Annotated in this window: 61 protein-coding genes, 3 tRNA genes and 1 pseudogene (1 of these 65 only partly in view); 37 read left to right on the top strand and 28 right to left on the bottom strand. The window is 51.7% G+C overall.

Translation table 11 applies throughout. The annotated features are described in order from the left end of the window. The 3 genes from pheS to truA all read left to right on the top strand — a co-directional run. Positions 1-1,407: the 3' portion of a phenylalanine--tRNA ligase subunit alpha gene (gene pheS, locus A3L14_RS04245; protein ID WP_055430233.1), read on the top strand. The gene continues 93 nt to the left of window position 1, outside the view; the window shows 1,407 of its 1,500 coding nt (coding positions 94-1,500); its start codon lies beyond the left edge, outside the window; it ends in the stop codon at positions 1,405-1,407. A gap of 9 nt (positions 1,408-1,416) precedes the next feature. Next, positions 1,417-3,123, top strand: coding sequence for a phenylalanine--tRNA ligase subunit beta (pheT, locus tag A3L14_RS04240; RefSeq protein WP_088886111.1), 1,707 nt, complete (start codon positions 1,417-1,419; stop codon positions 3,121-3,123). Between the two features lie 256 nt (positions 3,124-3,379). After that, positions 3,380-4,183, top strand: a complete 804-nt coding sequence (gene truA, locus A3L14_RS04235; protein WP_055430231.1) for a tRNA pseudouridine(38-40) synthase TruA — start codon at positions 3,380-3,382, stop codon at positions 4,181-4,183. On the opposite strand, the gene A3L14_RS04230 is transcribed toward truA, so the two are convergent. Continuing rightward, the gene (locus tag A3L14_RS04230) at positions 4,130-5,524 is read right to left on the bottom strand and encodes a DEAD/DEAH box helicase (protein WP_088886149.1); all 1,395 of its coding nucleotides are present in this window, start codon (positions 5,522-5,524) and stop codon (positions 4,130-4,132) included. The genes truA and A3L14_RS04230 overlap by 54 nt on opposite strands. 73 nt (positions 5,525-5,597) lie before the next feature. On the opposite strand from A3L14_RS04230, the gene A3L14_RS04225 reads away from it, so the two are divergent. Continuing rightward, complete coding sequence (locus A3L14_RS04225) at positions 5,598-6,863, top strand: UbiD family decarboxylase (RefSeq protein WP_055430230.1); 1,266 nt, start codon at positions 5,598-5,600, stop codon at positions 6,861-6,863. Positions 6,864-6,866: 3 nt separating this feature from the next. On the opposite strand, the gene A3L14_RS04220 is transcribed toward A3L14_RS04225, so the two are convergent. From A3L14_RS04220 to A3L14_RS04200, 5 genes are all read right to left on the bottom strand, one after another. Next, positions 6,867-7,454 (bottom strand): hypothetical protein, encoded by a 588-nt coding sequence (locus tag A3L14_RS04220; RefSeq protein ID WP_055430229.1) that lies wholly within the window; start codon positions 7,452-7,454, stop codon positions 6,867-6,869. 93 nt (positions 7,455-7,547) lie between these two features. Further along, the gene (locus A3L14_RS04215) at positions 7,548-8,465 is read right to left on the bottom strand and encodes an ABC transporter ATP-binding protein (RefSeq protein ID WP_055430228.1); all 918 of its coding nucleotides are present in this window, start codon (positions 8,463-8,465) and stop codon (positions 7,548-7,550) included. Between the two features lie 5 nt (positions 8,466-8,470). Next, positions 8,471-9,340: an ABC transporter permease subunit gene (locus A3L14_RS04210; protein WP_055430227.1), complete on the bottom strand. Its 870-nt coding sequence runs from the start codon at positions 9,338-9,340 to the stop codon at positions 8,471-8,473. A gap of 231 nt (positions 9,341-9,571) precedes the next feature. Continuing rightward, positions 9,572-10,363 (bottom strand): N-glycosylase/DNA lyase, encoded by a 792-nt coding sequence (locus A3L14_RS04205; RefSeq protein WP_055430226.1) that lies wholly within the window; start codon positions 10,361-10,363, stop codon positions 9,572-9,574. A 1-nt stretch (position 10,364) separates the two neighbouring features. Beyond that, positions 10,365-11,336: a beta-ribofuranosylaminobenzene 5'-phosphate synthase family protein gene (locus tag A3L14_RS04200; protein ID WP_055430225.1), complete on the bottom strand. Its 972-nt coding sequence runs from the start codon at positions 11,334-11,336 to the stop codon at positions 10,365-10,367. Between the two features lie 69 nt (positions 11,337-11,405). Here A3L14_RS04200 and folP point away from each other — a divergent pair, with 69 nt between their 5' ends. Continuing rightward, positions 11,406-12,224: a dihydropteroate synthase gene (folP, locus tag A3L14_RS04195; RefSeq protein WP_055430224.1), complete on the top strand. Its 819-nt coding sequence runs from the start codon at positions 11,406-11,408 to the stop codon at positions 12,222-12,224. On the opposite strand, the gene A3L14_RS04190 is transcribed toward folP, so the two are convergent. The 3 genes from A3L14_RS04190 to sppA are packed head-to-tail and all read right to left on the bottom strand — an operon-like array spanning position 12,202 to position 14,682. Then, a complete protein-coding gene (locus A3L14_RS04190; RefSeq protein ID WP_055430223.1) occupies positions 12,202-13,197 on the bottom strand; it encodes an AI-2E family transporter in 996 nt (331 codons plus the stop codon). The two genes, folP and A3L14_RS04190, sit on opposite strands and share 23 nt — an antisense overlap. Then, the gene (locus tag A3L14_RS04185) at positions 13,187-13,669 is read right to left on the bottom strand and encodes a PH1570 family protein (protein WP_055430222.1); all 483 of its coding nucleotides are present in this window, start codon (positions 13,667-13,669) and stop codon (positions 13,187-13,189) included. Before A3L14_RS04185 ends, A3L14_RS04190 begins: the two co-directional genes overlap by 11 nt. A gap of 5 nt (positions 13,670-13,674) precedes the next feature. Next, complete coding sequence (sppA, locus tag A3L14_RS04180) at positions 13,675-14,682, bottom strand: signal peptide peptidase SppA (protein WP_055430221.1); 1,008 nt, start codon at positions 14,680-14,682, stop codon at positions 13,675-13,677. Positions 14,683-14,776: 94 nt separating this feature from the next. Between sppA and A3L14_RS04175 the strand changes: the two genes are divergently transcribed. From A3L14_RS04175 to A3L14_RS04100, 17 genes are all read left to right on the top strand, one after another. After that, the gene (locus tag A3L14_RS04175; RefSeq protein ID WP_055430220.1) at positions 14,777-15,583 is read left to right on the top strand and encodes a sugar phosphate isomerase/epimerase family protein; all 807 of its coding nucleotides are present in this window, start codon (positions 14,777-14,779) and stop codon (positions 15,581-15,583) included. Between the two features lie 96 nt (positions 15,584-15,679). Continuing rightward, a complete protein-coding gene (locus A3L14_RS04170) occupies positions 15,680-16,270 on the top strand; it encodes a hypothetical protein (RefSeq protein ID WP_088886110.1) in 591 nt (196 codons plus the stop codon). Beyond that, entirely contained in the window at positions 16,219-18,537 is a 2,319-nt protein-coding gene (locus A3L14_RS04165; RefSeq protein ID WP_157726976.1) for a hypothetical protein, read from the top strand. The genes A3L14_RS04170 and A3L14_RS04165 overlap by 52 nt, the downstream gene beginning before the upstream one ends. A gap of 105 nt (positions 18,538-18,642) precedes the next feature. Beyond that, positions 18,643-18,918 carry a hypothetical protein gene (locus A3L14_RS04160; protein WP_143597804.1) on the top strand — a complete coding sequence of 92 codons (276 nt, stop codon included), beginning with the start codon at positions 18,643-18,645 and terminating at the stop codon, positions 18,916-18,918. Positions 18,919-19,249: 331 nt separating this feature from the next. Continuing rightward, positions 19,250-19,699 carry a hypothetical protein gene (locus A3L14_RS04155; protein WP_074631385.1) on the top strand — a complete coding sequence of 150 codons (450 nt, stop codon included), beginning with the start codon at positions 19,250-19,252 and terminating at the stop codon, positions 19,697-19,699. A gap of 26 nt (positions 19,700-19,725) precedes the next feature. Further along, positions 19,726-21,075 carry a hypothetical protein gene (locus A3L14_RS04150; RefSeq protein WP_074631387.1) on the top strand — a complete coding sequence of 450 codons (1,350 nt, stop codon included), beginning with the start codon at positions 19,726-19,728 and terminating at the stop codon, positions 21,073-21,075. A gap of 3 nt (positions 21,076-21,078) precedes the next feature. Then, complete coding sequence (locus A3L14_RS04145) at positions 21,079-21,627, top strand: hypothetical protein (protein ID WP_055430377.1); 549 nt, start codon at positions 21,079-21,081, stop codon at positions 21,625-21,627. Next, complete coding sequence (locus A3L14_RS04140; RefSeq protein ID WP_143597805.1) at positions 21,618-22,319, top strand: hypothetical protein; 702 nt, start codon at positions 21,618-21,620, stop codon at positions 22,317-22,319. Before A3L14_RS04145 ends, A3L14_RS04140 begins: the two co-directional genes overlap by 10 nt. Before the next feature lie 3 nt (positions 22,320-22,322). Further along, positions 22,323-23,039 (top strand): hypothetical protein, encoded by a 717-nt coding sequence (locus A3L14_RS04135; protein ID WP_055428941.1) that lies wholly within the window; start codon positions 22,323-22,325, stop codon positions 23,037-23,039. Positions 23,040-23,252: 213 nt separating this feature from the next. Continuing rightward, entirely contained in the window at positions 23,253-23,549 is a 297-nt protein-coding gene (locus tag A3L14_RS11815; protein WP_198300101.1) for a hypothetical protein, read from the top strand. A 10-nt stretch (positions 23,550-23,559) separates the two neighbouring features. Continuing rightward, positions 23,560-23,730 carry a hypothetical protein gene (locus A3L14_RS11655; RefSeq protein WP_157628426.1) on the top strand — a complete coding sequence of 57 codons (171 nt, stop codon included), beginning with the start codon at positions 23,560-23,562 and terminating at the stop codon, positions 23,728-23,730. A gap of 17 nt (positions 23,731-23,747) precedes the next feature. After that, positions 23,748-24,320: a hypothetical protein gene (locus tag A3L14_RS04125; RefSeq protein WP_055428943.1), complete on the top strand. Its 573-nt coding sequence runs from the start codon at positions 23,748-23,750 to the stop codon at positions 24,318-24,320. Between the two features lie 6 nt (positions 24,321-24,326). Continuing rightward, positions 24,327-24,833: a hypothetical protein gene (locus A3L14_RS04120; RefSeq protein WP_055428944.1), complete on the top strand. Its 507-nt coding sequence runs from the start codon at positions 24,327-24,329 to the stop codon at positions 24,831-24,833. Between the two features lie 163 nt (positions 24,834-24,996). Continuing rightward, positions 24,997-25,272, top strand: coding sequence for a hypothetical protein (locus A3L14_RS04115; protein WP_157628427.1), 276 nt, complete (start codon positions 24,997-24,999; stop codon positions 25,270-25,272). Then, complete coding sequence (locus A3L14_RS04110; RefSeq protein ID WP_055428946.1) at positions 25,269-25,562, top strand: hypothetical protein; 294 nt, start codon at positions 25,269-25,271, stop codon at positions 25,560-25,562. The genes A3L14_RS04115 and A3L14_RS04110 overlap by 4 nt, the downstream gene beginning before the upstream one ends. Positions 25,563-25,677: 115 nt before the next feature. Then, complete coding sequence (locus A3L14_RS04105) at positions 25,678-26,643, top strand: hypothetical protein (protein WP_055428947.1); 966 nt, start codon at positions 25,678-25,680, stop codon at positions 26,641-26,643. Between the two features lie 31 nt (positions 26,644-26,674). Next, positions 26,675-27,133, top strand: a complete 459-nt coding sequence (locus A3L14_RS04100) for a hypothetical protein (protein WP_143597807.1) — start codon at positions 26,675-26,677, stop codon at positions 27,131-27,133. Between the two features lie 21 nt (positions 27,134-27,154). Here the strand turns inward: A3L14_RS04100 and A3L14_RS04095 are convergent, their stop codons facing one another. The 5 genes from A3L14_RS04095 to A3L14_RS04075 all read right to left on the bottom strand — a co-directional run bounded on the left by A3L14_RS04095 (position 27,155) and on the right by A3L14_RS04075 (position 30,455). Beyond that, a complete protein-coding gene (locus tag A3L14_RS04095) occupies positions 27,155-27,541 on the bottom strand; it encodes a ribonuclease III family protein (RefSeq protein ID WP_055428949.1) in 387 nt (128 codons plus the stop codon). Next, complete coding sequence (locus tag A3L14_RS04090) at positions 27,538-28,833, bottom strand: hypothetical protein (protein ID WP_055428950.1); 1,296 nt, start codon at positions 28,831-28,833, stop codon at positions 27,538-27,540. The genes A3L14_RS04095 and A3L14_RS04090 overlap by 4 nt, the downstream gene beginning before the upstream one ends. A gap of 122 nt (positions 28,834-28,955) precedes the next feature. Beyond that, entirely contained in the window at positions 28,956-29,243 is a 288-nt protein-coding gene (locus tag A3L14_RS04085; protein WP_074631391.1) for a DNA-directed RNA polymerase subunit L, read from the bottom strand. Next, a complete protein-coding gene (locus tag A3L14_RS04080) occupies positions 29,233-29,865 on the bottom strand; it encodes a DUF2067 family protein (protein WP_055428951.1) in 633 nt (210 codons plus the stop codon). The genes A3L14_RS04085 and A3L14_RS04080 overlap by 11 nt, the downstream gene beginning before the upstream one ends. Before the next feature lie 2 nt (positions 29,866-29,867). Beyond that, the gene (locus A3L14_RS04075) at positions 29,868-30,455 is read right to left on the bottom strand and encodes an exosome complex RNA-binding protein Csl4 (protein ID WP_055428952.1); all 588 of its coding nucleotides are present in this window, start codon (positions 30,453-30,455) and stop codon (positions 29,868-29,870) included. Positions 30,456-30,576: 121 nt separating this feature from the next. Here A3L14_RS04075 and A3L14_RS04070 point away from each other — a divergent pair, with 121 nt between their 5' ends. Beyond that, the gene (locus A3L14_RS04070) at positions 30,577-32,454 is read left to right on the top strand and encodes a threonine--tRNA ligase (protein ID WP_055428953.1); all 1,878 of its coding nucleotides are present in this window, start codon (positions 30,577-30,579) and stop codon (positions 32,452-32,454) included. Here A3L14_RS04070 and A3L14_RS04065 read toward each other — a convergent pair. The 4 genes from A3L14_RS04065 to A3L14_RS04050 form a co-directional block, all read right to left on the bottom strand. After that, a complete protein-coding gene (locus A3L14_RS04065) occupies positions 32,444-33,178 on the bottom strand; it encodes a hypothetical protein (RefSeq protein ID WP_055428954.1) in 735 nt (244 codons plus the stop codon). The two genes, A3L14_RS04070 and A3L14_RS04065, sit on opposite strands and share 11 nt — an antisense overlap. Positions 33,179-33,224: 46 nt before the next feature. Next, the gene (locus A3L14_RS04060; RefSeq protein ID WP_055428955.1) at positions 33,225-33,899 is read right to left on the bottom strand and encodes a TBP-interacting protein; all 675 of its coding nucleotides are present in this window, start codon (positions 33,897-33,899) and stop codon (positions 33,225-33,227) included. A 99-nt stretch (positions 33,900-33,998) separates the two neighbouring features. Continuing rightward, positions 33,999-34,793, bottom strand: coding sequence for a polyprenyl diphosphate synthase (gene uppS / locus A3L14_RS04055; RefSeq protein WP_055429117.1), 795 nt, complete (start codon positions 34,791-34,793; stop codon positions 33,999-34,001). 5 nt (positions 34,794-34,798) lie between these two features. Next, complete coding sequence (locus tag A3L14_RS04050; protein ID WP_055428956.1) at positions 34,799-35,323, bottom strand: gamma carbonic anhydrase family protein; 525 nt, start codon at positions 35,321-35,323, stop codon at positions 34,799-34,801. Positions 35,324-35,394: 71 nt separating this feature from the next. Between A3L14_RS04050 and hjc the strand changes: the two genes are divergently transcribed. From hjc to A3L14_RS04020, 6 genes are all read left to right on the top strand, one after another. Continuing rightward, complete coding sequence (gene hjc, locus A3L14_RS04045) at positions 35,395-35,796, top strand: Holliday junction resolvase Hjc (protein ID WP_055428957.1); 402 nt, start codon at positions 35,395-35,397, stop codon at positions 35,794-35,796. Next, the gene (locus tag A3L14_RS04040; RefSeq protein WP_055428958.1) at positions 35,786-37,312 is read left to right on the top strand and encodes an Ig-like domain-containing protein; all 1,527 of its coding nucleotides are present in this window, start codon (positions 35,786-35,788) and stop codon (positions 37,310-37,312) included. The genes hjc and A3L14_RS04040 overlap by 11 nt, the downstream gene beginning before the upstream one ends. 80 nt (positions 37,313-37,392) lie before the next feature. Then, entirely contained in the window at positions 37,393-38,430 is a 1,038-nt protein-coding gene (locus A3L14_RS04035) for a lysyl aminopeptidase (RefSeq protein ID WP_055428959.1), read from the top strand. Positions 38,431-38,508: 78 nt separating this feature from the next. Next, positions 38,509-39,114: an archaemetzincin family Zn-dependent metalloprotease gene (locus tag A3L14_RS04030; protein WP_055428960.1), complete on the top strand. Its 606-nt coding sequence runs from the start codon at positions 38,509-38,511 to the stop codon at positions 39,112-39,114. Then, positions 39,111-39,665: a class IV adenylate cyclase gene (gene cyaB / locus A3L14_RS04025; RefSeq protein WP_055428961.1), complete on the top strand. Its 555-nt coding sequence runs from the start codon at positions 39,111-39,113 to the stop codon at positions 39,663-39,665. Before A3L14_RS04030 ends, cyaB begins: the two co-directional genes overlap by 4 nt. Then, a complete protein-coding gene (locus tag A3L14_RS04020; RefSeq protein ID WP_055428962.1) occupies positions 39,649-40,470 on the top strand; it encodes a tetratricopeptide repeat protein in 822 nt (273 codons plus the stop codon). Before cyaB ends, A3L14_RS04020 begins: the two co-directional genes overlap by 17 nt. On the opposite strand, the gene A3L14_RS04015 is transcribed toward A3L14_RS04020, so the two are convergent. Continuing rightward, positions 40,430-41,284 carry an ATP-binding cassette domain-containing protein gene (locus A3L14_RS04015; RefSeq protein WP_055428963.1) on the bottom strand — a complete coding sequence of 285 codons (855 nt, stop codon included), beginning with the start codon at positions 41,282-41,284 and terminating at the stop codon, positions 40,430-40,432. The genes A3L14_RS04020 and A3L14_RS04015 overlap by 41 nt on opposite strands. Then, on the bottom strand, positions 41,281-42,762 hold the full coding sequence (locus A3L14_RS04010; RefSeq protein ID WP_055428964.1) for a TrkH family potassium uptake protein: 1,482 nt from the start codon (positions 42,760-42,762) through the stop codon (positions 41,281-41,283). The genes A3L14_RS04015 and A3L14_RS04010 overlap by 4 nt, the downstream gene beginning before the upstream one ends. A gap of 99 nt (positions 42,763-42,861) precedes the next feature. Between A3L14_RS04010 and map the strand changes: the two genes are divergently transcribed. Beyond that, positions 42,862-43,749 carry a type II methionyl aminopeptidase gene (gene map, locus A3L14_RS04005; RefSeq protein WP_055428965.1) on the top strand — a complete coding sequence of 296 codons (888 nt, stop codon included), beginning with the start codon at positions 42,862-42,864 and terminating at the stop codon, positions 43,747-43,749. A gap of 93 nt (positions 43,750-43,842) precedes the next feature. On the opposite strand, the gene A3L14_RS04000 is transcribed toward map, so the two are convergent. Then, positions 43,843-43,929 (bottom strand) — tRNA-Ser (locus tag A3L14_RS04000). A gap of 136 nt (positions 43,930-44,065) precedes the next feature. On the opposite strand from A3L14_RS04000, the gene A3L14_RS03995 reads away from it, so the two are divergent. After that, positions 44,066-45,241, top strand: a complete 1,176-nt coding sequence (locus A3L14_RS03995) for a CBS domain-containing protein (RefSeq protein ID WP_055428966.1) — start codon at positions 44,066-44,068, stop codon at positions 45,239-45,241. A gap of 5 nt (positions 45,242-45,246) precedes the next feature. Here the strand turns inward: A3L14_RS03995 and A3L14_RS03990 are convergent, their stop codons facing one another. From A3L14_RS03990 to A3L14_RS03980, 3 genes are read right to left on the bottom strand one after another with little or no spacing between them, the layout of a single operon-like run. After that, positions 45,247-46,362 carry a DUF835 domain-containing protein gene (locus A3L14_RS03990; RefSeq protein WP_055428967.1) on the bottom strand — a complete coding sequence of 372 codons (1,116 nt, stop codon included), beginning with the start codon at positions 46,360-46,362 and terminating at the stop codon, positions 45,247-45,249. Continuing rightward, entirely contained in the window at positions 46,359-47,618 is a 1,260-nt protein-coding gene (glmU, locus tag A3L14_RS03985) for a bifunctional sugar-1-phosphate nucleotidylyltransferase/acetyltransferase (protein WP_055428968.1), read from the bottom strand. Before glmU ends, A3L14_RS03990 begins: the two co-directional genes overlap by 4 nt. After that, positions 47,615-48,424, bottom strand: a complete 810-nt coding sequence (locus A3L14_RS03980; protein ID WP_055428969.1) for an undecaprenyl-diphosphate phosphatase — start codon at positions 48,422-48,424, stop codon at positions 47,615-47,617. Before A3L14_RS03980 ends, glmU begins: the two co-directional genes overlap by 4 nt. 56 nt (positions 48,425-48,480) lie before the next feature. On the opposite strand from A3L14_RS03980, the pseudogene A3L14_RS12065 reads away from it, so the two are divergent. Together A3L14_RS12065 and A3L14_RS03970 are read left to right on the top strand one after the other, a co-directional pair. Beyond that, positions 48,481-49,165: pseudogene (locus tag A3L14_RS12065) on the top strand (MBL fold metallo-hydrolase). A gap of 62 nt (positions 49,166-49,227) precedes the next feature. Next, positions 49,228-50,307, top strand: a complete 1,080-nt coding sequence (locus tag A3L14_RS03970; protein ID WP_055428970.1) for an NOG1 family protein — start codon at positions 49,228-49,230, stop codon at positions 50,305-50,307. A 112-nt stretch (positions 50,308-50,419) separates the two neighbouring features. Here the strand turns inward: A3L14_RS03970 and A3L14_RS03965 are convergent, their stop codons facing one another. Next, the gene (locus A3L14_RS03965; RefSeq protein WP_055428971.1) at positions 50,420-50,812 is read right to left on the bottom strand and encodes a 30S ribosomal protein S8e; all 393 of its coding nucleotides are present in this window, start codon (positions 50,810-50,812) and stop codon (positions 50,420-50,422) included. Between the two features lie 115 nt (positions 50,813-50,927). Between A3L14_RS03965 and A3L14_RS03960 the strand changes: the two genes are divergently transcribed. Beyond that, a complete protein-coding gene (locus tag A3L14_RS03960) occupies positions 50,928-51,818 on the top strand; it encodes a hypothetical protein (protein ID WP_055428972.1) in 891 nt (296 codons plus the stop codon). Here A3L14_RS03960 and pyrG read toward each other — a convergent pair. After that, positions 51,815-53,413 carry a glutamine hydrolyzing CTP synthase gene (pyrG, locus tag A3L14_RS03955; RefSeq protein WP_055428973.1) on the bottom strand — a complete coding sequence of 533 codons (1,599 nt, stop codon included), beginning with the start codon at positions 53,411-53,413 and terminating at the stop codon, positions 51,815-51,817. The two genes, A3L14_RS03960 and pyrG, sit on opposite strands and share 4 nt — an antisense overlap. A 193-nt stretch (positions 53,414-53,606) precedes the next feature. Between pyrG and A3L14_RS03950 the strand changes: the two genes are divergently transcribed. Continuing rightward, a complete protein-coding gene (locus A3L14_RS03950) occupies positions 53,607-54,440 on the top strand; it encodes a hypothetical protein (protein WP_157628428.1) in 834 nt (277 codons plus the stop codon). On the opposite strand, the gene A3L14_RS03945 is transcribed toward A3L14_RS03950, so the two are convergent. Both A3L14_RS03945 and A3L14_RS03940 read right to left on the bottom strand, forming a co-directional pair. Further along, positions 54,432-54,809: a DUF555 domain-containing protein gene (locus A3L14_RS03945; RefSeq protein WP_055428975.1), complete on the bottom strand. Its 378-nt coding sequence runs from the start codon at positions 54,807-54,809 to the stop codon at positions 54,432-54,434. The two genes, A3L14_RS03950 and A3L14_RS03945, sit on opposite strands and share 9 nt — an antisense overlap. 10 nt (positions 54,810-54,819) lie before the next feature. Then, complete coding sequence (locus tag A3L14_RS03940; protein WP_055428976.1) at positions 54,820-55,107, bottom strand: DUF357 domain-containing protein; 288 nt, start codon at positions 55,105-55,107, stop codon at positions 54,820-54,822. 258 nt (positions 55,108-55,365) lie between these two features. On the opposite strand from A3L14_RS03940, the gene A3L14_RS03935 reads away from it, so the two are divergent. Beyond that, positions 55,366-55,443: transfer RNA gene (locus A3L14_RS03935), tRNA-Ala, on the top strand. A gap of 10 nt (positions 55,444-55,453) precedes the next feature. Continuing rightward, a tRNA-Val gene (locus A3L14_RS03930) sits at positions 55,454-55,531 on the top strand. Positions 55,532-55,929: the final 398 nt, after the last annotated feature.

The following is a 55,929-nucleotide window of genomic DNA, read 5'->3' as shown; positions in this document are numbered from 1 at the left end:
GATCAGGTAGCCGTTATGCGTTCCCTCCTTGGACTTCAGAGCAGGGGGCTGGCGAGGCTTCAGGAAAAGAGCGAGAGAATAGCGAAGCTGACCGAAACCGGGAGAAAGTATGCCCAGATTGGTCTTCCCGAGTGGCGGGCACTCGCGGTTCTGAAAGAGAGAGGGAAGATAACCCTGGACGACCTCAGGAGCGTCCTCAGTGAAGACGAGCTGAAGCCCATAGTCGGGCTTCTAAGAAAGGAAGGCTGGGCATCTGTGGGGAAAGAGGACGGAAAGCTCGTTCTTGAAATCACCGAAAAGGGAATGAACGCGAAGGAAAGGCCGATTGACCTGGCCCTCAAGCTCCTTGCCGAGAGGAAAGCTGTCCCTCTGAGCGAGATTGAAAAACTTGTCCCGGCCAAGGAACTCAAGAGAAGAAAGATAGCCGTGGAAGACACTGTAACAGAAAGGCTCGTTGAGATAACGCCCGCGGGAGAGGAACTAGCCCCAAACATCGAGCTGAAGGAGGAGGTCTCCACCCTAACCCCAGAGCTGATAAAGTCCGGTAAGTGGAGGGAAGTTGAGTTCAAGCGCTTCAACATCCATGCCCCCGTCAGGAAACTGCACCCCGGCAAGAAGCAGCCGTATAGGGCATTCCTGGACAAACTGAGGAGAAGGTTAATCGAGATGGGTTTCATAGAGATGACCGTTGACAGCCTTATCGAGACCCAGTTCTGGAACTTCGATGCACTCTTCCAGCCCCAGAACCACCCGGCGAGGGACTGGACAGACACGTATCAGCTCAAATACCCAAAGAGCGGCCACCTGCCGGCGGAGGAGCTCGTCGCCAGGGTTAAGGCCGCCCACGAGCACGGTCTGGCGGGTTCAAGGGGCTGGGGCTATGTCTGGTCCCCTAAGAGGGCCATGCTCCTCATGCCGCGTGCCCACGGAACCGCACTGGATGCAAGGCAGCTCGCCAAAGGGGTGGAGATTCCCGGAAAATACTTCACGATACAGCGCGTTTTCCGTCCAGATGTCCTCGACAGGACGCACCTCATCGAGTTCAACCAGATCGACGGCTTCGTCGTCGGGGAAGACCTGACCTTCAGGCACCTGCTCGGAATACTAAAGCGCTTTGCTGTGGAGATAGCTGGGGCCAAGAAGGTCAAGTTCCTGCCTGACTACTATCCTTTCACAGAGCCGAGCGTCCAGATGAGCGCCTACCACCCCGAGCTCGGCTGGGTGGAGTTCGGCGGTGCCGGAATCTTCCGCGAGGAGATGACAAAGGCTCTTGGAGTTGACGTTCCAGTTATAGCGTGGGGGATAGGAATAGACAGACTTGCCATGTTCAAGCTCGGGATAGACGACATCCGCTACCTGTTCAGCTACGACCTGCGCTGGCTGAGGGAGGCAAGGCTCGTCTGGTGAGGTGATAATATGCCGAAGTTTGACGTTTCCAAGGCTGATCTTGAGAGGCTGGTCGGGAAGGAGTTCAGCGTTGAGGAGTGGGAGGACCTCTTCCTCTACGCCAAATGCGAGCTGGACGACGTCTGGGAGGAGAACGGTGAGATATACTTCAAGGCCGACTCCAAAGATACAAACAGGCCAGACCTTTGGAGCGCAGAGGGCATAGCGAGGCAGATCAGGTTTGCCCTCGGCCTGGAGAAAGGCCTGCCGAAATATGAAGTCGAAAAGAGCGACGTTACGGTTTACGTCGACGAGAAGCTGAAGGAAATCCGTCCCTACGGTGTCTACGCCATTGTTGAAGGACTGAGCCTCGACGAGGAGGCACTCAAGCAGATGATCAACCTCCAGGAGAAGGTCGCCCTGACCTTCGGGAGGAGGAGAAGAGAGGTAGCGATAGGCATCTTCGACTTCGACAGGGTGAAGCCGCCGATATACTACCGCGCCGCAGAGAAGACTGAAAAGTTCGTCCCGCTGGGCTTCGATGAGGAGCTGACGCTGGAAGAAATCCTTGAGAGGCACGAGAAGGGCAGGGAGTACGGCCACCTCATAAGGGACAAGCCCTACTACCCGCTCCTCGTTGACAGCGAGGGCAAAGTCCTTTCAATGCCCCCGATTATAAACTCCGAGATAACCGGAAGGGTAACCACCGAGACTAAGAACGTCTTCGTTGACGTGACTGGCTGGGATTTGGACAAGATAATGCTCGCCCTTAACGTCGTCGTTACGGCTTTAGCGGAGCGCGGGGGCAGGATAAAAAGCGTCAAAGTGGTCTACCCTGACTTTGAGATTGAGACCCCTGACCTCACCCCGAAGGAGTTCGAGGTCGAGCTGGACTACATCAAAAGGCTCACCGGACTGGAGCTGGGTGACGAGGACATCAAGAACCTCCTGGAGCGCATGATGTACCAAGTCGAACTGACCGATGGTAAGGCAAAGCTCCTCTATCCAGCCTTCCGCGACGACATAATGCACGCGCGGGACGTCCTTGAGGATGTCCTAATTGCCTACGGCTACAACGAGATAGAACCTGAGGAGCCTGAGCTGGCAGTGCAGGGCAGGGGAGACAAGTTCGTCGAGTTCGAGGACGCGGTCAGGGAGCTGATGGTGGGCTTCGGCCTGCAGGAGGTCATGACCTTCAACCTCACCAACAGGGAGGCCCAGTACGGGAAGATGCGTATCGAGGCCGGCCGGGACTACTCAATGCCCCCGCCGGGGGAGCTCGTTGAGATAGAGAACCCGATAAGTCCCAAGTGGTCGGCCCTCAGGGTATGGCTTACCCCCAGTCTGCTGGATTTCCTGGCCCAGAACACCCACGAGGAGTACCCGCAGAGAATCTTTGAGGTTGGAAAGGTCACCCTGATCGACGAGAGCAGGGAAACAAAAACCGTGAGCGAGAGCAAGCTGGCTGTGGCCCTTGCTCACCCGCGCGTAACATTTACAGAGGCCAAGGAGATACTCGAAAGCGTTATGCGCCACCTCGGCTTTGAATACGTGCTGGAGGAAATTGAACACCCGAGCTTCATAGAGGGCAGGGTCGGAAGAATAGTGGTGGACGGGAAGGTGATAGGGATAATCGGGGAAATCCACCCGGCGGTCCTAGAGAACTGGGGAATAGAAATGCCCGTGGCGGCCTTTGAACTGTTTTTGAGGCCGCTCTACAGGGAGCCCTATCTCTAGTCCCTCTTTTCTATGCTATTTTGGATTAGGATGCACATTATTTCAAAGTTCGTTAGGTTCGTCAATATCTCCGCGTCCCATATCATTTCCATGCCTCTTCACCCCCGGGTTTAGTTAATTTTCGCTATTTATCAATCTTTCTCCCCAATGATTGGACTGGTTCCAAAATTATAATTTATGTTTGTAAATTATTTTGTCGATGTATCAATGCTGATAATGGGAAAGGCATTTATACCCTCCCCCAGATTCAACAACCATGCGGATGGCTCTGAGAATAGCGTATGACGGAACGGCGTTCTACGGCTTCCAGAGGCAACCCGACGTAAGGACGGTCGAAGGGGAACTGCTGAGGGTTCTCGAAAAGCTAAGGATCATCGAAGACGCATGGGGCTCGGACTTCAAGGGCGCATCCCGAACGGACAGGGGTGTCTCCGCGTTTTTCAACGTTGTGGCCTTCGACATTGATAGCAGACCGGACCTCGTTCGGGGCGAGGTTCTCAACCACCACCTAAAGGACGCATGGGTTCTTGGCGTTGCTGAGGTGCCCGAGGATTTCCACCCGCGTTTTTGGGCAAAGTCAAAGACCTACAGGTACTATCTCGTCGATGAGGGCTTTGATGAGAACCCCATGAAGGAATGCGCCTCAATCTTCGTGGGAAGGCACGACTTTTCAGCCTTTTCAAAGCTGGAACCAGGAAAAGATCCCGTGAGGGAGATCACCAGGATCGAAATCACCGAGAGGCCGGGCTACTATGTCATCGAAATAGAAGGAAAGAGCTTCCTCTGGGAGATGGCGAGAAGAATAGTCAACGCCATCAGATTCTGCGGTCTCGGCCTCATGGAACCGGAAGATGTTGAGAGGATGCTCGCGGGGGACTACAGAAAAAAGGTGCCTCCAGCAGCTCCAGAAGGCCTAATCCTCTGGCACATAGAATATGAGGGGATAAGCTTCCGCATGGACGAAAGGGGGCTTAAAAAAGCGAAACGTGACATCTTTGAACGCTACTCACGGGTGCTGACGAGGGCGGCCCTTTTTGGGGACGTTCTCCTCAAGCTTTGAAGCCATTTCTCTGTCATAGTCCCTGCCGTAATACTGCTTGAGGGCCTTCTGCCTCTCAATGAAGTGTGTGAAGAGCAGGGGATCATCGTCCTGGATGTCAACAATGACAGCCTTCATTCCCCTCTTTGGCCTCAGGGCACGGCCTATCGTCTGTATCGTCATTATGTCGCTCTTGCCGCCGCCGGCTAGGATTATCGCGGATATCTCAGGTATATCAACACCCTCTTTGAGGAGCGTGGAGACGAGCACCGGTATGCTGCCCTCCTTAAAGCCTTCAAGGATGCCCCATCTGTCGGGACTCTGAGAGCTTAGAAACTCAGCCTTTATCCCCTCCTTTTCGAGCATCTCCCTCAGGATTTTGCCGTGCTCTATGCGTTTGACGTCTATGAGAACGCGGTGGCCTTTTCTGGCCAGCTCGGCGGCTTTTTGCACTATTGCCCTGTTCCTCTCTTCATTGTTCATTATCATGTCCTCGTAAAGCTCCTTGTAGCGCTCGCTGAACGAGGGCATCTTTGACTCGTAGGTTATTATTTCGAAACGGGGCCTTGCGAGAAACTTCTCCTTTATCAGGTCTTCGGCTTTGACCTCGAATATGGTAGGACCGACGACGGCTTCAATCTTTATCTCCTCACCGCGAACGCGCCGCCATGGTGTCGCCGATAGTCCGAAGCGGTAAACCTGGGGGAGGCTGAGACCCAGCCTGTAGAACTTCTCAGCGGCGGAAGTCCTGTGGCATTCGTCGAACATCACTATAGCGTACTCGTTCTGGAGCTTATCCGCCCCCCTGGAGAGGAGGGTCTGTATCATGGCAACCGTTACGGCCCTCTCCTCCCACCTGTTGTCCCCAACTATTCCCGGCTCAATGCCCAGAACTTCCGTAACCTTCTCCGCCCACTGGTAGAGGAGCTCTTTGGTGTGAACTACTATCAGCGCGGAAAGGTCAAGCTCGTGGATTATGCGCAGACCCACCACAGTCTTTCCACTTCCCACCGGAAGGGAAAGAACACCCATCTTTTCTTTCAGAGCCTTTTTTATCGCCCTCTCCTGATATCTGCGCATGAGGTAGTTCTCGTTCCACGTGGAGTTGAGCCTTACACCCCCAACCTGTCGCTCGTCCCTGACCCTCACCCGATAGCCCTTAGAATTGAGGAACTTCTTAACCCTCGGAAGGACACCCACTGGAAACGTCCGCTCATAGGGGTCGTAGAGGCTCTCGGGCTTCTCCCACTTCCCGAAGTCCTTCTTGTAGCTCAGTAGCTCGTATATCTTGAAGTAAACCTGAGGATCAGCCTTCTCAACTTTCACCAGTGCCGAACCATCCGGAATCCGAAGGACTACCATAGGCATGGCCAATCACCGGGAGTTTGGAAAAAGGCTTTATAGACCTTTTGGAACACCCATCTAAGGTGGTGAAATGCTGAGGGAAATCATCGGCCGTTTTGAGGATACCATCATCGTAGAAGAGCCCGTGAGCAAAGAGCTTGAGGTGACCAAGTATCTCGTGAAGTACCGCGACAGACCGGTTCTCTTCAGAAACGTGGACGGCTGGAGCTTGGCAGGGAACATCTGGAGCACCAGAGAGAGGATAGCGGGTTACCTCGGGACTGAAAAGGAGAAACTTCTGCACTTTATAGCGAGTGCCATGGAAAATCCGGAACCCTGCAGGACGGTTGAGAGTGCACCATTCATGGCAAACTCCACCGCGGACTTTTCTCTCCGCGAGCTCCCTGTTCCAAAGTACTATCCCCGGGATGGGGGCCAGTACTTCACCTCCTCCATGGTCATAGCCAGGGACGAGGAAGGCTTTGTCAACATGTCTTTCCACAGGATGATGGTCATTGACGATAAAAGAGCCGCCATAAGGCTCGTTCCGAGACACCTGTACGCCATGTGGAAGGAGAAGGCAGAGATGGGAGAGGAACTGGACGTCAGGATAGTCGTGGGGAATCCGATACACCTCCTTCTGGCTGGAGCGACGAGCGTCGCCTACGGGACGAGCGAGCTTGAAATAGCATCCGCGATGAGCAGAATGGCCTTTGGAAAGCCCCTCGATGTTTTTGACCTTGGTGGAATCCCCGTCCCAGTCGAGACGGAGTTCGTCTTCGAGGCGAAGATACTCCCCGAGCTGACCGACGAGGGGCCGTTCGTTGACATAACCGGAACCTACGACCACGTGAGAAAACAGCCTGTGGTGGTCTTTGAACGCATGCACCACGTGGACGAGCCGGTCTTTCATGCCCTCCTTCCGGGAGGCTACGAACACTATATGCTGATGGGACTTCCCAAGGAGCCGCAGATCTACGCGAGTGTTAAGAGGGTCGTGCCCAGAGTTCACGGTGTAAGGCTGACCGAGGGCGGTGCGATGTGGCTCCATGCCGTTGTCAGCATAACCAAACAGCATGATGGAGACGGGAAGAACGCAATACTGGCCGCCTTCGCTGGCCATCCAAGCCTGAAGCACGTCGTTGTCGTTGATGGAGATATCAACATTTACGACGACCGCGAAGTGGAGTGGGCGATAGCGACGCGCTTCCAGGCGGACAGGGACCTTGTGATTATTCCCAACGCCCGCGGCAGTTCCCTCGACCCTTCGGCTGAGAAGAGCCTAACCGCAAAATGGGGCATCGATGCAACCAAACCGCTGGAGAGGAAAGAAGACTTCGAGAGGGCGGAGGTTTAATTTTTATCCCTTTACTCCTGCAGTTTCCCCCAGTCTAAATTCCAGCCTATCGAGAATTCTAACCTTTTCTATCAGATACCAGAGGGCCAGAAAGCTAACCCCCGTGGAGAGGAATGGGTTTAAGAGATAGAGCGGCGTTAGCAGGGCAAAGACGACATAGCCCATGAAAAACGCGGAGAGTGTGTATGCGACCTTCCCAGTTCCCAGCCTGTATGCCGCATAGATGCCCGCAAGGGCTATGGGTATCTCCCACGGAACGAGGATGAACTTTCCCCAGAGGTGCCAACCAAGTCTTGGAAAACCGTACCAGACGCCGTCAGGGAAGAATGGAATGCCCCCGGTAAATGTATCTGCCAGCAGATGAAGTCCGTTTCCAATGACACCCAATGGACCAAATGGAAGGACGTAGAGGAACGAAACCCACCCATGGTTGAAGAAAGTCCTTGTGAAGTCTCCCGTGGCGAGCGGCATCTGGATGAAGCTGTAATCGGGGGCGGAGTTCGCCACAACGAATACCGCCAGGAGCTTTTTGTTCCAGCCCCTCCAAGCGCCTATCATATAAGCAACGAAAATGTGCATGGGAAGGAGCATGAGACTCACCTTTAGGCAATCCGAAATTCAGTCGAACGGCCTAAAAAGATTTTGGTTCGAATTCTGAATAATGTGTGAAAAACAAGAAAGGATTCACTCAACCATCTTAAGGAATATCTCCTCAAGGCTCGGAGCCTTTATCTGCATTGTAAGCACCTTGGCTCCCTGAGCAGCGACGAAGTCATGGATCTGCTCTCTGATGTCCTCCGGCGCCACTATGCGGTACTTCTTCTCACCGAGCGGCGTGACCTTCCACTCGACGCCGGTGAAGTTGATGGGGATGTTAGTTTCAAGGACTATGGTGTATCCAGCCTTCCTGAGGAACTCCCTCTTGATGCTGTCAAGCTTGTCCTCCACGCGGAGCTTGCCCTTAACTATGACCCCGACAGTGTCGCATATCTCCTCGACGTGGGCCAGTATGTGGCTTGAGAAGAAAACTGTCTTTCCGGCCTTCCTCTGCTCTTTGATGATGTCCTTGAACTCGGCTATTCCCGTCGGATCAAGGCCCGTCATCGGCTCGTCCAGAATGAGAAGCTCCGGGTCGTTGATGAGCGCCTGGGCAAGGAGGAGCCTCTGGCGCATCCCCTTTGAAAACTTGCCGACCTTTCTATCCCTGTCCTCCCACAGGTTGACCAGCTCAAGGAGCTCCCTGATGCGATTCTCCCTCTCTGACTTTGGAATCCCGAAGGAGTCAGCGATTATCTCAAGGGTCTGAACGGGTGTAAGAAACTCCCAGAGGGTAGCGTGCTCCGGCATGTAGCCTATGCGCCTCTTGGCCTCAACGAGGTTTCCCTCATTGAACCTGCCGTTGGCGAAGACCTCAAGGTCAAAGAGCTGAATCCTCCCTTCCTGGGGGAATATAAGGCCCAGTGTGCTGAGTATCGTTGTACTCTTCCCGGCCCCATTCGGCCCAAGGAAGCCGTATACCTGGCCGGACCTGACTTCAAGGTTAAGACCATCGAGGGCACGAACGTCCTTGTAAACCTTAACGAGATTTTCAATCCTTATCATCGTCATCACCTCAGATCCATGCGGAGGAAGCGGTAGAAGCCAATTCCCAGGTAGACTATCGTGAGCCCCACGAGTATCCCGAAGTTAGTGAGGTTGTTTCTGATGGCATACGCCATGCCGCGATACTCAGCGGCGACATTGGAGAAGCCTCCGGGAGTTCCCGTCAGTGTCCCTACATCCCTCGTTATGATACCCACCTGAGACGTCGGAACATAGAACAGATACTTCGTGGTGTACTCCTTCTGGAGCTGCATCATATCCTGGTTGGGATTGTTTATGGTGTCCCTGATGACCAGATAACCCACAATGTTGGGCATTATGAGGAACATCACGAAGGCGAGCACAAGGGCCGCTCCAAGGGCAGAGCTGGAAGACCTAATGAGCGTGGAAAGGATGTAGCCCAGAGCAACGAGCTGAATCATCGCCAGAAGGAGCAGCATGTTGAGCAGCAGAACGTCAACGACGAGCTGACCGCTCAGGGGTGCTCCGAGATAGACCACTCCGAGCACGCCGACGAGGGTCGATATCAGGAGCGCCATGAGCAGAACGGCCGAGTGTGCTAGGAACTTGCCACCGATGTAGCTGAGGCGCTTTATCGGCTTACTCATGGCAACCCGCAACGTTCCCTTCTCTATCTCGCTGTTTATTGCCGTGGCACCTATCAAAAGGGCAAGAATCCCTATGAAGAAGCCGGCCATCCCTGTAACGAACTGTATCAGGAAAGTCATTGCTCCCTCAACGGTGAGATCCTCAACCCCCGAGCGCTTCATGATATAGAAGACCGGAATGTAGAGAAGTATCATAATCCCCAGTATTACCCAGAGCTTTTTCGTCCGAAGGCTCTGCTTAAACTCAAGCTGAAATCCCCAAAGCATAGGCATACCCCCTTATTGCGATATTGGAGTGAACACCATCACTCGAACTACAACTAACACAAGGAGTATAAAAATTTTGTCCATTGAGTTGGAGCGGCGAGGCCTCCACTCCGTTGCCAAGCAAAGCCCTATGGGCAGTTATAATGAACCTCATACCTTTCACCCCGATGCATCGAACTTCGAGGTATTGTTGACATCAAGATATTTAAGTCTTTTGGGTTCAGACCTGGCTCAAAGCGAGGCCAGCTTCAAAACATCCTCCCATTCCGGGCAGTGCTTCTTTAACCGCCTGAGGACTTCCCCGTTCCCTCCCAGAACCGGCCAGAGTATCGAGTCTATGTGGAGCGGCGGGATTCCTGTTTGCTCTGCAATTCTGCCCCAGAAGCTCACGGGGGGTTCGTTCGTAAACCTCTTCGTGTAGGCGTTTATCCTGACGTCGTCGGGTATCTCAATGGCCATCGGGTAGGGGACAAACTCACCGAAGACAATTCTCCCCGCGTAGCCGAACATCTTGACCGCGAAAACCACCGTCTTGGCGCTCCTCTTCGAGTTCAGGGCACTGGCCAGGTCGTCCCTGAGACCGGCCATTCTCCAGAAGTAATACCCTTTGAGGGCAGGTAGGCCGAGGGATTCGAGGAAGGGCTCCAGCTTCTCCAGCCGCCTCACCTTTCCTTCAACGAGGCGCCTGTTGGTTCTCGAACCGGGGAGGAACTCGGCGTAGGCATCGGCGATGCTCCCTTTCGGGGGATTCTCCGAGAAATAACGTGAGAACTCCCACCACCACTGCTCTCCCTTGGCTGAGAGCTGGTAGCTGACTATGGAGTTTGCTATGACCAGCTTGATGAAGAGCTCGTTGTCTCCCAGATTGTCGTGGAGATTTTTGAGGGCATCGAACTGGAGGTCAACCTTTTCCTCAATGGTCTTTGCGCAGTCGAGCCCAAGGCCGCTGAGAATTCTTACAAGCTCCCGGATTTTCTCATCGTCGGATTTGTACTTCACCCTGATGAAGCGGTCAAGGGTCACCTCACTCACCCGCCACGTTTCGTATCAGCCTTTCGATAAAGGCGCTCTCTCCTATTATCTCCGCTCCGGTGTTGTTCGGAAGACCGAGCTCGACCTTCGCCTTTATCCCGTGCTCACGCAGGAAGTCATGTGCCTCTGCCCTGAGTCCCCCAAACTCCCCCCTTCTGATCAGGCCGTAAACCGTTGGCCCCCAGGAGCTCTGGCCACAGCCGTAGGTTTTTTCCGCCAGGAAGTCGAGTATAAGCTTAACGTCCTCCCGGAACTCACCGCCCTGGTACGGCTCAAAGTGCTTTCCAACGAGCCTCTGTATCGCGGAGAGATGTTCGCCAAAGGTTCTCACGTCCCTCTCCTTGAGGGCCGGCAGGAGACCGAGCAGTATTCTGTGGCTTATCTCCATCGCCACGTCCACCCTGCCGACGACCCCGGCCATAACGGGCTTTTCCTCCTCTTCATCGAGTCCGGGCTTGAGTTCAGGAATAACCAGGAGAAAAGCCCAATCCTTCGGGAATTCCTCGCGGAATATCAGGGGCGGAATGCCGTTCCTAACGCCGCCGTCTATGACGAACCCGCCGTAGGCAAAGGAATAGACCCCAGCGCCCCCGTTCCTCCCCCTACCAAGAACCCTCGCCAGCTCCTCAATTGGGACGTTTAAGTTGTTAAGTCTCGCTATGGCAGTACCGACCGCCAGGCTGAGCTGGGTGGTGGAGCCTAAGCCAACGTGCCGGGGAATGGCTTTCCTGACCTCGACGATGTAGTTGACCCCGGTTTCGTAGGCAGAGTTCATCCTCTTTATGGCGAACTCGATGGTTTCCCTGTCCTCCCCCTCGGCGGCTATCTCCATGGCCTCGCCCTCGACGATTCTGACCTCATAGCCGTCCTCCAGGGCAACACCGAGGCTTCCAAAGCGCCTCCCCAAGGTGGCAGATGGATCAATGAGACCGAGATGAAGCCTCCTCGGAGTGCGGATTATCATGAACACCACCAGAACTGGAAGGGCAAAAGTCCTTTTATACCCAGCGGCTATTTTTAGGCGGTGAATACCATGAAGTTCGCCGGAGTTGACCTGAGCGAGCCGAGGATAATGGGCGTCATCAACGTCTCCCCCGAGAGCTTCTACAAGGGGAGCGTCAGGGACAATGAAGATAGGCTGATTGAGACCGCTGTAAAGATGGCTGAGGAGGGTGCATCCTTCATCGACATCGGCGCCAAATCGACGGCCCCTTATCTTGAGACCCAGATTCCTCTGGAGGAGGAAATCAGGAGGGCGGTCTGGGCGGTTAAGACCATCCGCGGCCACGTCGATGTTCCGATAAGCATAGACACAACCAGCGCGAGGGTCGCAGAGGAGGCCCTCAAAGCCGGAGCAGACGTCATAAACGACGTTACCGGCCTGAAGGGAGACCCGAAGATGGCAGAGGTCGCGGCTGAATACAGCGTCCCCGTGATAGTCTGCGCCCACGGCGAGGTTAGAAACCTCAGCGACCCTGTTCACACAGTGGTGGACTTCCTTCAGGAGAGCCTTGTAATAGCCGAAAAGCACGGGGTTGACGAGGTAGCCATAGACCCGGCGATAGGCTTCCTCCGCCCGGAATGGCCGCCCTGGTATGAGTGGGACTCAAAGGTCATAGCCAACCTCGATATTTTCAAAATCTTCGGAAGGCCGATCCTCGTCGGGATATCGAGAAAATCGTTCATCGGAGCCATAACTGGCAGAAAAGACCCTGCGGAGAGACTTCCTGGAAGCTTGGCGGCGACAGCAATAGCTGTCCTCAAAGGGGCCCACATCGTCAGAACCCACGACGTTAAGGAGACCCTGGACGCGGTCAAGGTCGCCCACTTCATTCGGCGCTTTTCACCTTGACCTCTTTCCATTCTTCCACCAGCGTTGCCAGTAGCGAAAGTGCCACGGGGCCGATTATGATGCCCACGAATCCAAAGGCAAGATAACCGCCAAAGATTCCAACGAGTGATATGAGGGCGTTGACACCCTTCTCCCTCGTCCCCAGCCTGGGCCTCAGGAGTACATCTGGGAGGGGCGAAATGAAGACGATTCCGTAGAGGACAAAGACAACGGCGCCGGCAACGTTGCCGCCCTTGAGCATGTAAACCGCTCCGGCGAGCCAGACAACCCAGCCCCCGAAAACGGGGAGGAGCTCAAAGATTACGGTGAAGATTCCGGCGGCTATGGCTCCGCCGGGTTCGGCCAGTCCGAAGAGTACAAAACCACCGGCGGTAAATACACCTTTGATGATGCTGATAGCCAGCCAGCCGCGGAGGAGGCCGTGAAGTGTCTCGCCAGCCTTTTCAAGGAGTTTTATCGCCAGCTCTCTGTTCTCCGGGGGGAGGAGCGAATAAACTTCCCGTCTGATGGTCCTGGCGTTTATGAGCATGCCGTAGAAGGCGAAGACCATTACTATCGCCTGAAGGGAAAGCTTGGGCAGGGAATACGTGTAGCCGAGAACGTATTCCTCAAAGCGTTTCGGAATGTCCTCAGCGAGTTTCTGAAGGAGTTCATAGACGGCATCTGGGAGGTTCCATGTGAGGAGCCACTCAAAGAAGGCGTTGATGTAGTACGCGAGGGAGCTTTTAACGTCGTTTATCCAAAGGGCAAAGCCGATTATGAAGAGAAACGTGACAACGGTAAGGATTGCAGTAATGGTAAACGCTGAGACCCTGTTGCCCGTTCTCTCCGCCAGCCTCTCATGGAGGGGATAAAGGATGTAGGCGAGAGTCACCGCAAGGATTATTGGAGAAAGGATGGGGCTAACCGTCTCCCATACGAGGTAGAGAACTATGAGCGAAACCGCTATCCATATCCCCGCCTCAAGCTCCATCGAGCATCCCCAGATACTTCAGTATCAGCTCCCGCGCGCTCGGCTTGTTGAAGACTATGAGTGTCTTTCTGCCCTCGTCAAGGATGAAGTTCTTTCCTAGTGCTAATAAACCTTTCTTGAGCTTGTGAATCTCCGCCTTCTCGAAGTCTATGCCCTCCCTGACTTCTCCGGGCGCTCCGGTCTCCTCTAGGGCTTTCTCAAGCCTGTTGAGGACGCTCCGGTTGAGGAACTTTATGGGGTTCGGCCTGAACTCCTCAGCAACCACCTCACTCCCGTCCATGTGGATTCCCCAGAACTCCTTGGCGCACTCGAAGGGGTAGACGTAGTCCTCCCCATAGTCGGGGAGGTACAGCTCCCGGATTACTGCAAGGAGAAGCCTTCTGGCGTCGTTTCCGTAGAACTCCACCTCAAGGTGGAACTTTCCATCGGCGAAGCCGTTCTCAAACACCTCAAGCTTCTCCTCGCAGAGCATGCCGATCACCCCGTTTTTATGTAGGCGTTAACGTATCTAGGATCGAGGAGAAGGGCGGTGCTCCCGAATATGCCGAAGTCGGAGGGAGTGGAACCTTTGTAGATGACTATCCTCGGTTTGGTGACGTTGAGCATCTTCTCAAGTACGCTGACGGCGTAGTCCAGGTCGCCGGTCTCGTCAACCAAACTGCCGGTAACGTTCATAGCAAACCATGTCCTTCCGGTCGCGTATTCCTTCGTCTCGTTGATGCTCATGCCCCTACCGCTGCTCACCGCTTGAAGGAAGCCCTGGAAATAAGTGTCGACCATCTCGGTTATCATGGCCCTCTCCTCGTCGGTGAGGCCGCGCCATTCCGCACCCATGTCCTTGTAGGGCCCGGTCTTGAAGACCTCGACCTTTATTCCGTTTGACTCGTAGTTCTGCTGGAGGTTGTAGTGGACGTAGATGACGCCGATGCTCCCGACTTCCGCCAGGGGGTCCGCTATTATCTTCTCCGCCCCTGCGGCTATGTAGTAACCGCCGGAAGCGGCTATGCCCCCAGTGTATGCAACAACCGGCTTCACAAAGTTAAGCTTCCGGACAGTGGAATATATCTCCCTCACGGGCCCAACGTAGCCGCCGGGACTCTCTATCCACAGAACAACCCCAGCTATGGAATCGTTTTTGGCGATTTCCCTAAGAGTGGGAATGACGCTGAGGGCCGTGTAGTCGTCAATGAGGCCAAAGATGGGGACTATGGCTATCGTGGCGTTGCCCCCGGGCAGGTTCTGCCCTCTGAGCTGGGCCTTCAGAAAATCAATCTGTCTCTGGAGGTCGTCTATCTGGAGCTGGTAAGCCGTTGAATTACAGGTCACATTTGAGGATCCTTGGACTATTACCGTGGTCGTCACGTTTTCAGGCTTATAACTCCTCAGCTCGGAATTCTGCATGTAGAGCAGGACGACGGCTACGCTCGACGCTGCGAGAAGGAGTATGAGAACGGCAGCAATGTACTTCCAGATGTTTTCTCTCATTCACTCACCCACCTATATCTCCCACCGAAACTTTTAAACCCTGCCCCTCGGTAAGCTTTTATATCCGGCACCCAACTCTTCCCTAGGTGGTAGCATGGAGATAGGCGTAACGATTTACCCGCACTTCGTCACCAAGGACAAAACCCTGGCATCGGTCTTGGCAGACGTCAAAATAAAGAACTATGATTTTGTCTCAATATTCCCGCACACACTCGGGCTTATCATGAACGGCGTTGTTATTGAGAAGAAGCTTAAGACCATCGAGACGACGCTCCGCGGCGTCGGCATTGACTACATAATCAGGATGCCGACGTCAGTAAACCTCCGCGACCACATCTATTACACCAGGCACTTCCGCGTTGCGAGGGCAATAGCGGACGTTGCCATAAAGCTCGGTGCAAAGGTCATTGTAATGCAGAGCGGCAGGACGGGGAGGCTTGACCTTGAGATAGAGGCGATCCAACAGCTCGCTGACATGGTGGCGCCGTTCAACATAAAGATAGCCCTTGAGAACACCTTCAGCGTCAAGGACACGCTCTACGTCGTTGACAACGTTGAGAGGGAGAACGTAGGCTTTGCCCTCGACGTGGCTCATGCGTTCCTCAGCGCTCAGGGTGATGGGGACAAGCTTCTCGAAGATGTGAAGCTTGGAACTGACAAGACGGTAATACTCATGATACACGACAACTTCGGAAAGCTCTTCCCGCAGGTCGAGCCGGAAGATGCCCTCGCCTACGGTGTCGGCGACCTTCACCTCCTGCCAGGAGAGGGCGGCATACCCTTCGGAAAGGTTCTCAAGCTCTTCGGAGACGTTCCTCTCCTCCTCAAAGTTAAGGATCCGGAGAAGTTCGCGAAGGTTCCAACGAAGCAGGGGTTAATAGAGCTGCTGACGAGTTTGTGATTTTCCGTTTTTTGCTTACGTTTTTAAGTAGTATGCTAAATTTGAATAGAAAAAGTATTTAAACCCACACTTGTTACTTTTTAGGGTGATTTAGAAGTGAAGCGTTGGGGTGGAATATGGCTAATATTCCTGATCGTTGGAATGAGCCTGAGCACGGCCTTCTCCAGCAGTCAGGTAATAGCGGCAAGCAGTGACCCCTACCAAGAATTCTGGGATATTCTAAACAGGGAGGCGGAACTTGTGGTTGGCATTGAAAACGGCAATCTCAGTCTTGCTCCAGAGTTGATTCAAAACTCCCGCCTCGGTGCTGAGAATGCAGCCAACATTTCAGCCTTAATCTGGCAGGCTTTGGAAGAGTTGAAAGCCTCTGGAGTCAAAACTTATTACACTGCGGAAGAACTCCGCGAAATGGCTCAGAACATTAGCGAGAACGGTCTGCCACAGGAGACTGTTGATGCTCTAAAAGCTCAAGGCTGGACTGATGCTCAAATTCGGGCTTTGGAAGAGTACATTGTTCAGAACGGGGCAAACATTACAGAAGACTTCAACATGACGGCCTTCCTTGAAGAATTCTCCATGGCTTTTATTAGCGTGGCCTTCAAATACAACCATTACGAAGCCTGGGCGCTGGAGAAATGGAAGTGGACCCACCCGCTGAAGCTCCAACTGGGAACAAAGGGGAGATAATAAACCCAGCACTCAGTGGAGACTGGGTTATACTGTACTTGAGGTACTCACAGAAGGACTACCAGGGGATGGATCCTGCGGCGGAAACACTGAAAGAGTCAATGTACAGGCTAATAATGGGCACCGGCGGAAGTGTTAACCTGCTTTCCTATGAGCGAACCACTTCCCTGTCCCAGCTCCCTGGCAGTGTGGATTCTGTCAAGTGGTCCAAAAACGGCGGCCTGCTTTTTACTGTAACGGCCAGGAGGATGACTACGAGCGAAGTCATAACTGAGAAGAAAACCTATTACTGGCCAAATGCACTTAGAGCGTACGAATTGATCAGCAATGTTATCGCACTCGTAAAAGCAAGGAACTATGGGAACAACAACGCCAAGATCGACTCTATACTCAACCAAAAGATTGCGGAGCTTAAGGATGCTCTGAAAGTTATCGAAGTTTCCAGTGAGGTCACGAAGACCCCCATACTTCTCCTAAAGTCCACTTCGGGAACCGCTACGACATCCAGTATTACAGGTGGTGGAGAGGTGATAGTGAGTGGAGTCCCGGTGGATGAGAGTGTGCTCGTTGAGGCGCTCGATACTCAAAACGATTCCGGTACGCTCGTGATAACTGATGTTTCAGTTGTTGTTGACAAGAACGTTCCTAGCAGTGTTGAGTACCACGTTGAAGTCTCCTTCAAGGCCGAAGACAACGCGGTGAACAACATCAGAATCAAGGTCAAGGACTACACAGCCAGAGATTCTGACTCTGGAACGGTCTCATTCCTCAACGCGGGGGAGAGTTATACGTGGAAGAGCAGCAGGTTCACTTATACTCACTCATCCGGCGGAGAACTCAATCTCAGTGGAGAAGTGGAGATAACTTACACTCCCTCCTGTGGGGCTGTTCCACTCTTACAGGAGAGCCCAGAAGCTTCTTCAACCTCTCCAAGCTGTGGGGACAGGACTATCACAAAGGATTATTCTGCAACTGCTAATTTGACTTCTCCAGTTGACTGGAGTAAGGTGAACGTCCGGGTGGAGGCTTCAAGGACGAGCATCACTGAGGGTGAGAGTGTCACGTACAGGGTTATCGTGGAGAACAACCAGAATGTGGAGCTCGATGGTGTGGAGTACTCGGTGACGATTCCGTTTTCGCCCACGAATTCGAGAACGTACTCTGGAAAGGTTGACGTTCAGCCGAATGGAGAATTGGTTATTTTGGAGAAGACCGTGACTTACACTGATGCCAGCACTTACACAACTCATGCTTCAATTTACTGGAACGGGCACTCAAAGAGCGCTGAAACGAGCGTTACCGTGATTTCGGACCAGAATGATCAGAAGTCCATAAACGGTGCCTTTAGTTTTTCTCCTTCAGTAGTGTACATAGGCGATACTGTAACATTCCATTATGTGATAACCACCTCGAAGGGGCAATTGTCTGACCCAACAGTAACTCTTGAACTTGACAATGGTCAGAAAATAGTTGAAAAGACGTATTATGGGGTGACGATAAGTCCTGACAGTCACCTTGAAGATCGCACAACTTACGTGTTCAATAAAGCCGGCACGTATAGAATAACATTGAAAGTCAATGGTCTTCCCATATATTCAAAGACCATTGAAGTAAAAACTCCCCCTGAGCTGGCCTTAAGTCTTGAATGCCCTAACGAGCCAGTGTTACTCGGAGAGACTGTGATATGCAACATTATAGTAAAAAAGAATGTCTTGCCATCTGACGTACCCTACGCGATAACAGCCAAGACACTTGACGATGACAAGGACACTTCAAGGATAATCAGCACTAATATCATCAAGGACATTATTCCGGCAAGATTTACTGGCAAAATAGCAGAGGTGTTTGTTCCGCTCGATGAGAGAATGGCTGAGGCTCTTGGGCTTAACGACGTAAGGGATTTGACTCCCAGAATCAACACATGGGTGTGTGAAAATGGATACTGCCACTACACGCTTGAAAGGGTTGATACCCCACATTACCTAAAACTGAAAATAAGGCTGAACTCGGGTGAGTACATGAGCCTTGAAGGCGTAATCACGGCAAGATACACAGGAAGCAAATACTGGAACGAAGATGCGAACAAAGGTATAGGAACTGCTTCTACAATGATAACACTGCCTATTGCAGTTAGTTGGAAGCCAGCATGGTTTCTCGTTTCGGTTGGTTCAGCAAATTCCAATTTCAGTGACCTAGTCGAAAAGGTATCCTTTTTGAAAGATTTTATTGACTTTACAAAAAATGCTTATAAGTCGATATGGGGGTGAGTAGATGGGGATAGTTGATTCAATTTTTTTCGTTTTTCCACTGGTTGCTTTGATAATTAGTTTTTACTGGAGAACACTTAAAAAGCTGAAAAACCTTGAAGAGAGGTGGTGTACTTGATCCAGATTTTGGCTCCAATATTTTGGGGACTAGTTTTGGTAGGATACCTCTACCAGAGAATGGAACACCTAAAATTAAATAAATTTGAGGGGCTTATGCTTCTTTGGTATCTGCTTAATGTTTGTTACATCTCATATTATGATCCTTTTATCACTCCATTGGTAAGTTTGGGAGTTCTATCCGTCGTTCTTGGAACTATTGAAGAAATCAATATCAAACTGGAGGAGCTTGGGGAAACAATTGGGAGGTGGGATACGAAATGAATGTCTTTTATGCAATGGCTGGAGTATTATTGTTAACTTTCCTAGTCAGATACCATTTAAATCAAAAAATTTCGCATCTAAGGTCTAGATGTCTAGCACGTAGCCAAAATTGGCAATAGAAAATTAAATGACACTGAGACCCCCGCAAAACCTGAAGATATCTTCTAGGGGGAAATTATAATGAAGGGTGGCGACTATGTTATCCTACTCACCCCTTGGTTTTTCTATTTTTTAATGATATTCTATTTACGCACAACCGTATATAAAAAGTTGAAAGAGATAGACAAGACCCTGTCAGAACTTAGAAGCACTCCAAAGGAGGGATCATAAGATGATTACGATAGACATCTCAACAGCTGTAATCGTGGCTCTCTATACTTTGGTAGGGGTAGTATTGATAAAAAAGAACCCACATAAGGCTCTGTCTCTCCTGTTGATTGCCTACATAGTCTCGGCAATAATTACATCAAAGATTTCAGAGTGGTACTCGTTTTCTTTACTCATACCATTGTTGTATTATGGGATATTCCTCCAGATAACCCAAAATATCATCAAGTATCTTGAAAACAAACCAAAAAAAGGAGGGAAGAGGTATAAAAATATGAAAGGCTACAGAATACTCGTGTTTATCCCAAGTTCCCTGGGTATAGTAAGCATTCCGATGATACTAGAAACTTCCCCTTTTGGAGGTGTCCTATTGTGGTTCATAATATTACTGGCCCCTATCGGACTGATCTGGAGCATGCTATCAAAGATCGACGAACTTGCGTCGGAAATATAAGACAAAATCAAAAACAGATCAGAGCCATGATCACGGCAAGATACACAGGAAGCAAATACTGGAACTATGACGCTAACACAGGAATTGCTATTGGGGCAACAGCACTGCTGACCATAGCTGTTACAGTGACTTTGGGGACTTTAAGCATAACCGGCGTTGACGTTTCACCGGTGAATCCAACTCACGGGGACAGCGTGAGTTTTGACGTGAGCATTAAGAACCCCGTTTCCAGGTCGAGGAGTGTGACGGTAAAGCTTTTCATTGATGGCGTTGAAAAGTCAAGCAGGAGCCTCACAATCGGTGGTGGGAGCACGGGGAGCGTTGCTTTAACGTGGACTGCCCAGGCTGGAGAGCACGAGTATAGAATAGAAGTCTGGGAAAGTGGTAAGCTGGAGGCATCGAGGAGCGGAAGGTTGAGCGTCTCTGGGGCCCCCGGTAGTTCCTTTAATGTTGTTTTAACTGCTTTCCCGAGGGAGCTTGAGGGTGGTGGTGAAGTGTATCTCCAAGTGAAGGCGTGGAATTACGATGGATCGTTAATCCCAGTTAAAGGATTCATTGAAGTTGATGGGGACAGGATTAAAAACATTGAAACCAAGATTCCAGCGAATGCTAACGGTGACTCAATACTGGCACTCTCGTATAACCTCGTTGGAGTCGGCACTCACTCAATCAAACTCTTCCTCGACAATTACGATGGTAAACCCAACGGAAAAGGAGAAGAACACTGGAGCGAGGTGGGGGTGGAAGTGAAGGGTTCTGTAGTGTCCCCTAATTTGGACTGTACTCGTGAAGTATTTCCAGGGGAGAAAGTTACTTGCATAGTCTCATGGAATCCAAAAACGACTCTTAGTTCACTCACTCTGGAGGAGGTCTGGTTTGGAACAAAGAAGGTATGGGATATCGGGTTATCAAGCGTGGAACTCGTCAAAGGACCAACATTAACTCCTTCCGGTACTATTCAATTGGAAATAAAACTTGATGACAACTTTGCCAACTACTACTTTGGAGAAAGGCCTTGGGATCCCATTGATAGGGTATTCAGCTCATACAAGGATCGGCTTGCAGGATACACATACAAAGTTAAGTTTATCTTTGATGACAATGTGACTGCAGAAGACTTAATAATGGTCAAAGATAGAGGAATCATGGATGAAGTCAAAAACTTTTACAATGACTTCAAAGATAACATTGACGCTGGAAACTATGCCGCAGCGATGTATATCTTTTTAAAAGGGGGAGAAAAGCTCGGAAAACAGGGTGCCAAAAGGGCCGGAGGACTACTAACTGCAGCTTTGTTAGTTCTGGATATTCATGATTGGCTCTTTGGGCCAAAACCAAATACCGGCACAGACAATAACGATGTTGTGGGGGGATGATCTGTGAAAGGCTCAATCACAAAAGGTGTCGTGATCACTATATCTGTTTTTTCGATTATCTTTACTTTTTGGTGGGGGGAAATTACGAATAGCCAATATTATTACACCCTGCTCTCTCTTATATTCTGGAGCATAGCTTTTGGGGTATTATTTTGGTCTACCAATTGGGAGAAATTCTTTGAAATGACGACCTTCATTCCCTACTGGATCACCATTGCAAACTTAGCAGCAGCGTATCTTGAAAATCCCATCTTGTGGCTTCTTATTCTGTTTACCCCATGGCTTTTAATAGATAAGACCTTCACAGAATGGGAGATTGTGTTACATGGGCTCGGGATTTCCTCAACTAGAAGGGCACGTGTCTTTATGTTTACATTTTTACCCTCTTTGCTAGCACTTGTAATTGATGGAGTTAATCTTGGTAGTTTGTATCTGCAAGTCCTTGCTACGATGTACTCTGGAATGCTTGTCCTAAACTCTTCCTCAACAACACTAATGGAAAACTCAACGGAGCAGGAGAAGAACACTGGAGCGAGGTGGGGGTGGAAGTGAAAACTGGCGATCAACTTAAACATGTAACATCAGAATGTGATCCAATACACTTCAAGTACAATATGGGAAACTATGAGGCAACCCTCACTTGTCGATTAACGATTTACAACGGATACAGTTACGACTTAAAAGTGACAGGAAACATCGTTTCGGATATTAATGTTTCAATATTAAACAAGTATCTGCAATTGCCATCAGGAAGCTCTTCACCAGTGGTCAGTTACATTGATCCCAAAACAATACCCGCCGGAGGTTACGCCACCATAACTTCCACCGCACACTTCAAAATATCAAAACCCGATATCTTTCTCATTGGGGACATATTCCCCTATTGGGAAGATGCGCGGAATGATATTCAGGTGGAGGGGATTTATGGAGCAAGGGTTCCAGTAAAAATAATTCACGACGTACCTTTTGATAAACTTGGGATTCGGCGCTTCACTCTTCAAAGCAGTGCCTACGTGGAAGTAGACCACATAGCAGTAGCTGCAGACATTGCTGCCGATACATACTTAACGTACAAACTTGGATCAAAAGTTCAGCCTATTGCTAATATCAAGTTTATCGAAGATGCCCTCAATAAGCTTCCACCAGGAGTCAAGGAGAAGGTAAAACCAATAATCGGACAGATAAGTGTCAATTGGCTTGCCAATTGGATGAAAGAGTATGCTATAACATGGTGGAGGGGATGATGAATGTCAGAAAGGGTATCATCCAGGGGGATATGGAAGTCCCTCTTTTTATTTATTCTTTCACAGTTAGGAATTGCAATTCTCTTGCATCATGAAGGTGCTCATCCAACCAAAGTTCTAGGATTGCTGACAATGCCTGTAATTCTAATCCTGTTTTTCTTAGTATACGTTGGAGATGATCCCAAGTTCGCAGGGTTCTTCTTTTATTGGTTAGGTTTTTTGATGGCCGCAAGCATAAAAGCATCGCTTCCTGTTAGGATACTTATTTTTATTGGTTTGCCAGCATTCTGGTTTTTCGTGTATTTGGATTTAAGGAACGTACGCTGGACTTTGCTCTTGGAAGGGGTTTTCAATATGGGTAAAGTTGCCCCTTTGCTTCTTGCGATAATAGCCATCGTAAGCCTTGTGGGGATTAATTACAAACTGTTCGTCATCTCAGAGGCATCTGTGTATAGGATTTTCCTCATTATCTGTGAAGTGATAGTATTTGTAGTCCTTTACAAATTAGCTAGCTCACAAAATGAATCCACCAAGAAGAAAATCATCAAACTCACACCGTGGGTTTATATATTCTTGTACATCCAATTAGTTCCGACTACAGTGGACCTTTGGGCAGGCCTTTTACTGCTGATTGTCGGCCCCATTGTATGGGCACTTCTCTTAACACTTGTGATGATGACATCACTAAGAACAAAAGACGTCGAAGGAGGCAGAACATGAAAGGACTGTCCAGATACATTCCAACCGCCATCGGCCTGCTCTCTGGTTTATTTATTTTACACCGGCGACTGTTACGCTGAAACTGCTTATCCGTTGCTCCAGCTGAACTTGTATTTAACGGCGCTGGTTATAATGCTCCCATGGTGGGAGGATGAGCGTTTTGGATTTGAAATAAAGGTGTTTGCTCCGTTATGGTTGTCAATGGCGGCAGTGATGGCGGGAATGGAGTTCTTGGGAGGCCTTGCAGCAATTCTGTGGTTGGCATGGCTATTCCTGCCACTCTTCAAGATTGATAGTGTGCTTATCTTCCTAAAGGAATTAACGGAGGACTTAAAGCTAAAGGAGAGTCCGATAAAAGCATTATCAATGGTGTTAATCCCACCGCTATCCATTGTAATGTGGTACCATGTAATTTTCGGGATACATGTGGTTATCTTAATTGCCATTATATTATTTATCTCCTCCCAACAGAACTCAGGAGGTTCAAAAATATGGAGAAAGAAAAAGTAAGCAAAAAGTGATGACGATGATAAGGATAATTGAAGCCAAAATTCCAGCAAATGCTAATGGTGACTCAATACTAACGCTCGCGTATAATCTTCCTGGAGTTAGTAATCATGCGTTTAAACTCTTCCTCGACAACACTAATGGAAAACCCAACGGAAAAGGAGAAGAACACCGAGCGAAGTGAAAGTGGAAGTGAAACCAATGAACGGGAAGGAGTTAAAGCAAGTGGCATTTGAGTGTAGTGATTTGTATTTCACTAAAATAGTCACGGGAGTAAACCTAGAGTCTGCAAAGAATATTCTCCTGAACTACCAGGCCGAAGTTAAATGTATCGCGACAATATACAACCCAACTGACAAAAAGATAACTATCGAAGAGTTAATCATCGGGCAACCCATAGCTACCCCAACTGCATTAGATGTTGGACTGAAAGAGTTCAATGGCGAAATCTCTTCCAACGTAGTGACCCCCCATAATTATGTTATCATCAAATTCACTTCGAGTGCAGAGGTTCCCCTTACAGTACTGGAACTCGGACTCTGGGGAAGTGTATATTCTTTACAGTTGCCCTACACCTTAAAGACGTCCCAGGGTACGTTTGAATTCAGGGGCTATGGTAGTGGCAGGATAACTCAAAGCAACAAAGTAGTCACTGCAGATATCACTATTACACTGGTGTTCTTAAAGGGATCAAACAAGGTAATAGTGTGGACAAGGAACGCAGTCGAGTATTCACGGAGAGTATTTGGTTATCTTGACTACATTACGGGGTGATTGCGAATGGACGTCATTCACCTTATCTTTCTCATTCCGATTTTAGGACTCATGGCATATCCTGACTGGAAGAGGGTACTTCAGCTTTCTTTTGCTTTTTCACTGCTATCTCTAGAAGTACTAACACTTAGCAAGTCCTTTGAGGTTCCTCTTATAGGACTGGGATTTGGAATTCTCTCATTTGGGATACCCTATTCTCTGATTAGAACCCAAAACAAGAAAAGCAAAAGATCTCCAAGTGATCACATTATTGTACTTCTCGTCTGGTTTATTGGAGTAAGCTACATGGTAATCAGAGGGGATGCCAAAGACTCCACCACTGTTCTCAAGGTAGCATCTATAGCCCTGCTAGATGGAATTGGAATAATTTCCCTGCACCAAGGGGCCAAAAGAATATCTGTGACACTTACGCTATTAGGACTCTGGATCTTAATAGTAACTATCAGGGACCACGGAGCATTGATTTTAGGGGTGATAACCACTCTGTTATATATTGCACACTATCAACATTAGTATAGAGAGTCCAATGGAAAAGGGAAGAACACTGGAGCGAGGTGAAAGTGATGAGTTTGATTAACATATGCCAGCGGGGAGCATGCTACAATTCAACAAGGGTATATCATCTGCCCAAGGACCACACACCATCAGCCTAAAAATTTACAAGGCAATAAACTTTATGCCAACAACAGAAGTACTAACACAAAGCGAGAAAGAAGTCATCACAGTCAAATACGACGGATACGTTGAAAAGGGATATACAAAACATCTTGTATCAGTTTCAATGTTTGCTATCACTTCCCTCTCAGGAACAGGACTTGCCATTGCAGTTTTTGGAGAACTCGCCACTACTACTATTGGAGGAACGTTATTGGGGGGACTCATAGGTGAGATAGTTTCTTTTAGTCTCAACAAACTACTCGACGATAATAGTCCCGGAGGCGATGTCGGATGATCATGTCTAAGAGGAGTATTTTCAAACTTTTTCTGGTCATATTTTTGTTTTATTTCGTCCTTCTATTTTATATAACCAAGTCAAAAGTGTGGGCAGGCATCCTGGCCACTGTTGCCACATCACCGGTAGTAATACTTTGGTGGTTTTTCAGTTGGCTAAAAAGGATGAGGCAGGTTCAATATAGAGAACCATACATCATCGGGAACTCAACCGAAATCGAATACCTGGCCCCAGAAGAACTGGAGAGAAGACTACGGAACGGAAAGGGGGATAAAAACCATGAGTTGTAGCAGGGGCTCTGGAGTAGTTATCTTAACGTGAATTTCCCTGACAGGAGAGCACGAGTATAGAATAGAAGTCTGGGAAAGTGGAAAACTGGAGGCATCGAGGAGCGGTGGGATAACAGTGCCTGATCCCCCGACTTCAGCCTGCTTGAGCGGTGTCCCCCTAGAGGGCCACTTGGAGGTTTATCCAGAGTGGGTTGAGGCTGGAGACAGCGTGAGTGTTCACATTACCGTCACTAACTTGGACCTGAACTGTGCGCAGGGACCCTTCGACATTGAGCTGGTCGATGATTCCGGGGCATTATGGTGGCCAAGAAAGGACATGGATTACGGGTGTAGTGGTTGTGGTTATATAATCCAAAATGGAGCATTAAAGATATATGCAGGCAAGACTATGAGTGAATGGACGGATTTCAACAATATCGGTCAGGCCACTACCCTGTACTTAAAGGTTGGGGGCAAGCCATTGGCAAGTGCGAAAATCAACATCAAGCAGAACGGGCCAGTTAACGCAAGCATGGAGTGCAAGCCTGCCATTGTTCCTCTTGACGGTTCAACCACTTGTACTGTGTACTTTGAGCTGAAGAGCGCTGACACTGTAACGTTGAACTTGGAGGAGGTTGACTTTGGAGGCAAGAAAGTGTGGCCGAACGGGCCAAGTAGCGTTACAGTTAATAAGCAAACTGTAATCCTAACTCCAACCAACATGCAGGAGGATTTAACAATAACCCTAGATATAAATAAGGAGTTCGTAAACTATTATCTTGACTATCCTCTCCTTAACTATGGGTACAAGATGACTAAGTATTCATACCTGATAGTCGCCAAGATTAGCGATGGACTCAGAGTTTCAGATGTGGTTCAACTGAGTGATCCAGTAAATGTTCAAACATTTGAAGATAAAGCTAGAAAAGCATACGGGATCGCCAAAACAATAAAGAGCGCGTACGACGATGCTAAATCTGGGATAATCGGAATACTTGAAACAGTAACGGTCAAGGGGGGTAAAGAACTGGCATGGATATTACACTACCACACATTGCTTGAGGATCAAGAAACGCCTAACAATAATATTATCGGGGGTTGAACGTATGAACAGTGGAGATTGGGGTGTACTGGTGTTTGAAATCCTCTGGTTTTTTACCCTCTTTTTAGTAGCTATACTGATAGCTGCCAGGTATATGACCGGTGATTCTCGGAGGAAGAAAATCCTGCTGGTGACAGCTCCAATCCTAAGCCTGGTAATCTCAGTGTTTGCAATGGTGGCATATTACCCGCCGGAGCAACCGGGCATTCTTTTAGCGGGAATTGGGGCCACATACGTCATCTACAGGGTTCTCACCCGATTTGAGCAGATCCTAAGATGGGGAGGAACCCTGTACAGGACTTTCGAAATCACAATGTCCCTGCTGGAGTTAAGCACGTTCAGAACTCCACAACTGTTCATTGTGAACATGATATTTGCAGCAGTCACGCTACTGCTCCTGGAAACCACGAGACGAAAGCTGGAAGCCAAAACCAGTAGAAACAATATTGAAGGTATGGGACTCCAAAGAAAAACGTCATTAGAGGGTTAGATTATCGGTCGGAGTGTCCCATCACAACCCCACCCTCTCCCCTATTACTTTGAAAACCTCGGCAAAGGCCTTTCCTATTGCCTCCTTTCTCCTTGAAAAGTGCGTAACGTCTTCGGTGAAGTTCTCTCTCAAAATCCTGGCGGCTTCCTCGGCCGTTATCTTCCCTTCGAGCCACGCGTAGGCGAATATCGCCTCCGCTATGTCGCCCTTCCCGTGCTTGTCGGTTCTCGGTGGGACGACATGCCTCAGTCCGGCCAGCTCAAGGGCTATGCTCAGCGACGCGTTCGGAACCCTTTCGCCGGTGGGCCTGTCCAGATACTCGCTCAAGGCGAGCGAAAAGACGAAGTTGACCAGTGAGTCTCCGAACTTCGCGAGCCCCTTGTCCGTGAAGTCTCTCTCGTACCTCAAGTTCTCACCCGTTCCCTCTCCGAGAGCCAGGCTTTAAGGTTTTTGAGGTAGGGAATTGTGGAGGACAGTATCAACGCGTAGAGGAGAAGCGTCAGACCAACGCTGTAGGCAACGTAAGGTTCATCCGAGAATATCCTGAACGTTATGGAGTCAATGAAGTGGACGAGCGTCCAGTTGGGGTTCTCCATGTGCACGTGGAACCAGAATGCGGAGGGCTGCATTATCGGCCAGATTCCGGCGTACACAACGGTAAACAGTGTGAGAATCGTCACGGCACCTTCTTCAAACGCGGCAAGGAGTATCAGGAACGCCACTATAGGAACGAGGTACTGCGGGTTGACGCGCCAGTAGGTGGCGGTGAAGACGGCGTAGGCAAGGGCAGTAGAGACGACAAGATTTCTGTTAAATACATGCCTGATGAGAACCAGCGAGAGAAGGATAAATGCTGAAACGTACCAGTATCGGAGGAGGAAAAGAGTGTCCCTCCCCTCCGTCATGTGAAGGTAAGTTGCGAGGCTCGAAATCCCGTTCATACTGTATGAGACCGGAAGGGTGTAGGAAACTTCCATCCCCCTGAGCAGATCCGGCAACTCCCTCAGGCTCGATGGGCAGAAGAGCATCATCGGCAGAAATGGGGTTAAAGCGCCGAGCAGAAAGAAGAGAACTCGTGAGATGGCCCTCCTCCCGTTTAAAAAGGCATCCCAGATGGAGAGAAGCGCCGGGAATACCAGCGTGTGCTTGACCGCCAGAGAAAATCCGTAGAGGGCATAGGAGAGGCGCTCCCTGCGCGTCAGATAAAGGCCAAGGAGGAAAAAGGCGAGCGCAAGATCATCAAACATTCCGTAAACGGCCGAGACGTGAATCGTGATCGGGTTGAGGTAGTATAGTACAGCACCGAGGACGGCGAGCTTTTCGCTTTTCTCACGGATTAAAAGATACAGAAGAAGGGCCACGGCTGTATCGGCGAGGATAAAAATCAGCTTGACTGAGAAGGCCCATGTCGGGTCGATGTAAACGTAGTAGTTCCCGTCGCGCCAGAATGCGTTGATTGAGCCGCCGACAAGGTACCTGACCGCGGCGAGCAGGTATGCCATGACCGGACCGTAGACGTAGGGCCATGGGTAGGGCCAGCCCTTGATCCAGAAGCCGCTCGCGTCGGCGTAGGAGTAAAAGCACGCGCGGTGTTCCAGCATAGTCCCGGCAAAGCCGTAGAACTGGGCCAGATCGCTGCCGGCCGAGTAGGGGGCCAAGATAAGCCTTATTGACAGGCCCAGCAGGATTATGACAATCATCAGATGACCCGAACGTTCCAAGCATTCCACCCCTGAGGGGGCCTTTAATTTCAACTTAAAGTTAGAAGAGTTCGACATTTAAGGGTTTGGGTAGGGGGTGGGGAACAGAAAATGGAAAAGGCTCACTCGCTTATGGCGGCCTTCCAAGCCTCAAGGACCGCCCTGGCCCTGTCGAATATCTTTTGAGCGGCCTCCTCAAGGGCCTTTTCCGGCGTTACCTTGCCGTCGGTGACGACCCTGAACTTCGGCTTCCTGGCCATGAGAACCGGGTGCTCAATGGTGTAGCCCGCGAAGGTCACGTGCTTGTTCTCGTGGAGCACCTCGTTGAGCAGGTTGGCGAAGGTATGGTCTTCACCCTCAAGGTAGAACTCAAGGACGTTTTCCTCACGCTTGATGACCTCAATCTTCATTTTCCTCACCCTCTAAGTGCTTAAGGAGCTCTTTCATCGCCTGCTCCTTGTTCTTCACCAGTTCGTATTTAAACTTATCCTCCTTCCATTCCGCCAGACCGAGTTCAACGAGCAGGTCGATGACCTCCACGGGGTCGAGATCCTTGAGAACCGCCACGGGGAGTATGACCTCCCTTATCTGCCTGGTGGTCTGGAGGGAGATGTCCGAGAGGTACTCGCCGAGGGTTCCAGTCAGGGAGACCAGCTCTTCCCACGGCATTGACGTTATCAGCTCGCCCTCTCTCAGTTCAACGGTTTCGCCCAGGAGTTCTAAGGTTTTCACAAGTATCGGGGTCGAGACGCTCGCCCCTGCCTCCCTGAGAATATCGTCTATCGTGTAGCGGTAGAGGCCGCGCCTGTCGGGATACAGCTTAGCCCTGACGCGGCCGTGTATCTCCCGTATCTTGCGGATGGCCTCTCTGATGTCGTCCTTCGTTCCCTGGACGTTTATCTTGAGGTCGTTGAGCTTGGCGTGGACGTAAATGAACGCCGGGAGGCGGAGCCTCTGAATCTCTTTTAGGAACTCCTCCTTCTCCCTCTCGTCGCGGACGTGAATCGTTATTACCTTCTTTGCCCTCGCCATATTCACACCTTCAGTTTTCTATAGTAGGCGGAGAGCTTTCTGGTCTCAACGTGGCCGCAACGGGGACAGATGAGCCTGTCACCGCGCCGGACTAGGGGTGTCCTGCACCTGGAACAGAGGGCGTAGATGACACCCAAGTCATGCCCCCGGGTGGAGAGCTGTATGGGACTCTTCTCGTTCGCTATAACCCTGGCCCTTACGATATCACCGATCTTGAATTCGTTGGACATGCCGTCCACGTAGCCCTCCCTCACCTGAGAGATGTGGATTCCTGCGAGCTTCGACGTGGCTATCTCCCTGTCGTTTCTTCCCTCTATTTTAACGAGCTGGACTATTGCCGCCTGGGGCTTGACCTCTATAACCTTGGCTATGACTATGTCTCCAATCTGAGGAAGGGGCGGTGTGTCGGTTACGGGTTCAACGCTGATTTCCATCCTGTCCGGGTCTATCTTTACTTTACCGGCTCTGATGGCGTAAAGCTCCCCATTATCCTCCTTAACGCCCTCGCCGGGAAAGTACTCCTCGATTACACCGAGATAGTCTCCTGGGAGAACCAAGTCACCGTTTTTTACACCTTTCTTTTCATCCATTCTTCCACCTCCATGAAAGTTCCAGCCCGGATTTTTTAAGCCTTTGCCATCTGGGGAGGATTTATAAATCCGAAGGGAAAAGTTTTAGTAATTCCAATTGAGCCTATGGTGGTGGTTAAGGATGAGAATGCTTCTGATACACAGCGACTATTTGGAATACGAGGTAAAAGACAGGGCCCTTAAGAATCCCGAGCCGATAAGTGAGGAGCAGAAGAAGGGCAGACTCGACGAGGTTCTGGCTGTATTCATAAGCGTTGAAAAGGTCGATGAGACCAACCCGGAAGAAGTCGTTGAGAAGGCTCTCACCGAGATTAAGGATGTTGCCGGCCAGGTTAAGGCCAACAGGGTCTTTGTGTATCCCTTTGCGCACCTCAGCAGCGAGCTTGCAAAGCCGGATGTGGCCCTTGACGTCCTCAGGAAGCTTGAGGAGCGCCTCAGGGACGAGGGCTTCGAGGTCAAGCGCGCCCCCTTCGGCTACTACAAGGCATTCAAGCTGAGCTGCAAGGGACACCCGCTGGCGGAGCTCAGCAGGACGATAGTTCCAACGGGAGAGGTAAAGGCCGAAGAGGTTCCTGAGGCCCTGAAGAAAGAGGAGGAGCTCGTAAGCTACTGGTACATACTCACCCCAGAGGGCGAGCTGATTGATGTCGACAAGTTCGACTTCACCGGCCACGAGAACCTCAGGAAGTTCGCCAACTACGAGATAAGCAAAAGCAGGATAGCCGACAGGGAGCCTCCCCACGTCAGGATAATGCTCGACCACGAGCTGGTCGACTACGAGCCCGGAAGCGACCCCGGAAACCTCCGCTATTACCCAAAGGGCAGGCTCATCAAGGGACTGCTTGAGCAGTACGTCACCGAGAAGGTCGTCGAGTACGGAGCCATGGAGGTCGAGACGCCGATTATGTACGACTTCGAGCACCCGGCGCTTGAGAAATACCTCAACCGCTTCCCTGCTAGGCAGTACGTCGTCAAGAGCGGAGACAAGAAGTTCTTCCTCAGGTTTGCAGCCTGCTTCGGCCAGTTCCTCATAAAGAAGGACGCCACGATAAGCTACAGGCACTTGCCGCTCAGGATGTACGAGCTTACGAGATACTCCTTCAGGCGCGAGAAGAGCGGTGAGCTTTCGGGTCTGAGAAGGCTTAGGGCATTCACGATGCCCGATATGCACACTGTCGCCAAAGACCTCCAGCAGGCCATGGCCGAGTTCAAGAAGCAGTACAAGCTCAGCATGGAGGTTCTCCGCGGCGTTGGTTTAACGCCCGAAGATTACGAGGTGGCAATACGCTTCACCAAGGACTTCTGGGAGGGCAACAGGGACTTCGTCGTTGAGCTGGCGAGGATAATCGGCAAACCGGTTCTCATAGAAATGTGGGATCAGAGGTTCTTCTACTTCATACTCAAGTTCGAGTTCAACTTCGTGGACAACCTCGACAAGGCGGCCGCGCTGAGCACCGTCCAGATCGACGTCGAGAATGCAGAGCGCTTTGGAATAACCTACTACGACGAGGAGGGGAAGGAGAGGCACCCGCTCATACTCCACTGCTCCCCGAGCGGAGCAATCGAGAGGGTCATGTATGCAATCCTTGAGAAGCAGGCAAAGCTACAGGCCAAGGGAGTAAAGCCAATGCTCCCCCTCTGGCTCAGCCCGATACAGGTTCGCGTAATTCCAGTCAGCGACGAGGTTCTTGACTACGCGCTCTATGTTGCAGGAAAGCTCGAAGGCGCCAAGATCCGCGTTGACGTCGACGACACCGGGGACAGGCTCAACAAGAAGATAAGGAAGGCGGAAAAGGAGTGGATACCCTACGTCATAGTTGTGGGCAGGAACGAGAAGGAGCAGAACACGATAACTGTCAGAAGAAGAAGCGACGGAAGGCAGACAGAAATGCAGCTCGAAGACCTGATAAGGGAGATAAGGAGCCAGACCGAAGGCTTTCCGTACAAGCCAAGGCCCCTGCCGCTCCTCCTATCAAAGAGGCCCAAGTTCAGGGGCTGATTTTTCTTACCCTCAGCTTTTCCATCCCCTTTCTCTTTGTAACGCGGAACGAGTACATCTCCGGTTCAAAGTCCTCGTAAGGTGCGGATATCAGATACAGTGCTTCTTTAAGCCCCGTTTCTTCAAGCCAGGATTTGGCAAGGATCACATAATCGCTTATCCCCGAAACCCACGCCACAAACCGGGTCGAGACAACGTCCCTGTTGAGGGCCAGCACCAGTATGGAGTCTGGAAGCTGGCGGGTTCTGGATGCGAGGGTCTGGTTGAGAAGCTTCAGGGTATTGTCCTCCCCGAGGAGCAGAGAGACTCCATCGAGGGTATAAACCAGACGGAAAACCGGTCGGTCTTGAATGAGGCTCTTCAGGTGGGTGTTGTATATGCGGTCTATCTTCGGATTGAGGGTCTCAGGCTCGACTTTGTCCAGATAAAAGACGTTTGAAATCGACTCCCTTGAGCCATATCTAGTTCCAAAGAGGTCTATAACAGCCACATCACCCTTCTGAAGGGCTGTTTCCATATCAAAGCCAACTGTGCTCGCTTTCCTTATGAACGACCTGATGGGGCCCAAGTAGTTGGATATTATACCGACGCGGCCGTTCTCAACCGCGTGCCTGAGGAGAAGGAGGGGTATCCTCCAAGCGGAAGAATAGGCGTCGTAGATAATGCTGACGGTGGAACCCGGGAGGTATTCCTCCCGAAAGAGGTCGATGACGTTCATCTCCATCCGCCTTCCCCCCATGGGGTTGAGGGGAAGAACACTGTAAATTACATCACGTCCCCGCCATACCCGCCATTATCTCGTCGAGGAAGTCCTTTGCCTCCTCGCTGAACTCCTTAAGGGGCACCTCCTTACCGTACTTGTCGTAGATTTTGCCGTCCCTGAAGTTTATTTCAAAGACCTCGTAGCGCTCTTCACTCTGCTCGTGGTGTTTTATCCCGTGCCCCTTGAGGTGCCTCTCAAGGCTCTCGACGTCAACGTACTTTCCGCATTCCCTGCACTTGTAGAACTGCCAGAATACGTAGTCCTGGCCGGCGAGCATGTTGTTCTTGATGTGGTTGATGAGGGCCCCGCCGAGATACTCGTAGAAGTCCTCCTGGATTAAACCCTCACCGTCCTCGATTACCTTGAACCCGCTCCAGACCATGTGGTCGTTGATATCAGCCAGGGTCGCCTTGAGGTAGCGGTATGTGAGTATGAAGACCCCGTTGTGGACGAAAAAGACGCTCTTGTCTGGTATGGCTATTATCCTTATCCCCTTGGCCCCCTTTTCGGCCATCTTCTCAGCGTGCTCCCTGTTGTCGGCGACCTCTATTGTAACCCTGACGTTGCTCTTCTTGTGAACCCCGATGATCCTCTCACCGTTTATCTCCCAGTGATAGTCATCCAGGTATCTCACTTGGGCATAGACCTTCTTGATCCTCGGACTCAGCTCACCGTAGGCCATTAATCACCACCGTGAGGAAATCGTGCCCAACGTTAATAAGCTTTAGCGGAAAATTTTAAAAAGGGTCGTTCGGGGTGGGAAGCGGACGATGGAGAAGCGCTACCTCCCGAAGCGCCTCTGCCTCTTCTGGTACTCGCGGATGATTCTGAGGAAGTCTATCTTCCTGAACTCGGGGAAGTAAACGTCAACAAAGAAGAGCTCGCTGTAGGCGATTTGGTACAGGAGGAAGTTGCTTATCCTCTCCTCCCCACCGGTTCTTATGACTATGTCCGGGTCGGGCATGTTGGGGTAGTACAGGTACTCCTTTATGAGCTCCTCGTCAACGTCCTCGGGCTTTATTTTTCCTGCCAGAGCGTCCCTCACGATGTCCCTCACAGCATCGGCTATCTCGCTCCTCCCCCCGTAGGCGAGGGCTATGTTGAGGGTGTAGTTGCCGTACTTCCGCGTGGCCTTCTCCGCCTCCTCCGCGGCTCTCCTGACGTTCTCAGGTAAGAGTTCCTTCCTCCCAAGGACGTTCACCCGGATTCCGTACTTGTGAACCCTTTCATCCTCCACGAGCTCTTTGAACTTCTCCTCGAAGAGGTTCATGAGGGCGTTTACCTCCTCGGGAGTTCTCTTGAAGTTCTCGGTGGAGAAGGCGTAAACCGTGAGCGTCCTTATGCCGAGATCACGGCACCACTCGAGTATCTCCTCAAGCTTTCGGGAGCCGAAGAGGTGGCCGTACCACGGGGGCTTCTCCAGCTTCCGCGCCCATCTCCTGTTTCCGTCCATTATTATGGCCACGTGCTTCGGGATTCTCCCGGACTTAACCCTGTCCAGAAGGTAGCTTTCGTAGAGGTCATAGACGGGCTTGAATAAAATGTGGGGAACGTGGGAGAGGAGGCGGGAAATCATGACCATCACTCAATCTTCTTCCTGCCTGAGATGTGCATCTCGGCAAGCTCGATGTAAATCTCAGCGTTCTTCTTTGTCCACTCGATTTCTTCCTCGCTGAGCTGCCTGACCACCTTACCCGGAACTCCGACGACCAGGCTGTAGTCGGGTATCTCCTTGCCGGGCGGCACGAGAGCGCCGGCGCCGATGACGACGTGCTTGCCTATCTTAGCTCCGTCAAGTATGACGGCACCCATGCCTATGATGGTGTAGTCGCCTATCTCCGCACCGTGAACCACTGCATTGTGGCCGATGGTGACGTACTTCCCTATTATCGTGGGCTGTCCGTGGGAGGTGTGTATGCTGACGTTGTCCTGGATGTTGGAGCCTTCGCCTACATGGATTCTCTCTATGTCACCCCTCAGAACAGCTGAAGGCCAGACGCTCGTCTTCGCCTCAAGAACCACATCGCCTATGACCGAGGCGGTCTCATCGATGAAAGCGGTCTCGTGAATTTTAGGCTTCTTTCCGGCCAACTCGTAAATCGCCATGTCAATCACCGGCCTTAACTCCTCGACATAGCTTATAAACCTAACCGGGCAATATAGGATGAGGGAGTGCAATGAAGTACAGAAGGGGTGCAGGCGCGGAAAGAGAGCTTATAAAGATGCTCGAAAAGGCTGGTTTCGCGGTGGTGCGCTCCGCCGGGAGCAAGAAAGTTGATATAATTGCCGGCAACGGAAAGATCCACCTCTGCATAGAGGTCAAAAGTACCAGGGAAGAGAGGCTGTATTTCAGCAACGAGGATTACGAGAAGCTCGTCTCATTTGCAGAAAGGTTCGGCGCAAAGCCAGTTATCGCGGTCAAGTTCATAAACAACGGCTGGCGCTTCTTCCTCCCTGAGAGCCTTAAAAAGAGCGGCAAAAACTATAAGGTTAGCCTGCAAACAAAGAACTACCTTACCTTTGACGAAGTTATCGGGAGGCAGAGGTCCCTCGAAGGGGTGGTAAAGGGTGAAGTTTAAGGCCATACTGCTGATAATCCTGCTGATCCCGATTTTTCTCCCGAGGGTGAGCGCCCAGTCGCCTCTTGTAATCGTCCCGCTCAACGATGACTTCACAGGTGTCCCGGGAGATACCATAATAATTCCCTTCCAGCTCAGGAATCTGGGAAACCAGACTGTATCAAACGTCACAGTGTACGTCACCGGCCCTGCAGAGGGCTTTCTCTACGGGAGCAAGGTTATCAGGGAGCCCATTGAACCGAATGGCACAATTCAGGATACAATATCCGTCAAACTCCTCAACCTCGACCCGGGAAGGTACAACTTGACCATCGTGGCCAGAGCGGGTTCAAGCTACTCGGAGGCCAGGATAACGATCAGCGTGAAGACTCTGGTGGACTACACCCTGAGGATAGACGTCAACGACGAGTATACCTACGGCAGCAACGTTACGGCACTGCTTAAGATAACGTCCCAGGCAAACGGGGTCATCATAGGCAGACTCGGGTACACCCTCTCACGCGATGGAACCGTTCTGGAGACGTTTACCACGACCATATATCTCAGACCCGGAGAGAGCTGGGTTAAGGAGCTGAAGCTAACGACTCCCAGAGTCGGGGACTACTCGGTGTACTTCTGGGCCAACTTCAGCGGAAGGTTCAAGAGCAAGAGGGCAACGTTCCGCGTTTATCAGAGAAATCTGAGGTACGATGCGTACTTCAAGGATGGGGCAATATACGTCCACGTTTACGACGAAAACGGCCAGGGAGTGCCGGACATCTCCGTTAAGATAAACGGAATCCCCTTCAAAACAGACGATGGTGGAACGGTCTCATACCTTGTGGAAAAGCCGGGAACATACGAAGTCGTTCTGAATCTCGATGGAAAGGTGGTGAAGACCTTCGTCGAGGTCAGAAAGCTCTTTTTGAGCGCCACCCAGGAAAACGAGACCCTCCTTGTGAGGGTGGTGGACTCGACCGGAAAGCCGGTTCCTAACATAACCGTCACCGCTTCAGGGCCCCTCGGAAAGGACTACTCGGCAACGAACTCATCCGGTATCGCAGAGATAGACCTGAAAAAAACGGGTTACGGAACCATAATGCTCCGCGCGGAGAGCAGCAGGTACATGGGAGGGGAGACCAGTGTGAAAGTTGCCCCGCCGGCCAAGCCAACACCGACCCCAACGACTACCACCACTCCACCGGCCGCCACAACGACGACTCCGGCGAAGCCCCCAAAGAACCACGGACCGCTGGCGGCGATACTGCTGATAGCAGGGGTTCTGCTGGCTGGAACCTCGTACGCCGCCTTCTTCAGGCCGATAATCCAGGAGGAGATGCTGGACAGGTATTACTTCGTCAAAGTTAGGGCTCCGAAGCTCAGGGGCATGGAGGGGTTCAGGTTCGAGAAGGGCGTCAACGCAATAGAGGTCAAGGCCACCAAGGGGAGGGCGGAGATCAAGGACGGGCTCATTGTGTGGGAGATAGAGCACCTTGAGCCCGAGGAGGAGGCCTACCTGCAGGTCATCCTGGGCTGAGTCCCCCGATCTTTTTCTTTCGCAAACCTTATTAACACGGGCGAACACATTCAGATGGTAATCTAAAGGAGGCGAAAGCCATGGTGGACATGGAACTGCTTAAGAAGGTCGTTGAGGCCCCCGGAGTTTCTGGGTATGAGTTTCTTGGAATAAGGGACGTTGTCATTGAGGCCCTGAGGGATTACGTCGACGAGATTTACGTCGACAGGCTCGGCAACGTCATCGCCCACAAGAAGGGAAACGGCCCGAAAGTTATGGTGGCGGCGCACATGGACAAGATAGGCGTTATGGTGAACCACATCGATAAGGAGGGCTACCTCCACATCGTCCGCGTCGGCGGGGTTGACCCAAGGACTCTCGTCGCCCAGAGGATAAGGTTCTTCACCGAGAAAGGCGAGCGTTATGGAGTGGTCGGCCACATACCGCCTCATCTCCAGAAGCCGGAGGACAGGAAGAAGGCCGCTGACTGGGACACCATCGTTGTGGACGTTGGGGCCGACAGCAAAGAGGAAGCCGAGGAGATGGGCTTCAAGGTCGGGACCATCGGCGAGTTTGCCCCTGCCTTCGTCCGGCTCAACGAGAACAGGATTGCCACGCCGTATCTCGACGACCGTGTCTGCCTTTACGCCATGATAGAAACGGCCAGAGCCGTCGAGAACCATGAAGCGGACATATACTTCGTCGCTTCCGTCCAGGAAGAAGTTGGACTGAGAGGGGCGCGCGTTGCCAGCTATGCGATCAACCCGGAAATAGGCATAGCAATGGACGTCACCTTCGCCAAGCAAGTTGGAGACAAGGGCAAAATAGTTCCGAAGCTTGGCGGCGGGCCGGTTATGGACGTTGGCCCGAATATAAACCCGAAGGTTCGTGCCTTTGCCGACGAGGTCGCCAAGAAGTACGAGATTCCACTCCAGGTTGAGGCCTCCCCGAGGCCGACGGGGACCGACGCCAACATCATGCAGATCAACCGCGAGGGCGTTGCCACGGCAGTTCTCAGCATCCCCATACGCTACATGCACAGCCAGGTCGAGACGGCCGACCTCAGGGACATCGACATGACGGTTAAGCTTGCCAAGCACTTCCTTGAGGAGCTCCGGGAGATGGATCTCACTCCGTGAGCGACCTCACTCTGTAAGATTTTTCCTCCTCTTTCTTCCCGGGAAAGGTTTATCACCTCTGCCACGAATTAGATACTGATGTGGGGCGTGAACACCGGACTGAAAGAGGACTTCCCACCACTTACTCGGACGATACTCCTGACGCCGATAGGGGCCGTTGAGGAATATATTCTGGGGGCAGTCACCAGGTTTGTTGATTCATACTACTCAAGGTTCGGTTTTTCCATCGAGAGGGCCGATGTCCTTCCTGAAGAAGAATTCCTGGGAGCGTATAACCCCCTGAGACGCCAGTACATTGGAAGGGCTTTCCTTTCGGTGCTCCGTGATATCGGTAAAAAGGAAAGGGCGCGTGCCGTGCTGGGGATAACCCGGCTTGACCTGTATGAGGAGGGCCTGAACTTCATCTTCGGCCTCGCCCACGCAGGACTCAGAACAGCTATCGTCTCAACGTTCAGACTGAGGCCGGAGTTCTATGGAGAGGCGCCGGACAAGGAGCTCTACATAGAGCGGACGATCAAGGAATCGATGCACGAGCTGGGTCACGTCTTTGGCCTACCCCACTGCCCGAACAAGAGGTGCGTAATGCACTTCTCAAACTCTATCATTGACACCGACATTAAAGACGCCCTTTACTGCCCCACCTGTCTGAAAAGGCTTGGAAAAAACCTGGGGGAGGAACCATGATAGAGATCGAGGTTAAGGGATACGCAGACGACGGGGTCTTCGAAAGGGTTCGGGAAAGATTTAAGCTGATAAGAACCGAGTACCATGAAGACACGTACTTTCGCCACCCCTGTCGGGACTTTGCCGAAACGGACGAGGCGCTGAGGATAAGGATAAGGCGCTTCAACGGACATTTTGAGGCCTTTCTAACGTACAAGGGGCCAAAAATAGACAGGAACTCGAAGACCAGGAAGGAGATAGAGGTTCCGATAAGTGACCCGGATAAGCACCTTGAAATTCTGGAGAGCCTAGGCTTTGAGGAGGTTCTCACAATAGAGAAGACCCGGGAAAAGTACTACGTGGACAAGGGCATCATAATAGGCCTTGATGAAGTCAACGGCCTCGGCAAGTTCATAGAGATCGAGGCACTGGCCGAGGGAGAGGAGGTAGTGGAAGAGACCGTGAGGATACTCAGGGAGATTTTGGAGTCCCTGGGGGTTAAAAAGTTCGAGAGGCGCTCGTATCTGGAACTGATGCTCCAAAAGGAGGTGAACCATGGGGAAGCTGGATGAGTTCTTCAAATCCCTGAGTGAAAGGAAGAAAAAATCGGAGCTTGATGTGCTTGAGGAAATTGAAGATGCCCTCAGAATGGGTGAGATAGATAGGGCTATTGAACTCACAGGAGAACTTGAGAGTGAGTCCAACCTCTTCCTCGCCCTGAGGATGCTCCTGCGCTCAATACTTGAGAGACTCAGGAAAGCCAGGGAAGAGGGAGAACTGGACGATCTGGGACGGATGACTGAGAGGGTAAAGGAACTTATACCAACTGTTAACTCGCTCCTCAATCCACGTTACAGGGCGCTGCTCCTGGGGGATCTGGCTGTTCTGTTCTATCTTCTCAACGATGAGCTCAACGGGGATATTGCCCTGAGAACCGCAATAAACCTCGCCAGAGACAGCGCCGACATAATCAGGGACATCCTGATGGAGCTCATAAACTCAGGTCTCCTCAGAAAAGCCGGCTACGCCATGAAGATGGTCCGCGAACCTGAAAAGCTGGACGTTGTGCTGGTTCATCTGGCCGAGATGTTCTACCGTGCGGGAGACGTTGAAAAGGCCAGGCTCATAACCGAACACATCTCAAGCGCATTCCACAGGGCGATGGCTCTGTACTACCTGGCCGAGATTGAGGGAGATAGAAACAGGGAGGAAGCCCTCAGAATACTGGAGGCGGCATTCAAGACCGCAGAGGATATAGAGGATCCCGAGGCAAGGTTTGAAGTCATGCTCAAACTCTACGACCTCAAACACTCCCTACTCGGGCAGTCGCTCAGTCTCAAGGATGTCCTGTCCAAGAGAGAAGCTCCTCCTCAGTAAGGGCAGGAGCTTTGATAACCCCCCTCTTCCTAAGCTCGTGGGAGATCTCAAGGCTTGGGGGCAGTTTTATCCCGAGTTTCTTCAGAGTTTCGACCTCCTCCGCAAGCTCCCTTGGGGTGCCCTCCATTATCACATGCCCACCGTCCATAACGAGAACCCTGTCGGCAAAGCGGAGTATGTAGTCCGTGTGATGCTCGACTAGGATCACCGTCATGCCGTGCTCCTTCCGGAGAAGGGATATCAATCCCAGAACCTCTCTTCTCCCGACGGGATCCAGCTGGGACGTCGGCTCATCAAGAACCAGAACCGCAGGCTCCATGGCCAGGACGGAAGCTATGGCAAGCCTCTGCTGCTGGCCGCCGCTGAGGTTGGGCGGAAATTCTCGCTCAAGACCCCTCAGTCCGGTTACCTCCAGCACCCAGCGGAGACGCCTCAGTATCTCGTTCCTTTCCAGCCCGAGGTTTTCGAGCCCAAAGGCTATCTCCTCCTCGACCGTCATGTTGAAGAGCTGGCTCTCCGGATTCTGAAGAACAAGGCCAATTACCGTAGAAAGTCTTGAGACGGGTGTTTCCCTCGTGTTGTACTCCTCACCCGTCCTTGGATCCCTTATCACCACATCACCCGAGAACTCCCCCTTTATAGACCGGGGAATGATGCCGTTGAGGGTCAGACAGAGGGTCGATTTTCCACTTCCGCTCGGCCCGATTACCCCCAACAGCTCTCCTTTCCTGGCCTCAAAGCTGACATCCCTCAGTGAGTATTCAGCGGCCCTCCTGTACCTGAAGCTGAGGTTCTCCACGGTGATGACGTTCATCTCCTGCTCACCATCCTCGGGGCCAGGAAGAACACGCTTATTATGAAGACCAGGGTCGAGAATATCTCCAGCCTCCCTATCCACATGTGGAGTATCAGAAGTATCTTCATGTCAACCGGCAGTGCCGGAGAAGTTATGCCTACGCTGAGCCCAACGTTGCCCTGGGCAGATGCGACCTCAAAGAAAGAATCTGTGAGGCTTGTCCCAATGCGGAGCATTGTGTAGACGGTGCCTATGAGCAGGAACGCAAAGTATGTCATGGTGAAGCTCATGACCTCCTGGATGTCCTCCTCGCTGAATATATAGTTGCCCACCTTTCTCTTGATGACGGCACCCTTTGGCAGTATGGCGCTCTGGAGGGTCCACTTCAGGCTCTCGTACATCAGTATGACACGTATGAGCTTTATACCGCCCGCAGTACTTCCGGCACCGCCGCCTATCACCATGAGAATTCCCAGGATGAACTTGCCCAGCTCGGGGTACTTGCTCAGGTCTGCGATTCCAAATCCGGTACATGTTATAGCCGAAACCGAGTGGAAAACCGCCTGTCTCAGGGCATCACCTATGGTATCTCCGACCTGGGTTAGACTGAGGGCTATAACCGCTATCGCCGGGAGCAGAAAGATGAACATGTACCTAACCTGAACGTCCTCGAAGAAGGGCTTGAGATGCCTGTCCTTGAAGAGGCGGTAGTGAACCGTGAAGTTTACGGCACCCATTATCATGAGGAATATCGTAACTGTCTCTATCGATGTGCTGTTGAAGAATCCAATGCTCAGGTCGTGACTGCTCATACCACCCGTGCCAAGACCGGTCATGGAGTGTATTACCGCATCGAAGAGCGGCATGCCGTTGATGTAGTAGAGGTATACGCCAACCAGCGTGAGAACCAGGTATATCTGGAAGATGACCTTCGATGTGTTGACAAGGTTGGGAACTATCCTCTCGCTCCGTGCCTCGGCACGGTAGAGCCTTGCGGCGGCAACACCAGGGCGGATGAGAACCGTCAACGCGACGAGCACAATGCCTATACCACCGAGCCACTGCATCCAGGAACGCCAGAAGAGGATTATGTGGGGGTAGCTCTCCAAGTTGCTCATCATAGTAAGGCCCGTTCCTGTCCAGGCGCTCATGCTCTCGAAGTATGAGTCCACGAAGGACATCTTGGCTATGTAAATGAAGGGTATAACGCTGATTAGTGAAGCAAAGAGCCACGTAAAGGCGGCAGAGACCATAGCCTGCCTAAGATTAACGTCCTCAACCTTCCCCATGTGCCTCGCCAGCCATGCCCCCAGGAGTATCGAGAAGACTCCGGGGAGGGCAAAGTAAACGACGTACCTTATTTCATCGGGGTAGAACCATGCGAGCAACACCGGAAAGAGGTATGCCAGTCCCACACCCTGAAGGATCGCCCCGATGAGATTCTTAACCACGAAGATGTCATCTGAGATGTTAATGTACTTCCTGAGCTCTAGCATGGGCCCACCGTAGAGGTAGGGTCTGCATTAAATAAAAGGTTTTTCCCGGAGTGGAAAGGTTTAAGGGGATATGTGGCCTTTTTATCCCGGTGATAAAAAGTGGAGGAGAGAGATGCTCTCATAAAGGCGGGAGAGATAGCAAGGCGGGTAAAGAAAGAAGTCTCAGACATGATAAAACCCGGAGTAAAGCTCTACGATATTGCTGAGTTCGTGGAAAGGCGCATAGTGGAACTTGGGGGAAAACCTGCCTTCCCCTGTAATCTCTCAATAAACGAAATCGCGGCCCACTACACCCCATACAAAGGTGATAACACCGTACTTAAAGAGGGAGACTACCTCAAGGTGGACATAGGTGTCCACGTTGATGGGTACATAGCAGACACGGCAGTAACGTTCAGGGTTGGTATGGAGGAAGACGACTTAATGGCGGCATCAAAGGAAGCCCTCGAAAACGCCATCAGCGTGATACGCGCGGGCGTCAAAATCAGCGAGATTGGGAAGGCCATAGAGGAAACAATACGGGGCTACGGCTTCAACCCGATAGTCAACCTCAGCGGCCACAAGATAGAGCGCTACAAGCTTCACTCCGGCATAAGCATACCAAACATCTACCGCCCTGCAGACACCTACGTCCTCAGGGAGGGGGACGTCATTGCAATAGAGCCCTTCGCAACCACCGGTGCCGGACAGGTTATCGAGGTCCCCCCTGCGCTTATATTCATGCACATCCGCGACAGGCCGGTACGGATGGCACAGGCCAGGAGGCTTCTCATGCACATAAAGAAGGAGTACAACGGGCTCCCCTTTGCCTACCGCTGGCTACAGGGGTTCATGCCAGAGGGACAGCTCAAACTGGCCCTGGCCCAGCTGGACAGGGCTGGTGCCGTGTACAGCTACCAGATACTCAGGGAAGTCCGCGGCGGTCTGGTGAGCCAGTTCGAGCACACGGTTATAGTGGAAAAGGACGGGGTGTATATAACGACCTGAATCTCTTTTCTTTTCTGCTCAATGGCTTCAAGACAGACGGGAATTACTGTTAGAATTGACGGGAAGGGATGAACCCCTCACGGGCCCGGCAGTTGGCGCCGGGGCAGGGATTTGAACCCTGGTGGGCGGACGCCCACGGGATCTCGAGTCCCGCGCCTTCCCAGGCTAGGCTACCCCGGCGCGGTTGGGAGTTCTCGGTGGGGTCTTATAAATCTTTCCGCGAAAAATTTATTAACTCGAATTAACTAAAAATCTCCCGGTTGCAAAGGTTTAAATTCTCGGCCGCCCTAATAATAAGTGAAAGGAGGTGGCAGAAATGGTCGGTATTCTTGTTCAGGAGGTTATGACCGACAGGTTCCAGAAAATAGACATCGACGCCCCGCTTTCTGAGGCGATCGGAATCTTTGAGAAGGAAGACCCCGACCTTATTCTGGTCTTCGACGGAAACCTGTACAAAGGAGTCCTGACCCAGGACCTTATAGTACGCTCCCACCTCAAGTGGGACCCAACCAAGGCCAAGGTTAGGGACGTCTACAAGACCGCCCCGGTGATCAAGCCGGATGAGGACCTTAGCAAGGCCGCCAAGCTCATGATTGAGGTTGACCTGCGCTCCCTCCCGGTTGGGGAGAGCAAGGCTGAAATCATTGGAGTCATAAGCGATATAGAACTGCTCAAGAGGGTAGCAGGAGGGGAGTTCGGAAAGAGGAAGGTCGAAGAGGTCATGACCAAGGACGTCATAACCCTCAGGCCCGACGATACCGTAGCAAAGGCACTTGCAACGATGCGCGACCATGCGATATCAAGGATACCGATAGTCAACGAGGAGGGCAAGCTCGAAGGCCTTGTCACGCTCCACGACCTCATCATAAGGTTCATCAAGCCCCGCTTCAGGGCCCAGTACGGTGAGGTTGCGGGAGAAAAGATACCCCCGTTCAGCATGCAGCTCCGCGACGTCATGATAAGGGGGGTCATAACAATATCCCCCGACGCCAAGCTCAGAGAGGCCATCGCCACGATGATAGAGAACGACATTGACGGCCTGATAATCGTCGACGAGAACAACAGGGTTAAGGGCGTTCTCACGGTCAAAGACATGCTGCTGCCCATATCAAGGATGGTCGAGAAGGAGGTTCGCTTCTACCTACAGCTGGGCGGTGACGCCTCAGTACTCAGCGACTTTACCAGGGAGAGAATAATAGAGGACGTAAGGCGCTTCGTTGACGGCTACGAGGACCTCCTCGGGCAGGAGGGCATAATCTACCTCTACATCAGGCGCTTTAACGAGCGCTTCAGGGGAGTTCACCTCTACCAGGCCAGGATGCGCGTTGTCACCGACAGGGGAGTGTTCATAGCGACGGGTGAAACCTGGGGTGCAATACAGGCCGTCCATGACGCCCTCAGGGCGATCGAAAGACAGCTCCTTCAGAAGGCCGAGCTTGAGAAGGACACCCACTACTACAAGCGCTTCCTGGAAAAGATGGGACTGGAATGAGGGGATTACTCCCCCGGAAATTCTCTTTCTAAAATTCTTCTCTGCAGGGGATCCAAGGCCTCTGGATCCACCACCAGTATTATAGTCCCGTTCGCTACCAGCAGGCGATCCTTTACATTTAGAAGGAACTTCAGGGTGTTTTCAAAGCCGTTCTCTATTATCAAGTACTCCACGGCGTCTATGTACAGGACGCGGTAGCCGCTTTCTACTGCCTTGGCTATCAGGTCGGTCAGTATGTCGATCTTGGTTGGGCTTATCGCGTATATTTCGGGGAACTTATGTATCTCCCCCTCAATCACCCTCGTAACCCAGAACACCAGAGCGCTCGGATGAAGTTTTCCCCTGATACTGTCAAGCTCCTCCCGGGTTATCACAATCAGGTTTGGGAGTGCTTTGATATTTCCAAACTTCTCCGAGACCTTCTCTTTGGAGGGGTATACAAAAGCCCCCGGATGAGGTGTCTTGGAAGATGGAGGTTGGGTTTCTGCCGGGGGAAACGGTATGAAGACGAACTTAAACGCGCCAACCGCGGCAACAAGTCTGAAAACAGCACCAAGGAAAAAGGCGCTTGGGGCCAGCCACTCAACGTTCCTGACTACTGGATATGTAAAGTTGAGGAGACCCAGAAGTATCAGTCCCCACGGGAAAAGCGAATCTATACTGCGGGTTGATATCTCCTTCTCAATCAAGATCCTGCTGAAGTATATGAGGGCAAAGCTGTAGGCAAAAGCCGGAAATACCGTTTCCACCACAAAGTTGTCATTGAAAACGTTGGCCGCCAGCAGGAACAGCCATACGTACGAAGCGGCCAGAAACACCGAGATTAAGACGACATGCTTGAGCTTGCTCGTAGCGTATTTGAGGTGGATGGCCCCCCAGAGGAGAAGGGTCGCTATAAAGAAGTTCGGTATCTGCGAGGCAACCCTGTACGCCTCATGGGCCATGTGAATTCCGAGGGGCCTGAATATATAGCTCTCAACGTCCAGAGCGTTTATGAAGAACGCCGTGCTCAGAAGAACCCAGCCCTTGTCGCGGGTCTGATAAGCCTTGTACGCAACGGCGATGAACAGAACCCACCTAGAGAAAAAATTAACATAGGGGACGGCGGCTTCCAGATTCATCTTTTCATCACCGCCTTCTCCTGTTTCATGACCACGAGACTCCCGCTGGGAACGTTTCTATCGACTATCACCCCAGGCCCAACAAACGAGTTGCTCCCTATCTTCCTTCCGGGATATATGCTCACGTTTATGCCGACCTTGACGTTGTGGCCGATTATGGCTCCGAGCTTCCTCCTCCCGGAGTCCTCAAGTTTTCCTTTGACCTCGACCTTTATGGTGCCCTTGTCGTGTCTCAGGTTTGCCGTGATGGTGCCGGCACCGAGGTTTGTGTTCTCCCCGATTATTGAGTCGCCGACGTAGTTTAGGTGGGGAGCGTTGCTGTTGTCCATTATTATCGAGTTCTTGACCTCCACAGCGTTGCCTATATGGCAGTTGTCGCCGATGCTTGTGTAGGGCCTTATGAAGCAGTTGGGGCCGATGCGGGAGTTTCTTCCTATCTTCACCGGCCCAATGAGGTACGCCCCGCTCCTTACGACGGTCCCCTCACCTATCTCCACAGGTGGAACTACCGTGGCGCCTTCCTCAACTATACCCCTGATGCTGTGCTTCAGCTTGTTCTTCAGGAGGTATTCGTTGAGCTCCAGAAGATTCCACGGCCTGCCAACGTCGTTCCAGTAGCCGGAATAAACCGCGTAGGCAACCCGTTTTCCGTCCCCTATCATGAGGTTGATAGTGTCTGTTATCTCATACTCCCCGCGTTTGCTGAGGGGGGTTTTTTGAAGGAACTCAAAGACGTCGGGTTTGAAGATATAGACACCGAGGTTTGCATAGCCGGAAACACTGCCCGGCTTCTCCCTCACCATGGAGACGAGGTTTTCCCTGACCTCGACCTTACCGAAATGACTCAGATCGTCAAACTCCTTCACCAGAAGCGCGGCGTCTGCCTTTTCCCTCTTGAACGCTCCAACGAGCTCCTTCACTCCCTCTATCTCGAAGTATATATCTCCGTTGGCGACTATAAACTCCTCATCGCCAATCTGCTCCCGGGCTGATTCTATGGCCTTGGCGGTGCCTTCGCCAGGGAGCTGGTCAACATATGTCATAGGCTTCCCATTGAACTCGTCCCCAAGGCCATCGATCAGCTTTTCCTTTTCATAGCGGACGATTATTATGAATTCATCCACAAAGGGATCCAGATTCTCAAGCACGTACTCAATTATCGGTCTGTTTGCGACTTTGAGCATGACCTTTGGCCTGTCATCCGTCAGAGGACGAAGCCTTTCCCCTTTTCCAGCCGCGAGGATTACGCCCTTCACAGAACCACCCCCACTAAATAGACGAACACAGGTATCAGGCCAAAGAGGGCGAGGAACACTCTCTCCCCGAAAACTTCAACGGCCCTAAGAAGGCCCTTCATCGTAACTATGCTTGTCACGAATGCCGATAGAAAGGCCGCAAAGAGCAGTGGAACAGGAAGCGCCGGATCCCATCCACCTACGAAGGCGAGCTTCAGTATGAAATAGACAGGGGCTATAAGAAAACTCAGTTCAAGGGCCTTCTTGGGGGTGACCCCCGTAACGACTAGGCCGAAGAACACGAATCCGCTCCTTGAAAAGCCGCCCATCAGCGTCCCTCCCTGCAGCAGGCCGGAAACTATGGAGTCCACAAGGGTCGCCCCGTCGTCCTCCTTGATTTTCTCCTTAGCCCCACCCAGGAGAGGGCGGAAGCGACCCATGAAGAGAGCGAACAGAAAGATCGCAAATCCGAGAAGGGCGTTGATGAAGTCGGAAACCTTAGGATCGATGACCACCCCCAGACCAACCAGCAGGGGATAACCGATAAGGAGTGTAAAGAGGGTGGTGTATAGAAGATATTTCACGTCCGGGTCAAGACTCCTGCGCAGGGCCCTCTGAGACCCAAGCGCGATTTTCTCCTTAAAGTAAAACAGCACAGCAAACGTCACACCGAGATACGCAGGAACAAGGTAGTCCACATAGGCCGGCGTTACACCTTCCAGAAATCCCATGATTGAATAACCCTCCGGACTGGTGGGAAGCCAGGATGAGAGCGCCACGACAACGCCCGAAACCAGGGGAGCTATGTATTCACCGATGTTGACCATGGCAACCACACCAAGGGTTTTAACTCCCAAGAACATAAACTTTTCGAGGGGGTGTGATGAAACTCACGGTAACCTACGAAAACCATTCGGGATTCAAAAAGGTCTCCTTGGTGCGCATGGCTTTTCCGTCCTCGTCGAACATGAAGGGCTGACCTCCTCCCCGCCCTGAAGGGCGAGGCTTGTGAAAAGAAAAAAGTCATCGCCCATCCCGGAGTGTTCACAAAAAGAATCTCCATGAAGCCAAGGCGGAGAGAGATAGGCATACCTTTCAGCAGGGGCGAGCTGGAGGAACTCGGGGCGGAGTTCTTTCTCAAGGAAAAGCCTTTCGAATTTGCGCCGGGATTCTGGAGCTCTGGAGAAATACTCAGGCGCACGTGGGATAGGACGGTGGGCTACATCGAGGAAAGAGGGAAACTACAAATGGACTCGATTCCGGACGACATCGCCCTTATAGTGGATCTGGGTGAGAGTGTGGCTGTGATAACGGGCTGCGGTCACTCCGGAGTTCTTAACATAGCGTGGCACGCGGAAGACGTCAGCGGGAAACCGGTTAAAGCCCTCATCGGAGGGTTTCACCTTAAGGGGGCCAAAAAGGAGACTCTCGATGAAATCGCCGGGAGAACAGATGTCGAAAAGCTCTACGCCGGCCACTGAACGGGCATCGATTCATACGCATATCTGAAGAGCAGGCTCGGTGGTAGGATAGAGCCGCTGCACGTGGGCAAGACCATCGAGCTTTAGCGAACCTTTAAATACCCAGCCGAAAAGCTAAGCACCGCGAGAGAAAAGGAGAGGTGGGAGAGATGAAGAACCCGTTCGAAAAAATGCCGACCGTGCTTACCGCTGACGAGCTCATTGACAAGGCATTCAGAAGGGCCGAAAAGGCCGCTTCAGCATTCACCCCAAAAGGTGGCCCGAGGGCCAAGGCGAGACAGAGGGAGGAGCTCAGGGTTAGGACTGTCTCCAACGTTGTGAGGGACAACCTCAGAAAGCTCCTGGACAGAACGCCGGGAGTTTCGGAACTGCCAGCGTTCTACAGGGAGCTGGTTGACACGCTCGTTGACAGGGATCAGTTCCACCGCTCTCTTGCGAGGGTCAACTGGGCGATAAAGACGATAAGGAACCTGGAGCAGCGCTATGTTGAAAAGATAAGGTATGAAAGGGATCCAAATGAGATAGCCAGGCTCAGGAGGAGCTTCTACGGCCGCGTTGCAGACATATTAAGGGACACAGCGGACGACCTTGAATACCTCAACCGGGCAAGAAACGTGCTGAAGGACCTTCCGGTCGTTGACCTTGAGCTTCCGACGGTCGTCATCGCCGGCCACCCCAACGTGGGCAAGAGCACCCTTCTGAGGGCCCTGACCAACGCCAAGCCAGAGGTTGCGAGCTATCCCTTCACCACAAAGGGCATAAACGTCGGCCAGTTCGAGGAGCACTACCTCAAGTACCAGGTTATAGACACACCCGGCCTTCTCGACAGGCCGCTGAGCGAGAGGAACGAGGTTGAGAGGCAGGCCATCTTGGCTTTAAAGCACCTCGGAAGGGTCATCGTCTACATCTTCGACCCGAGCGAGTACTGCGGATACCCAGTAGAAGAGCAGATGCATCTGTTTGAGGAAATATACAGTGAGTTCGGCGAGTTTCCGTTCATAGTCGTCCTCAACAAGGTGGACATAGCGGACGAGGAGAAAATAAAGACTGTTGAGGCCTTCGTCCGCTCCAAGGGGCTCGAACCCCTCAGAATCTCGGCCCTGAACGGTGAAGGTCTGGATGAGCTGAAGGAGCGCGTCATAGAGCTCGTAAAGCCCATGGTCGAGGAGCAGACGAGGAGAATAATGGAGAAGGAGCTGAGAAAGTACAGGGAGGAGTTTGAGCTCTGACCCACGCTTCTTTTATCTTCGTTAAACCCCGTAAAGCCAGAGAAGTTAACGGTAGCGTAAAGTTTTTAGGGTTAACGGTACCTAACGATGGTATTTAAAAGGAGAAAAGAATTCAGGCGCTCTCTTCTTTTATCAGGACAGCGTTGACGACGCCGTCCTGGCCGGGCCTGCTGGTGACGATGGCCTTTCCGGCCTCGGTCTCTATGATGGCACCCTTGGTGATTATGTTTCTCCTGACGTACTGCCTGTTGGCGGGGTTCTCAATAACCCTGATGATTTTGACCTTCTTGCCCTTGCCGTTCTCGAAGACGTTGGCGTAGAGGGCCTCGATAAGCCTGACCTTCCGGTTTCCACCGTAGGTTCTGATTATCTTCCTCTTCTCCCGCTCCTCAGCGACCTTGGTGAAAGCCGGCTCCCTTCCGAGCTCCCTCTTCCTCTTCTTCCTAGCGAGGATAATCCTTCCGCCTGAAGGCTTCTTGAGTGACCTTCCCTGCCAGATAGCCATTTATCTCACCTCATGAGCTTAATACTCAACCTATCGCCACTTTGGGGGGTTCGTTTATAAGCTTTTCTGGAAGAATTTTTAAATCCTTGTCCCCATTACTTCATCAGGTGGTGGTATGGGAGCGATCGAAGCCTTCACGAACGCGTTCTCACTCGTCATCAGGAACAAGAGGCTATACCTGCTTGTATTGCTCATGAGCCTCATGATGGCTCCCCTGGGGGCGTACCTAATTCCCGGTGACATCGGCTACGAGTATAATCAAACGAGTATGCAGAAGGGGAACGTCATAATTGAGGAATATGGAACACCAATAGACGGAAACGAAGTGGACATGCTAATAGAGCTCCTCAAGGGGATTATCATCTATTCCGTCATCGCCCTAATCGTTGGAGCGATTTTTGAATATGGAATCACGAAAGGGGTATTCATGCATCTGAACGGTGAAGAATACTCCCTCGGCAGTCTTATGATGGAAGGCCTGAAGCACTTCCCCGGGGTTATCTTGATAAACTTCGTCTACGGCCTTATAATGATGGTTTTCATAGGCGTTGCCGCCGTTCCAATAGTGCTTGGGGCCCTTTTCCTTCCCGCTGGAGCGGTCTTGGTGTTACTGGGTATCATTTTGATATTTGCGAGTGTAGCTTTCGCCCTCGGCCTGTCCTCCCTTGCAGTCCCGTTCTACGTGGACAGGAGAAGCATTGGGGCGGCCTTTGAGGCCTTTGGAGCGGCCTTCAGGAACGTCCTCTCAACCATAGGTTTCGGAGTGCTCCTTGGGGTTGGAGTTATCGCCATAATGATGGTGGCAAGTCCAATAGCCTTCGTAACGCGGATGGTGCTTCCGGAGAACATGGCCCTCTACGTCTCGGCGTTCCTTCAGGCACCCTTCGACGCCCTGCTGTACCTCTTCATATGGACTGCCGGGGTGGCGTTTTACAGGGAAATACAGAAGATGGAAGAACTAAAAAAAGTTGACGAGGAGTTGCTTGAGCTTGGAATCGATGTTTAAAGGCCTTTCTTTTCTTTTGCCGCCTTCACGAGCCCTCTGAAGACCGGTGCCGGGTTCATAGGCCTTGACTTGAACTCCGGGTGGAACTGAGTAGCGATGAAGTAGCTCTTCTCCGGAAGTTCAAGTATCTCCATCCTCCTACCGTCGTCCCCGGCTATTCCGCTGAATACCAGCCCGGCCTCCTCAAACTTCTCTATGTACTCCGGGTTGACCTCCCAGCGGTGCCTGTGGCGCTCGTAGACCAGCTCCTTCCCATAGAGTTTCATTGCGAGGGTTCCCGGTTTTATCCTGACCGGATAGGCACCGAGCCTCATCGTCCCGCCGAGCCTGTCCAGGTCGCGCTGTTCGGGCATGAGGTCAACAACCGGATACGGTGTCCGGGGGTCAATTTCGGTGGAGTGCGCACCCTTCAGCCCCAGAACGTTGCGGGCAAACTCAACAACCGTGAGCTGGAAGCCGAAGCATATCCCTAGGAAAGGTATGTCGTTTTCCCTCGCGTAGCGGGCGGCCATCATCTTGCCCTCCGTTCCCCTCGCGCCGAAGCCGCCGGGAACGATTATGCCGTCAACACCTTCGAGGAGCTTGAAGCCGTGCCTTTCAAGGTCTTCGGCCTCCACCCAGCGTATTTTGACCTTCACGCCGTTGGCAACGCTGGAATGCTTTAACGCCTCCTTTATGCTCAGGTAAGAGTCGGCGAGCTTGACGTACTTGCCCACTATGGCAATCTCAACAGTATCCTCAAGGGACTTGTACCTCTCGACCATCTCACGCCATGCATCGAGTTCCGGCTCCCTCTCGGGAAGGCCGAGCCTCTTGGTGATGTACCTGGCCAGGCCCTCCTTTTCGAGCATGAGCGGAACCTCGTATGTGTCCTCAACATCGTAGGCACTTATGACGGCCTCTGGCGGAACGTTGGTGAAGAGGCTTATCTTTCTTCTCGCGTTTTCCTCCAGAGGATCCTCGGAGCGGGCCACTATGGCATCGGGCTGGATTCCAAGGCTTCTCAGTTCCTTGACGCTGTGCTGGGTAGGTTTGGTCTTCTGCTCGCCGACGACTTTGAGCTTCGGCACGTAGGTGACGTGGACGAAGGCGACGTTATCTCTGCCCTCTTCAAGCTGCATCTGGCGGGCTGCCTCAAGGAAGGGCATGCTCTCTATGTCGCCAACGGTCCCGCCTATCTCCACCACAACGACGTCGTAGTCCTTCGCTATAGTCCTTATGCGCTCCTTTATTTCGTTGGTGATGTGGGGAATGACCTGGACAGTGGCGCCGAGGTATTCACCCTTCCTCTCCTTCTCAATGACGGCGGAGTAGACCTTACCCGTTGTTATGTTGTGGTCAAAGGTGAGGTTCGTATCGAGAAAGCGCTCGTAGTTGCCGAGGTCGAGGTCAACCTCGCCTCCGTCATCGAGAACAAAGACCTCTCCGTGCTGGTAGGGGTTCATGGTTCCGGCGTCGTAGTTGAGGTAGGGGTCTATCTTAACGTTAGTTGTTCTGAAACCGCGAGCCTTCATGAGCATCCCGAGGGATGCGCTCGTTATCCCCTTCCCGAGACCGCTGACCACACCACCCGTGACGAAGATGAACTTTGTCATGGCAAAACCTCCACAGGTTATGTCGTTGGTTGATTGGTGAGTGCTTAAAAGCTTTGTTGGTGGGAGGTAAGAAAAGCTTAAAAGGCCCACATCAATACTATCTATCGGTGTAACTATGAAAACCGTCAACCTGGATGTATTAGCAACACTCAGGAATAGAAAATTTCTCGCCCTGCTAGCCGTAGCACTTCTGGTGACCTATGCACTGCCGTTCCCCCTCATAAACGGATTCCTTCAGGACTATTCGAGGCTCAAGCATATCAGGGAGCGAATGCTCAGGGAAAACGAGGCCATAGTCTGCCACAACGTCTTTAACGCCGACCCCGACTTCTTCGGTTCGCATGGGATGAAGTGCGACGAAGACTACTACAGACCCAACGAGCAAACAGTTAATGTGGACGGCCTCAGCGTCTACGAGGACACCTACTACGAGTACCTAGAGGCGAAGAAAAACCTCCGGGAAGAACTGCCCACCTTTGTAATCTTTGTTATATTCGAATTTCTGTCGTTCCTGTGGTTCAGCTACGCGATGGTGGATTTTGCCGTCGAGTTACCTAGAGAGAACGAAAAGAGGATTTCAGACTCAATTCTATCGGGACTCCGCTCGCTCCCGGCGCTGGTGACCTCGGAAATACTGGTTTTCTTCGTAATGATTCTAGTCCTAATACTACTTGCAATACCGATAGCGCTTTTAGGACCCTTTGGAGGCTTCATAACAGGCCTCATTGCTTCCCCCGCATTCGCCCTCGTAGTTCCAGCTTATTACTTCACGGGGAACATAGCTCCCGTTGGGGAGATTTGGAGGGTGGCGAAGGGCAACCCCGGGGGATACTTCACACTGGGACTTGGGCTCTCGGTCGTTGAGACCTTAGCCATTGTCGGGTACACCACATACCTTGGTCTCGGCACGCCCTTCATGATGCTCATTACCGGGAGCCTGAGATACCTTCTCAGCAGTCTCGGCGCGCTAGGGGTTTACCTGGACACACCACTAAAGGAAAATCAAGAAAAAAGGCCGTCAGTCTAATTCGACCCCGTCGCCCTCTTCCTCCTCTGTAAGTTCCCTTATCTCATAGACCTTAAGCGGAACCTTCTTGAGGGCCTTTCCGATGACTGCCTTGGCTATTCTCTCAGCGTGCTCGATGGTTTGAGCGTTGTAAACCTTTATCGTGAGATACATCCCAACCAGGCCGACAGAACCTATAACGAAGGCACTCTCGAAGTGGGCCCCGCAGACAGGGCACTGGGAGTAGCCTATCTCAACCCTCACAAAGTCGAGCTTTTCCTTGTTGAGCGCCTTTGCGACCTTGCTCACCGCGACGTTTATCGCGTCCTCGCTCGTCTCGACGTCCCTCACTATAATGGGTGCCTCCAAAACAACAACGTAGTCTCCCATAGCTCCCACCTCAGCCAAAGGCAAACAGCCTGTCGTCCTCTCCCTTAAAGACTCCCAGCCTTACACCTGCGTCTATAAAACCGTGGGCATAGTTGAGCGCGGCAAAGGCAGTTACATAGTCGCCTTTCTCGTAGTAGTATTTGGCGTCCTCAAAATAGCTCCTCGCCATGGTGAGAAAGTCCTGGGCAACTCCCCTCAAAAGGCTCTTCTCATGAACAGCTATTTCAAGGGTCTCCAGCGCTTCAGCGGTGATTTTAAAGTACTTCTGAAGCTTTTCCTCGGTTATCTCCCGCCCCACCGGTCTCGCCTCACGGTTGGTTGGGGGGGAGTCTTATAAACCTTATCCTGGATTCCATGTACTTCAGCTAACCAACGTTCACAAGACCTGCCGTCAGTTGGGCGCTCTTACCTTCAAAACGCTCGGAGGGGAACATAGAGGCAAGGGAGCAAAGCGTAAAGTTTATAAAGCCCACCCGATGATAGGTAAATGCCCGCACGGGTAGGCCCGGAGAGAGATGAGAGCCGGGTTTTAGGGCCGTGCGGAGCTGTTGGGTGTGGGCCGGTAGCTCAGCCTGGTATGAGCGCCGCCTTGGCAAGGCGGAGGCCCCGGGTTCAAATCCCGGCCGGTCCACCATCCTTGGGTTGGGCCCGTGGTCTAGACTGGTTATGACGCCACCCTGACAAGGTGGAGGTCCGGGGTTCGAATCCCCGCGGGCCCACCATAGAAACTTTTCTGGCGAAAAGTTTGATCAAAAGGTCGTGATTCCTTTTGAGTGGTCAGTCCTTAGGGGATTTTTTGTTTTAGTGGCTGGGTGTACTTTGGGTTCATGTCGAAAGGGCGTTCTTCAACGGGTTCGACGTCAACGCGCTCCGAAGGAGCGCTAAAAAGCCCGAACCCATTTTAGACGCGTAGGCCAAAAGAATCCCAAACAGAACTGCCAATTCAAGTGAAAACCTCTCCAAACAGCAATCCACGAAAGAATCACAAACCTCGACGAAACTTTGCACAGGCAAAGTTCCAGCACTGGCAAAGAGTGAGTGGTTTTCTGAGAGTCCCTAAGAGTCGTGGCATTCATTAAGACACTCATCGAAAAGTTAATATGGGGGTTTTACAATTTTA

Source organism: Thermococcus thioreducens, assembly GCF_002214545.1.
Classification (GTDB): domain Archaea; phylum Methanobacteriota_B; class Thermococci; order Thermococcales; family Thermococcaceae; genus Thermococcus; species Thermococcus thioreducens.
Note: the sequence above shows the minus strand (reverse complement) of the source record. Positions and strands in the feature narration are given on the sequence as shown.

Coding starts and splice junctions, on each gene's coding strand:
- A3L14_RS04015 (WP_055428963.1), bottom strand. CDS start 41,284: ATGAACGTCATCACCGTGGAGAACCTCAGCTTCAGGTACAGGAGGGCC.
- pyrG (WP_055428973.1), bottom strand. CDS start 53,413: ATGACAAAGTTCATCTTCGTCACGGGTGGTGTGGTCAGCGGTCTCGGG.
- cyaB (WP_055428961.1), top strand. CDS start 39,111: ATGATAGAGATCGAGGTTAAGGGATACGCAGACGACGGGGTCTTCGAA.
- truA (WP_055430231.1), top strand. CDS start 3,380: ATGCGGATGGCTCTGAGAATAGCGTATGACGGAACGGCGTTCTACGGC.
- A3L14_RS04210 (WP_055430227.1), bottom strand. CDS start 9,340: ATGCTTTGGGGATTTCAGCTTGAGTTTAAGCAGAGCCTTCGGACGAAA.
- A3L14_RS04185 (WP_055430222.1), bottom strand. CDS start 13,669: ATGCTCTGCGAGGAGAAGCTTGAGGTGTTTGAGAACGGCTTCGCCGAT.
- A3L14_RS04230 (WP_088886149.1), bottom strand. CDS start 5,524: ATGGTAGTCCTTCGGATTCCGGATGGTTCGGCACTGGTGAAAGTTGAG.
- hjc (WP_055428957.1), top strand. CDS start 35,395: ATGAAGTACAGAAGGGGTGCAGGCGCGGAAAGAGAGCTTATAAAGATG.
- A3L14_RS04120 (WP_055428944.1), top strand. CDS start 24,327: ATGGACGTCATTCACCTTATCTTTCTCATTCCGATTTTAGGACTCATG.
- A3L14_RS11655 (WP_157628426.1), top strand. CDS start 23,560: ATGACGATGATAAGGATAATTGAAGCCAAAATTCCAGCAAATGCTAAT.
- A3L14_RS03960 (WP_055428972.1), top strand. CDS start 50,928: ATGGGAGCGATCGAAGCCTTCACGAACGCGTTCTCACTCGTCATCAGG.
- A3L14_RS04165 (WP_157726976.1), top strand. CDS start 16,219: ATGGAAGTGGACCCACCCGCTGAAGCTCCAACTGGGAACAAAGGGGAG.
- pheT (WP_088886111.1), top strand. CDS start 1,417: ATGCCGAAGTTTGACGTTTCCAAGGCTGATCTTGAGAGGCTGGTCGGG.
- A3L14_RS04135 (WP_055428941.1), top strand. CDS start 22,323: ATGTCAGAAAGGGTATCATCCAGGGGGATATGGAAGTCCCTCTTTTTA.
- A3L14_RS04050 (WP_055428956.1), bottom strand. CDS start 35,323: ATGGCGATTTACGAGTTGGCCGGAAAGAAGCCTAAAATTCACGAGACC.
- A3L14_RS04065 (WP_055428954.1), bottom strand. CDS start 33,178: ATGGAGATGAACGTCATCGACCTCTTTCGGGAGGAATACCTCCCGGGT.
- A3L14_RS04090 (WP_055428950.1), bottom strand. CDS start 28,833: ATGATTGTCATAATCCTGCTGGGCCTGTCAATAAGGCTTATCTTGGCC.
- sppA (WP_055430221.1), bottom strand. CDS start 14,682: ATGAGAGAAAACATCTGGAAGTACATTGCTGCCGTTCTCATACTCCTT.
- A3L14_RS04190 (WP_055430223.1), bottom strand. CDS start 13,197: ATGGAGCTTGAGGCGGGGATATGGATAGCGGTTTCGCTCATAGTTCTC.
- A3L14_RS04085 (WP_074631391.1), bottom strand. CDS start 29,243: ATGAAGATTGAGGTCATCAAGCGTGAGGAAAACGTCCTTGAGTTCTAC.
- A3L14_RS04220 (WP_055430229.1), bottom strand. CDS start 7,454: ATGCTCCTTCCCATGCACATTTTCGTTGCTTATATGATAGGCGCTTGG.
- A3L14_RS03945 (WP_055428975.1), bottom strand. CDS start 54,809: ATGGGAGACTACGTTGTTGTTTTGGAGGCACCCATTATAGTGAGGGAC.
- A3L14_RS04175 (WP_055430220.1), top strand. CDS start 14,777: ATGGAGATAGGCGTAACGATTTACCCGCACTTCGTCACCAAGGACAAA.
- A3L14_RS04110 (WP_055428946.1), top strand. CDS start 25,269: ATGATCATGTCTAAGAGGAGTATTTTCAAACTTTTTCTGGTCATATTT.
- A3L14_RS04225 (WP_055430230.1), top strand. CDS start 5,598: ATGCTGAGGGAAATCATCGGCCGTTTTGAGGATACCATCATCGTAGAA.
- A3L14_RS04030 (WP_055428960.1), top strand. CDS start 38,509: ATGTGGGGCGTGAACACCGGACTGAAAGAGGACTTCCCACCACTTACT.
- A3L14_RS04155 (WP_074631385.1), top strand. CDS start 19,250: ATGATTACGATAGACATCTCAACAGCTGTAATCGTGGCTCTCTATACT.
- A3L14_RS03995 (WP_055428966.1), top strand. CDS start 44,066: ATGGTCGGTATTCTTGTTCAGGAGGTTATGACCGACAGGTTCCAGAAA.
- A3L14_RS03990 (WP_055428967.1), bottom strand. CDS start 46,362: ATGAATCTGGAAGCCGCCGTCCCCTATGTTAATTTTTTCTCTAGGTGG.
- A3L14_RS04125 (WP_055428943.1), top strand. CDS start 23,748: ATGAACGGGAAGGAGTTAAAGCAAGTGGCATTTGAGTGTAGTGATTTG.
- A3L14_RS04215 (WP_055430228.1), bottom strand. CDS start 8,465: ATGATAAGGATTGAAAATCTCGTTAAGGTTTACAAGGACGTTCGTGCC.
- A3L14_RS04150 (WP_074631387.1), top strand. CDS start 19,726: ATGATCACGGCAAGATACACAGGAAGCAAATACTGGAACTATGACGCT.
- A3L14_RS04010 (WP_055428964.1), bottom strand. CDS start 42,762: ATGCTAGAGCTCAGGAAGTACATTAACATCTCAGATGACATCTTCGTG.
- A3L14_RS03965 (WP_055428971.1), bottom strand. CDS start 50,812: ATGGCTATCTGGCAGGGAAGGTCACTCAAGAAGCCTTCAGGCGGAAGG.
- A3L14_RS04200 (WP_055430225.1), bottom strand. CDS start 11,336: ATGATAATCCGCACTCCGAGGAGGCTTCATCTCGGTCTCATTGATCCA.
- A3L14_RS03980 (WP_055428969.1), bottom strand. CDS start 48,424: ATGGTCAACATCGGTGAATACATAGCTCCCCTGGTTTCGGGCGTTGTC.
- folP (WP_055430224.1), top strand. CDS start 11,406: ATGAAGTTCGCCGGAGTTGACCTGAGCGAGCCGAGGATAATGGGCGTC.
- A3L14_RS04115 (WP_157628427.1), top strand. CDS start 24,997: ATGCCAACAACAGAAGTACTAACACAAAGCGAGAAAGAAGTCATCACA.
- A3L14_RS04070 (WP_055428953.1), top strand. CDS start 30,577: ATGAGAATGCTTCTGATACACAGCGACTATTTGGAATACGAGGTAAAA.
- A3L14_RS04080 (WP_055428951.1), bottom strand. CDS start 29,865: ATGGCGAGGGCAAAGAAGGTAATAACGATTCACGTCCGCGACGAGAGG.
- A3L14_RS03970 (WP_055428970.1), top strand. CDS start 49,228: ATGAAGAACCCGTTCGAAAAAATGCCGACCGTGCTTACCGCTGACGAG.
- A3L14_RS04020 (WP_055428962.1), top strand. CDS start 39,649: ATGGGGAAGCTGGATGAGTTCTTCAAATCCCTGAGTGAAAGGAAGAAA.
- A3L14_RS04060 (WP_055428955.1), bottom strand. CDS start 33,899: ATGGCCTACGGTGAGCTGAGTCCGAGGATCAAGAAGGTCTATGCCCAA.
- uppS (WP_055429117.1), bottom strand. CDS start 34,793: ATGATTTCCCGCCTCCTCTCCCACGTTCCCCACATTTTATTCAAGCCC.
- A3L14_RS11815 (WP_198300101.1), top strand. CDS start 23,253: ATGGCGGGAATGGAGTTCTTGGGAGGCCTTGCAGCAATTCTGTGGTTG.
- A3L14_RS04075 (WP_055428952.1), bottom strand. CDS start 30,455: ATGGATGAAAAGAAAGGTGTAAAAAACGGTGACTTGGTTCTCCCAGGA.
- A3L14_RS04035 (WP_055428959.1), top strand. CDS start 37,393: ATGGTGGACATGGAACTGCTTAAGAAGGTCGTTGAGGCCCCCGGAGTT.